We start from the raw sequence: 56775 nt of genomic DNA, 5'->3' as shown, positions 1-56775 counted from the left end.
CGGCGGGGACCCGCTGCTCCGTGACCTTCGCGGGCGCGGGCTGACGCGCCTCGGCGACGGTGGCGGTCGGCTGGGCGGCAGCCGGCGCCATCGGTACGAGCAGGGCCAGGAGGGGGACGAGGAGCAGCGGGACGGATGGGCGGTGCGGGTGCTGCATGCGGCTCCTCGACGGCGGACTCGGTGTCAGTCGAAGGCGAACCAGGTGGACTTCAGGCCCATCACCGAACGTGCCGTGCTTCCCGAGATGGTCGTCGAGCCCTTGGACCCGACGAGCTTGAGGGAGACCACCCTGCCTCCGAAGTCACCGTAACCCGTGCGCTTGGTCACCGCCAAAGAGCGGAGCGTCCCGATGCTCGGGTAGGCCTTCTCCAGCTTCGACGCCGCCACCGACACCGACCAGTTGAGGTTGGCGTTCTCGCTCTCGAGGTCGAAGGTGTCGAGCTTGTCCTTGAGGTACGGCTCGCTGCCGGCGGCGGACCGCCCGCCGGACGACGACGAGAACTGGGTCAGCGCGGGCTTGCCGTCGTAGGTGACGATCTTGCCCTTCGTCCCGGCGACGGCCGCGTTGGTCGCCGACGTCTCGTCGTCGACGCCGCCGTAGACCTGGCACGACGTGGTGTCGCAGACGTCGTAGTAGCGCGAGGCGTTGGAGGTGCGGAGTGCGTAGGTGCGGGCGGCCACGGCCTGGGCCTTGAGCGCCTCGGCGCGCCAGGACGACGGCATCTCCCGCGGCACCACGCCCCGGGCGTAGTACTCGAGCGAGACCTTGTTGATCGTGTCGCGCGTCGTAGACGTGGAGCTGGGCTTCACCGACCACATCTCGCCCCAGTACCGGGCCACCGACCCGCCGGGCAGGACGAGCTTGAGGGCGCCGGGGCGCTTGAAGTACGCCGAGCCCTTGAACGTCAGGTTCGGGTAGCGCTTCCAGGCGCCGCCCGAGTAGCGGTACTGCAGCCACGACTCCGAGGGCTTGGCGGAGCGCACGACGATCCGCCACTCCGACACGGCCGTGCCGCCGTACGTGCTGGACAGCGTGGTCGTCTTCGCGGCGGAGACGTCGCGGACCGTCATCGAGCCGGAGTCCTTGACCACGACGTCGGAGCTGGTGTCCTTGCTGATCAGGACGCGCAGGTTCGCGGTCTTCGTCGCGAGGGCGGTGCCCGGGTAGTAGTAGGCGAGGATCTTGTCGTACGTGAGCTGGCGCCAGCCGCCGGCCGCCGACTGCGCGCCGTACTGGCTCATGCCGATGCCGTGCCCGTAGCCGTGACCCTTGAGCGCGATCGAGCGGCTCGACGGCACGGTGACGCTGTCCGTCGGCGTCGACGAGGTGCCCGTGAGCTCCTGCGTGACGGTGCCCGTCGCCACGTCGAGCTGGATGAAGCCCTTGTCGAAGGTGGCCTTCAGGACACCGGGCTTCACCTCGTCGATCGAGGACCGTGGTGCCCCGAGAACACCACCGGCCTCGTCCGACGCCTTGTACTTCTCCGCGATCGGCCCCCACAGCCCGTACGCGTCGAAGCGGTCCGGGCTCTTCACCCGGTAGATCGACCCGTTCTTGAACCGCTGGACGGTCACGTTCGGGTCACTCGTCGACAGCTGGTTCGACGTGATGAAGTCCAGCTGGCCGGCGCTGGAGCCGAGCCGCAGCCACTCGGTGCGGAACGTCCCGGCGACGTAGTGGGTGCCGAAGCCCTCGGCCCACATGATGTCGACCTTCTCGTAGTTGGCGCGTCGCTCCCGGTCCGAGCCGTACTCGGCCTTCACCAGGGCGCCGGTCTTCTCCGGACCCAGCTGGGCCGCGAGCTGGGCGATCGGCGACGGCTGCGTCGTGGTGCCGCCGGCGAGGATCTTCTCGACGGAGTCACGCAGGCCACCGCTCGCGCTCAGCCAGGCGTAGACCTTGGCGCCCGGGCACTCGGTGCTCACGACGTTGCGGTGCCCGGCGATGCGGTTGAGCGTCTTGCCGCCGAGCGAGTAGGTGCCCTTCGCCGGCCGGTTGTACAGAGCGAAGCGCCAGGCGACGAGCTTGGCCACCGAGTCCTTCATGGCCGCGGTCGGCTCCGTGGAGGTGAACGTGCCCATCAGCGAGACGCCCATCGTCTCCTGGTTCACGGGGTCGTTGCCCGAGTGCGCGGCCCGGACCGGCTTGGTGATGCCGCCCTTGCGACCCTCGAAGATCTGGCCGTACTTGTCGACCAGGAAGTTGTAGCCGATGTCGCACCAGTCGCGGCTGTTGATGTGATACGCCTGCGTCGCCTTCACGATGCTCGCGGACTGCGCCTTCGTGTACGTGTTCGAGCCGGCGGTGTGGTGGATGACCGCGCCGAGCGTCGTCGCACCGTAGACCGGCGACGAGCAGGTGCCACCGGCGCTCGCGCCCCACTGGCTGCGCATGATGATCGCCGGCTGGCCGACCGTGGCGGCGACGGGACGCACGTCCGCGCCCGCACCCGGGTCGATCATCGCGACGCGGAGGCCCGACGGCTTGTGGCCCGACGTCGAGGTCACGCGGACGGCGACACCGTCCGAGGCGTCGGTCCACTGCGGCTCGGTGCCGGGGCGGCCGCCCTCGACGTCGGGGCCGAGCTCGAGGTCGAGGGGGGTCCAGGACGACCAGCGGCCGTCGTGCCGCCACCGGACCTCGACGGCCAGGTCGGCGGAGCGGGCGTCGGGGTCCCAGGTGACGCCGAGCATCGAGAAGGAGCGGACCGTCGTCTCGGGCAGCTGGGCCACCACGGCGGGTCGGGAGGTCTTCGTCTTCGCGGTCGGCTGCTTCGTCGTGGCGGCCGGAGCGCGGGGGACGTCCTGCTCGTGCACGACCGCCGGCTTCGCCGCGGCCCCGTCCTGGGCGTCGAGCGTCGCGCGGGCGTTGGTGACGAGGACCGCGCCGAGCAGCACGAGCACCATCGTGAAGGGAAGGGCTCGTCGGAGAAGGCGCCAGGAATGCATGGGGGAAGACCAATCCTGTGACTGATGTTGCGGCTGTGATTGCTGTGACTGTAGGAGAATCGGACCACACGTGGGAGGGGTTCGCCAAGCACGATGCGGTGACCTGCGGAACTACACGCGTGTCATTTGCGCAGGTCAGGCCCTATGGAGGCGTCGGGCGACCTCGGCGACCGAACCGGAGAGGCTCGGGTAGACCGTGAACGCGTCGGCCACCTGGTCGACGGTGAGCGACGCCGACACCGCGAGCGAGATGCCGTGGATCAGCTCGCTGGCGCGGGGGCTCACGACGACGCCGCCGAGGACGACCTCGCCGCCGCGACGCGCGAACAGCTTCACGAAGCCGTCGTGGACGCCCTGCATCTTGGCGCGTGCATTCGTGCTCAGCGGCAGCATCGCGACGTCCGAGTGCAGCCCGCGCTCGTCGATCTTCTGCTGCGACAGCCCGACCGTCGCGATCTCCGGCGACGTGAAGATGTTGCTGGAGACCTTCTCGAGGTCGAGCGGGTGCACGGCGTCGCCAAGGAGGTGGGACATCGCGATGCGGCCCTGCTGCGCGGCGACCGACGCCAGCATCAGGACGCCGGTGCAGTCGCCGGCGGCATAGACGCCGGGCGCCGTGGTGCGCGAGACGCGGTCGACGCGGACGAAGCCGGAGTCGTCGAGGGCGACGCCGGCGCTCTCCAGACCCAGATCGGCGGTGTTGGGGATCGAGCCGATGGCGAGCAGGCAGTGCGAGCCGGCGACGGTACGTCCGTCGGTGAGGGTCACGAGGACACCGCCGTCGGTGCGCTCGACGGACGCCATCCGGGACGTGCTCATCACGTCCATGCCGCGGCGGGTGAAGACGGTCTCGATGAGGGAGGCGGCGTCGGCGTCCTCGCCCGGGAGCACGCGCTCGCGGCTGGAGACGAGGGTGACCTGCGCGCCGAGCCCGTTGTAGGCGCTGGCGAACTCCGCGCCGGTGACGCCGGAGCCGACGACGATCATGTGCTCGGGCAGCTCGCGGAGGTTGTAGACCTGCTCCCAGGTGAGGATCCGCGCGCCGTCCGGCTGGGCGTCGGGGCTGACACGCGGGTGCGCGCCGGTGGCGAGCAGCACGGCGTCGACGTCGATGCGGCGGTCGTCGACCACGATCGTCTTGGGGCCGTCGAGCCGTGCCGATCCGGCGATCATCTCGATCCCGCTGGCCTCGAGGCGCTGCGCGATGTCGGACGACTGCGCCTTCGCGAGGGTGAGAACACGGTCGTTGACGGCGGCGAGGTCGGCCTTCGCCTCGCGCGGCACGTCGACGCCGAGCTCGGCCGACGACTCGACCTCGGTGAGCAGGTCGCTGGTGGCGATCAGGGTCTTGCTGGGGACACAGTCGGTGAGCACCGTGGAGCCGCCGAGACCGTCGCGCTCGACCACCGTGACGTCGGCTCCGAGCCGCGCGGCGACCAGTGCCGCCTCGTAGCCGCCGGGTCCGCCGCCGATGATCCCCACGTGTGTCACGCCCCGTAATGTACGGCAGGTGAGCCCGACCGACCTCGCCCGAGAAGCCGCCGCCGCGCTGGCCGAGCGCACCGCGGGCGCCACCCACGACGTCGCCCTGGTGATGGGCTCCGGCTGGCTCCCGGCCGCCGACGCGCTGGGCGAGCCGGAGCACGAGCTGCCGGCCGCCGACCTGCCCGGATTCAGCGCTCCCGCAGTCGAGGGGCACGGCGGCACGATCCGATCCGTGCCGGTCGGTGAGAAGCGCGCCCTGGTGTTCCTCGGGCGCACGCACTTCTACGAAGGGCGCGGCGTCGCGTCCGTCGTGCACGCGATGCGCACGGCCGCGGCAGCCGGCGTGAGGACGGTCGTGCTGACCAACGGCTGCGGCGGGCTCAACCCCGCATGGGAGCCGGGCACGCCGGTCCTGATCAAGGATCACATCAACCTGACGGGGACGTCGCCGATCGAGGGCGCGAACTTCGTCGACCTGACCGACCTGTACTCCTCGCGGCTGCGGAAGCTCTGCCAGGAGGTCGACCCGTCGCTCGACGAGGGCGTCTACGTCCAGTTCCCCGGCCCGCACTACGAGACGCCGGCCGAGATCGGCATGGTCAGGGCCATCGGCGGCGACCTCGTCGGCATGTCCACGGTGCTGGAGGCGATCGCCGCCCGCGAGGCCGGGCTCGAGGTGCTCGGAATCTCGCTCGTCACCAACCTCGCCGCCGGCATCACCGGCGCTCCCCTGAACCACGAAGAGGTGCTCGAGGCGGGCCGCTCGTCGGCGGCGCGGATGGGCGCCCTCCTGGCGGACGTGCTTCCCCGGATCTGACGATGGACCTGCTCGACCGCGCCCGCGACTGGATCTCCCAGGACCCCGACCCGGCAACGCGCGACGAGCTGCAGGCGCTGGTCGACGCCGGCGAGACCGAGGCCATCGAGGAGCGGTTCTCCGAGCGGCTGCAGTTCGGCACCGCCGGTCTGCGGGGTGCGCTCGGCGCCGGCCCCAACCGGATGAACCGCGTGATCGTCGCGCAGGCGGCGTGGGGGCTGGCTCAGTACCTGCTCGAGCGGGAATCGTCGCCCAGCGTCGTCGTGGGGTTCGACGCCCGGTACAACTCCGACGTCTTCGCCCGCGACACCGCCGAGATCATGACGGCGCTGGGCGTGCACGCGCACCTGCTGCCCGAGCCGCTGCCCACGCCAGTCACCGCGTTCTCCATCCGCCACCTCGGCTGCACCGCCGGCGTGATGGTCACGGCGTCGCACAACCCGCCGCAGGACAACGGCTACAAGGTGTACCTGGCCGACTCGAGCCAGATCGTGCCTCCGGCCGACTCGGACATCTCAGCGCTCATCGACGCGGCTCCACGGGTCGACGAGATGGCGCGCAGCGACGAGTACACCCGGCTCGGGCCCGAGGTGGCCGAGGCGTACGTCGACGCCGTGGTGGCGCTGCCCGGTGACGGCCCCCGCGACATCACGGCGGTCTACACGCCGCTGCACGGCGTCGGGCGCGACACCCTCGTCGAGGTGGTGCGCCGCGCCGGGTTCCCGCCGCTGCACGTCGTGCGCGACCAGGCCGAGCCCGACCCGGACTTCCCCACCGTCGCGTTCCCGAACCCCGAGGAGCCGGGAGCGATGGACCTGGCGCTCAAGCTCGCGTCAGAGGTGCAGGCCGACATCATCGTCGCCAACGACCCCGACGCCGACCGGTGCGCCGTCGGCGTCCGAGACGGTGAGGCGTACCGGATGCTCACGGGTGACCAGGTCGGGTCGCTGCTGGCGGACTTCATGCTGGGGCGGGGCGCTGCCGGGACGTACGCCGCGTCGATCGTCAGCTCTGATCTCTTGGGTCGACAGGCCGAGGCTGCCGGACGGGCCTGGGCGCAGACGCTGACGGGTTTCAAGTGGATCGGCAAGATCGACGACCTCGCCTACGGCTACGAGGAGGCGCTGGGCTACTGCGTCGCTCCCGACATCGCCCGCGACAAGGACGGCGTCTCCGCGATCCTGCTCGTGCTGGAGATGGCCGCCAAGCTGAAGGCCGAGGGCCGCAGCCTGATCAACCGCCTCGACGACCTCTACCGCGAGCACGGCCTGCACGCCACCGGCCAGCTGTCCGTCCGGGTCGAGGACCTGGCGATCATCCGCGACGCCATGTCCACCCTCCGCACCGCTCCCCCGACGTCGCTCGCCGGCATCGACGTCACCAGCGTCGACGACCTGGCTGACGGGTACCGGGGTCTGCCGCCCACCGACGGCGTGCGGCTCGGCCTCGGCGACACGGGCCGGATCATCTGCCGCCCGTCCGGCACCGAGCCCAAGCTGAAGTGCTACATCGAGGTCGTCATCCCCGTGCGCGAGTCCATGGAGGTGGCCCGCTCCGAGGCCAGCGGGACCATCGAGCGGATCAAGACCGACTTGGCCTCAGCCCTCGGCCTCTGACGCATCGCGAATACGCGCGCTCATGCCGGTGCTCTCGCAGCGAGCGCGCATAGGCGTAGGTGAAATCCGGTGCTTCCGTTGGCTCAGGTGCGCAGGGGTGCGACGGGGCGGTCGCGGTGGCGTTCGATGGTGCGGCTGGTGCGGTGGACGGCGCGCTTCTCGCGGTAGGTGGCGAGCCGTTGCCGGTAGGCGTCGCGCTCGGGGCGCGGGCTGTGGCCGGCGAAGCGTTGGGTGCCGTCGCGGGTCTGGATGATCTGCAGGTGGCCGCGGTGGAGGAGCTGGTGGCAGCGGACGCACAGGCCGATCAGGTTGTCGAGGTCGGTCGGGCCGCCGGCGCTCCAGGAGACGATGTGGTGGTACTGCAGGTGCGTGTGGGTGCAGCCGGGGGCGGCGCAGATGCCGCCTTGGCGGGCGTTCACGGCGAGTCGCTGGGCCTTGGTGGCGAGCCTCTTGGTGCGTCCGACCGCCAGGGCTTGGCCGTCGCGGACGACGATCCCGGTGGCGGTGGCGTCGCACCCGAGGAAGTCGAGCAGCTGGGGGCCGATGCGGCCGAAGCGCTCCAGGGTGGCGGTGCCGTCGGCGTCGACGAGGACGGACAGGTGGGGCCGGATGCCGCCGTCGGACGGCAGGCCGTGTTCCAGCACCTGGCTGCAGAGGTCGTCGACGGCGGTGACCCGACGCTCGGCGCCCGTTCGCTTGTCCTCGGCATCGGACGGAGCGCTCAGGGTGTCCAGAACCGTCTTGAGCTTGGCCCCGGTGGCGGTGTTCAGGAAGCCGTTCACGTGCCACCCGTCGGGCACGGCGTTGACCTGGAGGTCCTCGCGATTCATGCCCCGAGCCCATTCGTCGTCGAGCGAACCGGGGTAGACGGCCTCACGCAGCTCGCGCATGATCCGGCGCAGCGCGCTCGGCTCGCACGTGAGCGCGACGTCCAGCAGCCACGGCTGCGCCTCGCGCACGGTGCCGGCGTCGATGTGCTTGATGCCGTAGGCGAACGCGTCGACATGGTCCAGGCGGATGCGGCCCGCGTGCGCTGCCTCGCCGACGGCGTCGAGCTCACGCATCGCCGCGCCCGCGCGCAGCAGCTGGTGAGTCTGGCGGGCGTCGAGCCGCAGCTCGTTGCGGGTCCAGGTGGTGACCGTGGAGGCGCCGTCGAGCTCACGCTCATCGCCGGACCCGAGGGCCCGCGCGGCGGTGCGCAACCGCTCGATCACGGGCCCCGAATCCATGACTCGAGCCTACTAGAACAGACGTTCGTATACCAGTGGAAAACCCTGTGACTTAAGGGATTTCTGCCCTACGGCAGATCCTCGAACGGGTCCGTCAGCACCGGCGTCCCCGGCTCGCGCTCCGGCCACGCGACGACGGCCCAGTCGCGGCTCATGATCTTCTGCATGCGCTCGACGTCGTCCGGGTCGTCGGTCATGACGTGATGCTGGCTCTTGTGCTCGCGGAGGCCGGCGACGGTGCGGTGGGCGACGCTGCGGGTGTCGACGACGAGGCCGATCTGCTCGTCCGGGACGCCGCGCATGTGGAAGACCTGCGTCGGGTCCCAGGTCCACAGGCCCATGGCCGCGCGCTGCTCCTGCCACCGCTCGAACACCGACTGCGGGATGGCGCTGTGCAGCAGCCGCCGGAACGCGGTGCCGCTGCGCTGGGCGTGCCGCAGGAACGCGACGTCGGTGGCCGCGCCGACGGCGATGTGGTCCGGGTGGGCGAAGATCCCGTCCGGGCCGAACGTGCCGACGACGGTCGGCTGCTCCTCGACCAGGATCTCCTCGATCCGCCCGGCCAGCTCCTCCAGGGGCACGTCGCCGACCTCGCCGTCGGGGATGTCGAGCCACTCGTGCCGGTCGGGCTCCCGGCCGAGGGCGCGCCATGCGGCCTCGTCCTCGCCCTTGCGGATGGTGCCCAGGGTCTCTCGCGTCGCGGGAAATCCCTCGCGGATGTCGCCCGCTCCCCCGTCGGTGGCGTGGATCAGGATGAACCGGAACCCCGGGTCCTCGGCGTGCAGGGCGACCATCCCGGCCATGCCGTAGGCGTCGTCGTCCGGGTGGGCCACGACGACGGCCAGGCTGAGGGGTCCCGACATGGCCTCAGTCTGCCGTTGCGCCGTACTCTGGAGGACGCGGACGCGCCAGGCGCCCGCAGGTTGGGAGGGACACGTGGCAAGCGCGACGCAATCGCTGCGCAGGACGCTCGAAGGGCTGCCCGGCGTCGACGCCGTCGGGGTCGAGGCCCGGGCGGCCGGGCTCGGTACGCGCTCGATCAAGACGACGTCGAAGCAGTGGGCGATCGACCTCGCCATCTCGATGGTCGACCTCACGACCCTCGAGGGTGCGGACACGCCGGGCAAGGTGCGGGCCCTGTCGTCGAAGGCCCTGCGCCCCGACCCGACCGACTCCACGTGCCCGCCCGTCGCCGCCGTCTGCGTCTACCCGGACATGGTCAGCACCGTCCGCGAGGTCGTCGGCGACCGGCTGCACGTCGCGGCAGTCGCCACCGCGTTCCCGTCCGGCCGCGCCGCGCTCGACGTGAAGCTCGCCGACACCCAGGACGCCGTCGAGGCGGGGGCCGACGAGGTCGACATGGTGATCGACCGCGGCGCGTTCCTCCGCGGCGACTACACGCGCGTGCACGACGAGATCGTCGCGGTGAAGGAGGCCTGTGGGGACGCGCACCTCAAGGTCATCCTCGAGACCGGCGAGCTCCAGACGTACGACAATGTCCGTCGCGCGTCGTGGCTGGCCATGGACGCCGGCGCGGACTTCATCAAGACGAGCACCGGCAAGATCCAGCCCGCGGCCACGCTGCCTGTGACGCTGGTGATGCTCGAGGCGGTGCGCGACTACCGCATCGCCACCGGCCGGCAGGTCGGCGTGAAGCCGGCGGGCGGCATCCGCACGTCGAAGGACGCGATCAAGTACCTCGTCACCATCAACGAGACGTGCGGCGACGACTGGCTGAGCCCCGACTGGTTCCGGTTCGGCGCGTCCTCGCTGCTCAACGACCTGCTCCTGCAGCGGCAGAAGATGATCACCGGCCACTACAGCGGCCCCGACTACGTCACCTTGGACTGATCATGGCTTTCGAGTACGCACCAGCGCCCGAGTCTCGGGCGATCGTCGACCTGAAGAGCTCGTACGGGCTGTTCATCGACGGCGAGTTCGTCGACGGGACGGGCACGCCGTTCAAGTCGATCAGCCCGGCGTCGGAGGAGGTGCTGGCCGAGGTCAGCGAGGCCTCCGAGGCCGACGTCACCAAGGCCGTTCAGGCGGCGCGGCGCGCGTTCGAGAAGGTCTGGGGCCCGATGCCCGGCCGCGAGCGCGCCAAGTACCTGTACCGGATCGCGCGGATCATCGCCGAGCGCAGCCGCGAGCTCGCGGTGCTCGAGTCGCTCGACAACGGCAAGCCGATCAAGGAGTCGCGCGACGTCGACATCCCGCTCGTCTCACAGTGGTTCTTCTACTACGCCGGCTGGGCCGACAAGCTCGGCTACGCCGGCCGCGGGCCCGACCCGCAGCCGCTGGGCGTCGCCGGTCAGGTCATCCCGTGGAACTTCCCGCTGATGATGCTGGCCTGGAAGATCGCGCCGGCGCTCGCCGCGGGCAACACGGTCGTGCTGAAGCCGGCCGAGACCACGCCGCTCACCGCGCTGCTGTTCGCGGAGATCTGCCAGCAGGCCGACCTCCCGCCGGGCGTCGTGAACATCGTCACCGGTGCCGGCGCCACCGGCCAGGCGCTCGTCGAGCACCCGGACGTCGACAAAGTCGCGTTCACCGGCTCCACGGCCGTCGGCCGCCAGATCGCCCGGTCCGTCGCCGGTACCGACAAGAAGCTCACGCTCGAGCTCGGCGGCAAGGCCGCGAACATCGTGTTCGCCGACGCCCCGCTCGACCAGGCCGTCGAGGGCATCGTCGGCGGCATCTTCTTCAACCAGGGCCACGTCTGCTGCGCCGGTTCGCGCCTGCTGGTGCAGGAGAGCGTCTACGACGAGGTGCTCGAACGGTTGAAGCGCCGCATGGGCACGCTGCGCCTGGGCGACCCGCTCGACAAGAACACCGACATCGGCGCCATCAACTCCGCCGAGCAGCTCGCGCGCATCCGCGAGCTGTCCGACGTCGGCGACGCCGAGGGCGCCGAGCGCTGGTCCGCGCCGTGCGAGATCCCGGACCACGGGTTCTGGTTCGCGCCGACGATCTTCACCGGCGTCACGCAGGCCCACCGCATCGCCCGCGAGGAGATCTTCGGGCCGGTGCTCTCGGTGCTCACGTTCCGCACCCCCGCCGAGGCGGTCGAGAAGGCCAACAACACCCCGTACGGGCTGTCGGCCGGCGTCTGGACCGAGAAGGGCTCGCGGATCCTGTCGATGGCCGAGCAGCTGCGCGCCGGCGTCGTCTGGGCCAACACGTTCAACAAGTTCGACCCCACCAGCCCGTTCGGCGGCTACAAGGAGTCCGGCTACGGCCGCGAGGGCGGCCGGCACGGCCTCGCCTCGTACCTGAAGGAGCACGCATGAGTCGGGTCGAGGTGCGCAAGACGCACAAGCTCTACATCGGCGGCGCGTTCCCCCGCTCGGAGTCCGGCCGCACGTACGAGGCCGTCGACGCCAAGGGGCGGTTCCTCGCGAACATGGCCAAGGCGTCGCGCAAGGACGGCCGCGACGCGGTGCTCGCCGCGCGCAAGGCGTTCGGCGGCTGGTCCACGCGCACGCCGTACAACCGCGGCCAGATCCTGTACCGGATCGCCGAAGTGATGGAGGGGCGTCGCGACCAGCTCACGACGCAGCTGCGCGAGGCCGAGGGGCTGAGCCCGAAGAGGACCGAAGCCGTCGTCGACGCCGCCGTCGACCGCGTCGTCTGGTACGCGGGCTGGGCCGACAAGTACGCCCAGGTGCTCGGCAACGCCAACCCGGTCTCGGGTCCGTTCTTCAACCTGTCGTCGCCGGAGCCCACCGGTGTCGTGGCGATCGTGGCGCCGCAAGGCGGGGGTGCCGGGCCGCGGGCGGCTGATGGGCAGGGACCCTTGCTCGGACTCGTCAGCACCGTGCTGCCCGCCATCACCACGGGCAACACCGTCGTCGTCGTCGCGAGCGAGGCGCACCCGATCCCGGCCGTCACGCTGGCCGAGATCATGGCGACGTCCGACCTCCCCAGCGGCGTGGTCAACCTGCTCACCGGCAGCTCGGCCGAGATCGCCCCGTGGCTGGCCACGCACAGCGACGTCAACGGCCTCGACCTGACCGGCGTCGACGACCCGGAGCTCGCCCGCACGCTGGAGTCCGACGGCGCGGAGAACCTCAAGCGCGTCCGCCGCCCGTCCGACGAGGACTGGCTGCGGGAGCCGACCCTCTCGCGCCTCGAGCAGTGGGTCGAGACCAAGACGGTCTGGCACCCGATCGGCGTCTGATCGGCGGTTCGCCCACCACTCGGGTGAAAGTTGTTGCATGCTGAGCCGACCGCTCCGAAAGGGACCCTGCATGCGCAAGCTCGCCGTCATCGCCGTCGCCGTCATCTCGACCCTCGGACTGCTCAGCAGCTCCGCGCAGGCCGCCCGACCGGACACCCCTCCGCCGGGCGCCGCCAAGGCGATGGGCTGGTACGTCGCCCTCGGCGACTCGCTGGCCGCGGGCTACCAGCCGGGCGCCGGTGACGACAAGGACGGCGGGTACGTCGGCAAGGTCCTCACCGCCGAGCAGGCCATCGCCCCCAAGACCAAGCTGGTGAACCTCGCCTGCTCCGGCGAGACCAGCTCGACGCTCGTGAACGGCGGCCGCTGCGAGTACGAGCTGGGCAGCCAGCTCGCCGAGGCCGTCGACTTCCTGTCGGCGCACAAGTTCACGACGCGCCTGGTCACCGTGACCATCGGCGCCAACGACGTCACCCCGTGCCTGAGCGCGCCCGACCGCAACGCCTGCGTCGCGCAGCGGCTCCAGGCCCTCGCCGGCAACCTCCAGCAGACGCTGGCGAAGGTCCACGCCGCGGCGCCCGACGCGAAGATCGTCGTGACGAACTACTACAACCCGTACCTGGCGCTGTGGTTCTCCGACCCGACGCTCGCCGCGATCACGACGCAGCTGCAGGTCGCGCTGAACAACACGATCGCGGCCGTCACGGCGCCCTACGGCACCACGGCCGACGTCGCGACGGCGTTCCAGTCGTTCACCACCACGCCCGTCAACGGCGTGCCGACCAACGTCGGCGTGATCTGCTCGCTGACCTGGATGTGCGCACGCAGTGACATCCACGCCAACGACGCCGGCTACGCCCTGATCGGGCAGACCGTCGCCGGCGTCCTGGACTGAGGACCCTCGACGCGAACTTTCTTCTCCGGCAGTGTCGTATCGGGGGACTCCGGTTCGTGGACAGGGTGAGAGGCACCCACCCGGGCGCCACCTAGCAGGAGGAACGACATGACGCAGTACCTGATCTCCGTGAGCCACGACACCGCCGAGGCGCCCACGATGGAGACCATGGACCCGGCCGAGCTCCAGCCGATCTTCGAGGCCGTCGATGCCTTCAACCAGAAGCTGAGGGACGCGGGCGCGTGGGTGTTCGCCGGCGGGCTGCAGCCGATCCAGACCGCTGTCGGAGTCGACAACACCGGTGACTCGCCGGTGGTGACCGACGGACCGTTCGTCGAGTCCAAGGAGTACCTGGGCGGATTCTGGGTCATCGAGGCCGCCGACGACGCCGAGGCGCTGCAGTGGGCCAAGGAGGGCTCCAAGGCGTGCGCCGGCCGGGTCGAGGTCCGGGCCTTCCAGGAGGAGCCCGCCTAGAGGGCGGCGTACCGCGGCTTGATCACGTCGTTGATCAGGGTGAGCCGCTCGTCGAACGGGAGGAACGCGCTCTTCATCGCGTTGACGGTGAACCAGCGCAGGTCGTCCAGGCCGTAGCCGAACGCGTCGACGAGCAGGCTCATCTCCCGGCTCATGGACGTGTTGCTCATCAGCCGGTTGTCGCAGTTCACCGTGACGCGGAAGCCGAGCTCCTTGAGCCGGCCGATCGGGTGGTCGGCGATCGACTGCATGCCCGGCACCGCGTTGGTCTGCAGGTTCGACGACGGGCACATCTCCAGCGGGATGCGCCGGTCGCGGATGTAGGCCGCGAGCCGCCCGAGCCGCGGGTTGTCCAGGTCGGACAGGTCGATGTCGTCGACGATGCGCACGCCGTGGCCGAGCCGGTCCGCGCCGCAGCGCTGGATGGCCTGCCAGATGGACGGCAGGCCGAACGCCTCGCCGGCGTGGATCGTGAAGTGGGCGTTCTCGCGGCGCAGGTACTCGAACGCCTCGAGGTGCAGGATCGGCGGGTAGCCGTCCTCGGCGCCGGCGATGTCGAAGCCGAACACGCCGCGGTCGCGGTACTCGACGACGAGCTCGGCGATCTCCAGGCCGCGCTTGGCGTGCCGCATGGCGGTGAGGAGCTGGCCGACGACGATCGGGTTCCCGTCGTCCTCCGCGCGCCGGCGGCCCTCGTCGATGCCGGACTGCACGGCCTCGATCGCGTCGCGCAGCGAGAGCCCCGCGGACAGGTGCTGCTCCGGTGCCCAGCGCAGCTCGGCGTAGACGACGCCGTCCGCGGCGAGGTCGAGGACCGACTCGCGCGCCACCCGGGCGAGGTCCTCGGGCCGCTGCATCACGGCCACGGTGTGGATGAACGTCTCGAGGTACCGCTCGAGCGAGCCGGAGCTGGAGGCCTCCTCGAACCACGCCCCCAGTGACGCGGCGTCGGTGGGGAGGTCGTGACCGATCTCCTCGGCGATCTCCGCGACCGTGCTCGCCCGCACTCCCCCGTCCAGGTGCTCGTGCAGCGCGACCTTCGGCGCCGCGGCGATCTGCTGGGGACTGGCGGTCACGACGCGTCCATCAGCAGGGTGACGGTCTCGGCGACGCAGGCGGGCTTCTCGACGCCCTTGATCTCGATCGTGTGACGCAGGGTGACCTGCTGGCCCTTCTCGATGTCGTGGACCTCGAGCATCTCGACGCGGTTGCGCACCTTGGAGTCGACCACGACGGGCGAGACGAACCGCACCTTGTTCAGGCCGTAGTTCACCCGCGCGACGTCGCCGGCGAAGGCGTACACCTGGGCGCTGAGCAGCGGCAGGAGCGAGAGCGTGAGGTAGCCGTGGGCAATGGTGGCGCCGAACGGGCCGTCGGCCGCGCGCTCGGCGTCGATGTGGATCCACTGGCGGTCGCCGGTGGCGTCGGCGAAGGAGTCGATGCGCTCTTGGGAGATCTGCACCCACTCGCTGACCCCGAGCTCGCTTCCGGCTGCCTTCTCGATCTCTTTCCGGCTGTTGAAGACGCGCATGACCTCCAACCTAGCCAATCCGCCCGAGGACGACGCCGGGTGCCTCCGGCGCCGCGTCGCCGATGTCGAAGGCGCCGTCGAGAGCTTCCAGGGCGCGCGGGAAGCGGTCCGGGGTGTCGGTGTGCAGCGCCATCAGCGGTGCGCCGGCGGCCACCGTGTCGCCCGGCTTGGCGTGCAGGACGACGCCCGCGCCGGCCTGCACGTCCTCGCCGGGCCGCGACCGTCCGGCGCCCAGGCGCCAGGCCGCGACGCCGACGCCGAAGGCGTCCAGATGCGTGAGGACGCCGTCGGCGGGAGCGGTGACGACCTCGGTCTCCCGGGCCTGCGGCAGCGGGGCGTCCGGGTCGCCGCCTTGGGCCGCGATCATGCGGCGCCAGACGTCCATGGCCGCGCCGGAGGCGAGGGCCTCGGCCGGATCGACGTCGGTCTTGCCGGCCGCCGTGAGCATCTCGCGGGCGAGGGCGAGGGTCAGCTCGACGACGTCGGCCGGTCCTCCACCGGCCAGCACCTCGACCGACTCCGCGACCTCGACGGCATTGCCGGCCGTCAGGCCGAGCGGGGTGGACATGTCGGTGAGCAGCGCGACGGTGGTGACGCCCGCGTCGGTGCCGAGCGCCACCATGGTCTCGGCCAGCTCCCGGGCGTTCGCCTCGTCCTTCATGAAGGCGCCGGAGCCGACCTTGACGTCGAGGACGAGCGACCCGGTGCCCTCGGCGATCTTCTTGCTCATGATCGAGCTCGCGATGAGCGGGATGGCCTCCACCGTGCCGGTGACGTCGCGCAGCGCGTAGAGCTTCTTGTCAGCCGGCGCGAGTCCCGCGCCGGCAGCGCAGATGACCGCCCCGACGTCCTCGAGCTGCGCCATCATCTCCTCGTTGCTGAGCGAGGCGCGCCAACCGGGGATGGACTCCAGCTTGTCGAGCGTGCCGCCGGTGTGGCCGAGGCCGCGGCCGGACAGCTGCGGCACCGCCACGCCGCAGGCCGCGACGAGCGGAGCCAGCGGCAGGGTGATCTTGTCGCCCACGCCGCCCGTGGAGTGCTTGTCGGCCGTGGGCCACGAGAGCGACGAGAAGTCCATCCGCTCGCCGCTGTCGATCATCGCCTGGGTCCAGCGAGCGATCTCCTCGCGGTCCATGCCGTTGAGCAGGATCGCCATGGCCAGCGCGGACATCTGCTCGGGCGCGACGACGCCACGCGTATAGGCGTCCACCACCCAGTCGATCTGCTCGCCGGTGAGCTTGGTGCGGTCGCGCTTGGCCGCGATGACCGCCGGCGCGTCGAACGGTTCGCGCATGCCCGGCAGGGGTGCCGGGCCCTGGGCGGCAAGATCAGACACAGTCCACCTCGATGCTCTCGAAGCCGCGCAGCACCCAGGTGGGGCGGCGCGGCGGGTCACCGGCGAGCTCGAGGCGCGGGAAGCGCTCGAGCAGCCGGCGGAACGTGATCTCCAGCTCCAGACGCGCCAGCGGCGCGCCCAGGCAGAAGTGCAGGCCCATGCCGAAGCCGACGTGCGGGTTCGGGTCACGGCCGACGTCGAGCCGGTCGGCCTGCTCGAACACCGCGTCGTCACGGTTGGCCGATCCCATCAGGCAGGCCACCTTCTGTCCGGCGCGGACCTCGACGCCGCCGACCTCGACGTCCTCGGTGGCAGTGCGCTCGAACAGCTGCAGCGGTGCATCGAAGCGGATCAGCTCCTCCAGCGCGGTGGCCATCGGCACCTCACCGGAGGTGATGCGTTCGCGCTGGTCAGGATGGGTGAGCAGCGCGTTCAACCCGTTGCCGAACACGTTCACCGACGCCTCGTGTCCCGCGTTCAGCAGGAGCACCACGGACGCGACGAGCTCGTCGTCGGTCAGGTCCGTCTCCACGAGGTGGCTGACCAGGTCGTCGCCGGGGTGGGCGCGTCGCTCGGTGACGACGCCGCGCACGTAGGCGGCGAACGCCTCGCTCGCGGCGACGGCCTCCTTCTTGGTGGTCTCGTCGACGCCGTGCTCGTACATGTGCACGATGGCCTGCGACCAGGCGCGGAGGCTCTCGTGGTCGTCGCGCGGGACGCCCAGCAGGTCGGCGATCACGAACACGGGCAGCGGCTCGGCGTAGTCGGCGAGCACGTCGACGGTGCCGTCGAGCCGGTCCAGCAGCTCCCCCACGAGCTGGTCGATCCGCGGCGCGAGGCGCTCGACGTGGCCCCGGGCGAAGGCGCCCGCCACGGCACGCCGCAGCCGGGTGTGCTCGGGCGGCTCGTTCTCCATCATCTGGTTCTTGTGCAGCGCGTTGAACGGCTCCATCTCCTCGACCGGCTCCCAGTCCGACCAGATCCGGCCCAGCCGACGGTCGCGCAGGGTCGACGAGACCGCGGCGTGCGTGGTGGCGAGCCAGCGGTCGCTGGGCTCGTGCCAGATCATCGGCGCCTCGGCGCGCAGGGCGGCGAGCGTCGGGTACGGGTCGGCGACGAAGGTGGGATCGGTGAGGTCGACCGTCACCGGTCGAGATCCTCCGCGTCGAACGCGTCGGGCAGGATGTCGGTCATCGTCTTCACGCCGGATGACGTGTTCAGCTGCATCTCCGGCCCGCCGTTCTCCCAGAGCAGCTGCCGGCAGCGGCCGCACGGCATCAGCGGGTTGCCCTCGGCGTCCACGACGGCGACGGCGACCAGCCGGCCGCCCCCGGTGCCGTGCAAGGCCGACACCAGCCCGCACTCGGCGCACAGCCCGAGGCCGTATGAGGCGTTCTCGACGTTGCAGCCCAGCACCACGCGGCCGTCGTCGACCAGGCCGGCCGCACCGACCTTGAACTTCGAGTACGGCGCGTAGGCCCGCTCCATCACCTGCGTGGCGTAGCGCATGAGGTCGTCCCAGTTGACGACCGGGTCGACCGGTCCACTCATCCCGCTGATCCCTTCTGGTACGGACGTCCGTCAGCCGCGGGCATGCGGAGCCGTTGTGTGCCCAGGGCGAGCACGAACAGCGTCGTGACGTACGGCGTCATCGAGGTGAAGTCGCGCGGCACGCTGTCGGTGCTGACGTACCAGACCAGCAGGGCCGCGCCGACGGCCGTGACACCGACGGCTGCCCGGCGCTGGCCGCGCACGACCTGGTAGACCGCGTACGCGATCAGGCCCACCGCCAGCAGCAGGAGCAGCGCGTGGACGGCCTCGGCGTTGCGCAGGCGCAGCGAGTCCGTGTAGCCGAACGTCAGCGCGCCCATCAGCAGGCCGCCCGGGCGCCAGTTGCCGAAGATCATCGCGGCGAGGCCGATGTACCCGCGGCCACCGGTCTGCCCGGTGTTGAAGCCGCTCGACGAGACCAGCGCCAGGAAGCCGCCGCCGATGCCGGCGAGGGCGCCGGAGATGATCACGGCGATGTACTTGTACAGGTAGACGTTGACGCCGAGCGTCTCCGCGGCCTGCGGGTTCTCGCCACAGGACCGCAGCCGCAGGCCGAACGACGTCCGCCACAGCACGTACGCCGACACCAGGACCAGGGCGAACACGACGATGCTGAGCGTCGAGACGCGTGTGGTGAGCGCTCCGACGAACGCCGCGACGTCGGACACGAAGAACCAGTGCTTGCCGGCGAGGTCGAGCGCCGCGTCCGAGATGCCGGGAATGGTCACCTGGGTGGGCGTCTCCAGGCCGATCAGCTGGCGCGGACCGCCGCCCTCGAGGTCGGGGAAGACCGCCTCCGCGAGGAACGTGGCCGCACCGGCGCCGATCAGGTTGATCGCGACACCGGAGACGATGTGGTCGACGCCGAACGTCACCGTGGCGATCGCGTGCAGCAGGCCGCCGATGATGCCGAACAGCGCCGCGCCGATCACGCCGACCCACGGGCCGTAGTGGTACGTGAAGAACGCGGCGCCCCACGTGCCGAGGATCATCTGGCCCTCGAGGCCGATGTTCACGACGCCGGCACGCTCGGCCCACAGACCACCCAGGGCGGCCATCAGGATCGGGCAGGTGGCGATGATCGCGGCCCGGATCGTGCCGGCCGACGTGATGTCGTCGGTGTCGGACACGATGCGCACCAGCGAGACGGCGGCGATGCCGCCGAGCACGTACACGTACCAGTGGTTGAGGTAGCGGCTCATGCGGTCGCTCCTGCCGTGCCCGGGCCGACCGGGGCGAGCTCCTTGGCGACGTCACGCTGCTCGAGCCTCGAGCGCCACCGCCGGACGATCTCGTAGGCGACCACGACCGCGAGCACCGCGATGCCCTGGGTGATCTGCACGATGCTCGGCGAGATGTCGGTGCTGAACGTCAGCGTGTTGGACTGCGCCGTGAGGAAGGCGAAGAGCACGGCGCCGAACGCCATGCCGATCGGCCGGTTCCGCCCGAGCAGGGCCACGGCGAGGCCAGTGAAGCCGAGGCCGGCCTGGAACGACGTGCCGTAGGAGCTGGCGGCCCCGAACAGCGCCGGCATCCAGATCAGGCCCGCGACGCCACCGGACAGCAGCATCGCGGTGACCACCATCCGCTTCGGGTTGACGCCGCTGGCCAGCGCCGCGGTCTCGGACTGCCCGCTGGCCCGCAGGTCGAAGCCGAACCGGGTCTTGGAGAGCAGGACCCAGAAGCCGACGCCCACCAGCACCGCGAGCAGGCACAGGGCCCAGATCTGGCCGTCGCGCGCCTCGTACGGCGTGAAGCCGGTGAGCTTGCTGCTCTTCTCGAGGTTCGTGGTGTGGACCGTGTTGCCCTCGTGCACGCCGTAGCGGTTGAGCAGGTAGCCCACGAGCGTGATGGCGATGGAGTTCAGCATGATCGTGGAGATGACCTCGCTGACCCCTCGTGTGGTCTTGAGGATGCCGGCGATGCCGGACCAGGCCGCGCCCACCAGCGCCGCGATGAGGATCGCGACCGCGACGTTGAGGAAGCCGCTCAGGTAGGCCGCGCCGGCGAACGAGGCCGCTGCGAACGACGCGATCGTGTACTGGCCCTCGAGCCCGATGTTGAACAGGTTCATCCGGAACGCGATGGCCGCGGCGACCGCGGAGATGTAGATGATCGCCGCCTGGTTGACGATGTTGACCCGGATGCGCGGCAGCGGGTTGCTGAACATGGCGTCCCAGAAGTCGCCCGGCGAGCTGCCGGCCGCCGCGATGACGGCCGTGGTGACGAGGACGCTGACCACGACGGCGATCAGCGGAGCGAGGAGCGCCAGGCCCACGGCGCGCAGGCGCGTCATGCTGCCTCGCCGCCGGTCATCGCGGCGCCCAGGTCCTGCGGCGTGACGTCGCCCGGGTCGAACGTGCCGACCATCCGGCCGCGCAGGATGACCTGGATGGTGTCGGACAGGCCGATCAGCTCGTCGAGGTCGGCGGAGATCAGCAGCACGGCGAGGCCGGCGCGGCGGGCCCGCTTGATGTGCTCCCAGATGGCCGCCTGCGCGCCGACGTCGACGCCGCGGGTGGGGTGCGAGGCGACCAGGAGCACGGGGCTGCCGCTCATCTCGCGGCCCACGATGAGCTTCTGCTGGTTGCCGCCGGACAGGGCGCGGGCGGCGGTGTCGATGCTGGGTGTGCGGACGTCGTACTCCTCGACGATGCGCTCGGTGTCCTTGCGCGCGCCGGCCCGGTTGATCCACGGGCCCTTCACGTTCGGCGGCCGGGTCTGGTGACCGAGGATGCGGTTCTCCCACAGCGGGCTGTCGAGCAGCAGGCCGTGGCGGTGCCGGTCCTCGGGGATGTAGCCGATGCCGGCCTCGCGCAGCTGGCGCGTGTGCCAGTGGGTGACGTCGCGGTCGCCGAGCTTGATCCGGCCGGCCGACGGGATCCGCAGGCCCATGATCGCCTCGACGAGCTCGGTCTGGCCGTTGCCCTCGACGCCGGCGATGCCCAGCACCTCGCCCTGGCGGATGGACAGCGAGACGTCGCGCAACAGGTCGCGGCCGAACTCGTCGGTGACGGTGACGCCCTCGAGGCTCAGCTGGACCGTGTCGGTGACCGTGGACTCCTCGGTCTCCGGCGACGGCAGCTCGGCGCCGACCATCATCTCGGCGAGCTGGCGCTTGGTGGCCGTGGCGGGGTCGGCGGTGCCGACGGTGGTGCCGCGACGCATGACGGTGATGTCGTCGGCGATGGCGAGCACCTCGTCGAGCTTGTGGCTGATGAACAGGACGGAGTTGCCGGCCTGCTTGAGCTCACGCAGGTTGTCGAACAGGGCGTCGACCTCCTGCGGGACGAGCACGGCCGTGGGCTCGTCGAGGATGATGATCTTGGCGCCGCGGTACAGGACCTTGGCGATCTCGAGCCGCTGCCGGGCCGCGACGCCCAGCCGCTCGACGAGCACGTCGGGCTCGAGCGAGAACCCGAACCGCTCGGAGATGCGCGCCAGCTCGGCGCGCGCGGCGTCGCCGATGCCGTGCAGCTTCTCGGCGCCGAGGACGAGGTTCTCCAGCACGGTGAGGTTGTCGGCCAGCATGAAGTGCTGGAAGACCATGCCGATGCCGTGCTCGATGGCGTCGGTCGGCGACTTGAACGCGACCTCCTCGCCGTCGATGCGGATGATGCCGTCGTCCGGCCTCTGCACGCCGTAGAGGATCTTCATCAGCGTCGACTTGCCGGCGCCGTTCTCGCCCACCAGCGCGTGCACCGTGCCGGGGCGGATCGTGACGTCGACGTCGTGGTTCGCGACCACGCCGGGGAAGCGCTTGCCAATCCCCACCAGCTCGACGCTCATCCTGCTCCCTTCCCTCACGATGACGGGCCCCGCGCTGACGCTACCGCGCCAGCCCGAGGCCCGTCCCGTTCTGATCGTTACGGCTTGGTCGGAACCTTGATCTCGCCGCTGATGATCTTCTCCTTGAACCCGTCGATGTCCGACGCGATGTCGTCGACGAACCCACCGGACTTCGAGTAGCCCACGCCGTCGGCCTTCAGGTCGTAGACCTGGTAGCTCGTCAGCGCCTTGCCGTCGTCGACCGACTTGATGAAGTCGTACGTCGCGGTGTCGACGCGCTTGAGCATCGACGTCAGGATGTGCGGCTTCTGCTCCGCCGTGGCGGTCAGGTACTGGTCGGAGTCGACACCGATGGCCAGCTTGTCGGCCTCGACGGCGGCGTCGAAGACACCGGCACCGGAGCCACCGGCGGCGTGGTAGACCACGTCGGCGCCCTTGTCGTACTGACCTGCGGCGGCAGCCTTTCCACCGGCCGGGTCACCGAAGCCCTTGAGGTCGGACTCCTGGATGTAGTTGACCAGGACCTTGACGTCCGGCTTGGCGGCCTTGGCGCCCGCCGTGTAGCCGGCCTCGAACTTCTTGATGAGGTCGTTGTGAACGCCACCGACGAAGCCGATCGTGCCGGACTTGCTCTTCTCGGCGGCGGCGACGCCGACGAGGAAGGAGCCCTGCTCCTCGGCGAAGCCGAGGTAGGCGACGTTCTTGTTCGCCTCGGTGTCCGGGTCGAAGCCGTCGACCACGCCGAAGTTCACGTCCGGGTAGTCCGGGGCGACCTTGTTGATGGCGTCGCTGTACGCGAAGCCGACACCGATGACAGCAGTGGCGCCGCCGTCGGCCATCTGGCGCAGGCGGTCCTCGCGGGCTGACTCGGCCTCGCCGTCGGTGGCCTCACCCTCGACGCAGCTGGCGTCGAACTCCTTGACGGCCTTCTCGAGACCGGCGTACGCCGAGTCGTTGAACGACTGGTCGCCGCGGCCACCCACGTCGTAGGCGAGACCGATCTTCGGGCCGTCGCCCTTGGCGGTCTTGCAGATGTCCTTGCTGGCGCTGTCCTTGCTGCCGTTGCCGCCACCGTCGGAGTCGCTGCCACAACCCGTGAGGGCAAGTGCGGCGACACAGACGACGGCGGAAAGCTGGGTCAATCGACGCAAAATTCCTCCTCGGTACGTGGCCGGGGCTCCCGGCACGTTGGCACCCTAGTCCGCGGCAGGGGCGGGCGGCAGGTCACTGAGGACACGGAGTGCCTCCGTAACCGATTTGTCACCTAGCGACGACGACTCAGCCGAGCGCGGCGTGGGCCAACACCGAGGCGCCGATGGCGATCGCGCGCTCGTCGACCCGCAGGTTGCCCTGGTGCAGGTCGTACGTGGGGCCGTCCGGCGTGCGGGTGCCGAGACGGCCCATGGCGCCCGGCACGGACTCGACGTACCAGGCGAAGTCCTCGCCGCCGAGACTCTGCGTGGTGCCGGCGACGCCGTTCACGCCGACGGCCGCGGACACGGCGCGCCGGAGCACCTCGGTGGCGCCGAAGTCGTTGACGACGGGCGGGACGCCGCGCACGTACGTGACGTCGCCGGTGACGCCGAACGGCTCGAGGATGTCGGCGATCAGGCCGCGCACGAGGTGCTCGGCGGAGTGCCAGGCGCTCGCGTCGAGCATGCGCAGCGTGCCGCTGAGCTCGCCCGACGCCGGGATGACGTTGGCGGCGTTGCCGGCGCGGACGTGGCCCCAGACCATGCTCACGCCGGCGCGGGGGTCGAAGCGCCGCGACAGGACGGCGGGGAGCTGGGTGACGAGGCTGGCCAGCGCGTACGTCAGGTCCTCGGTGAGGTGCGGGCGGGACGTGTGGCCGCCGCGGCCACCGAGCGCGACGTGCACGTGGTCGGACGCACCGGTGATGGGGCCCTCGCGCAGGCCGACCTGGCCGACGTCGAGCGTCGGGTCGCAGTGCAGCGCGAAGATCCGCGAGACGCCCTTGAGCGCACCGGCGGCGAGCAGGCGCAGCGCTCCGCCCGGCATGACCTCCTCGGCCGGCTGGAACACCAGCCGCACGTGCGTGGGGAGGTCGCCGCTCTCGTGCAGGCGCTGCAGGGCGACGGCAGCGCCCACCAGGCCGGCGACGTGGACGTCGTGGCCGCAGGCGTGGGCGACGCCGGGCACGGTGGAACGCCAGGGGTCGGACGTGGTGTCCTGCACGGGCAGCGCGTCGAGGTCGGCGCGCAGCGCGACGATCGGGCCCTCCTGCGGACCGATCTCGGCGATCAGGCCGGTGCCGTCGAGGCGCTCGAAGCTGATGGACTCCTTGTCCATCCACGACGCGACGACGTCGGTGGTGCGCTCCTCGTGCCAGGAGAGCTCCGGGCTGGCGTGCAGGTCGCGCCGCAGCTCGATGAGGTCGGGCGTGATGACCTCGATCGTGCGGGCGATCTGCTCGTGCGCGGACATTGGATCAGGGTATCGCGGTGCGCTGGCGCAGCCGCAGGTCGAGCGCGGTCCGCCGCCAGTGCTCGCGCGACTGGTCCTGGTGCCGCAGGTAGTACGCCGCGGCCGCCGCGATGCCGAGGATCGAGGCGATGCCGCCGCCGATGAGCGTCCACCGGGCGCCGAACGCCTCGCCGATCCAGCCGATGATCGGGGCGCCGGCGGGCGTGCCGCCCATGAAGATCATCAGGTAGAGCGCCGAGACGCGGCCGCGCATCACCGGGCTGGTGGTCAGCTGGATCATCGCGTTGGCCGACGTGACCATCGTGAGCGACGCGAGGCCGACGAGCGGGAGCACGGCGGCGAAGGACACGTAGGTGGGCATCAGGCCGGACACGATCTCCAGCACCCCGAAGACCGAGCCCGCCACGACCACGAGCAGCGCCCGGGGCCGGGCCCGTCGGGCGGCGAGCAGGGCGCCGGTGAGCGAGCCGATGGCCATGAAGGTGCCGAGGGCGCCGTACTGCCCGGCCCCGACGTGATAGACCTCCGTGGCCATCAGGGCGCTCGTCATCTGGAAGTTCATGCCGAACGTCCCGACGAAGAACACGCAGGTCAGGACGAGGACGAGATCAGGCCGCGAGCGCACGTACGCCACGCCCTCGCGGACCGCGCCCCGACCGCGGGGACGGACCGGGGACGGCTGCAGCTTCGACCCGTCGAGCAGCGTCAGCGAGCTGAACACCGCGAGGTAGCTGAGCGCGTTCAGCCCGATGACCCAGCCGGTGGCCTCGACGCCGGAACCGAACGCGGCGATCAGGAAGCCGGCGACGGCGGGGCCGATGATGCGGGCGGAGTTGAACGACGCCGAGTTGAGGCCGACGGCGTTCGCGAGGTCGTCCTGGCCGACCATCTCGACGACGAAGGACTGCCGGGCCGGAGCGTCGAAGGCGGTGCCGATGCCGAACACGAACGCCAGGACGTAGACGTGCCACACCTGGGCGACCCCCGTGACCGCGAGGACCGCGAGCACGGCCGACGAGGCTGCCATGAACAGCTGCGTGCACCGCAGGACGGTGCGCTTGGGGAAGCGGTCGGCGACGACGCCGGCGATCGGGGAGAACAGGAGGGCAGGCAGGAACTGCAGACCCGTGGTGATGCCGAGCGCGGTGCCGTTGTGGGTGAGCTGGAGGACGAGCCAGTCCTGCGCGACACGCTGCATCCAGGTGCCGACGTTGGAGACCAGGGCCCCGGCGGCGTAGATGCGGTAGTTGCGGATGGACAGGGCGTGGAACGTGGGACTCATTCGGTGGTGGCGAGCTTCTCGAGGAGGGTGGCGGCCTCTCGAAGCGTGGCGCGCTCGTCGACCGTGAGCGCGGCGAGGCGGGCGTCGAGCCACGCGTCGCGGCGGTTGCGCTGCTCGGCGAGCATGTCCTCGCCCTTGTCGGACAGCTGCACCAGGACCTGGCGCTTGTCGTCGGGATGCGGTTCACGGACGACGTAGCCGTCGTCGGTGAGGCAGTTGAGCACGCGGGTGATCGACGGCGGCCGCACCCCCTCCCGGGCGGCGATCGCGCTCGGCGTGGCCGGGCCGATGAGGCTCACGGTGCCGAGCACCGACAGCTGGGTCGGCGTCAGCTCGCTGTGGCGCTCCTGGCGCAGGCGGCGGTTGAGGCGCGCGACCGACCGCGAGAGGCGTTGGGAGTCGGTCGGCATATAGTTAGCATAGGTCATTACCTACGCTAATTCAAAGGCACGCTGCCCCGGACCGTCGTGCCGACCCCGACCGTCGAGTCGATCTGCAGCTCGCCGCCGAGCGCACCGATCCGGTCGGCCATGTTCTGCAGGCCGACGCTCGCCCCGACGGCTTCCACGTCGTAGCCGCGCCCGTCGTCCTGGACCTCGAACTGCAGGTGCCCGTCCTCCCGGTTGAGCCGCACCCAGGCCTTCGCCCCGTCGCCGGCGTGCTTCGCGGCGTTCTGCAGGGCCTCGAGGCAGCAGAAGTAGACCGCGGCCTCCAGCTCCCGGTCGTGCCGGTTGATCCTCTCGGCGGTCACCGACACCGGCAGGGACGACCGCTGCACCGCCTCGCGCAGGGCGGCGGGCAGGCCGTCGCTCTCGAGCACCGCCGGGTAGATGCCGTGGGCGAGGTCCCGCAGCTCGGCCAGCGCGCGTCGCAGGTCCTCGCGGATCTCGGCCACCGACGCGGCCGCAGCGGCGTCGCCCGCCACCACCTTCGTCAGCAGGCCCAGCTTCAGCTCAAGCAGCACCAGGTACTGCTGCGCGCCGTCGTGCAGGTCGCGCTCGACCCGTCGGCGTGACTCCACGCCTGCCGCGACGATCCTGGCTCGCGACGCCCGCAGCTCCGCGTCGTGCGCGGCCAGCCGCTCGGCCATCTCGTTGAACCCCTGCGCCACGTCGTCGAGCTCGTCGCCGTAGGCCGGGATCAGGCGCCGGTCGTAGTCACCCTTGGCGACCCGCCGCAGCGCGAAGCGCAGGGTCTGGAGCCGGTCGAGCAGCGAGCGGCGGAACAGGCTCGCCGTACCGACTGCCAGCGTCGCGCTGACCAGGAAGCTCACCGCGACGGTGACCGCCAGCCGCTGGTCGACGTCCAAGGAGTTGATGTTGAGCGAGGCCATGGTCAGGCCGGCGTAGAGGATGATCAGCGGCACCAGGACCATGACCTTGAACCGGAGCGTCACACCGCGGACACCCTGCTTCATCAGGCCCGGGTGCTCGGCGACGAGCTCGTTGATCGCCGGCTTCATCATCTGCTCGACGAAGAAGAACGCGATGATGCCGCCACCGACGGCGAACACTGCGCAGATCACCAGGTACGCGCTGAGGCCGAGGAACGACAGTCCGACGTCCCGTCCGATGTAGATCGTCGACGGCACGGAGACGGCGAGCAGGCAGGTGGCCATCACGGTGGTCATCCGCGGCGGACCGGCGATGACCCACCGGGCCGCGGCCCGGAGCACTTTGGGGTCGTCGTCCCCGCGGAGCCACGACCGGAAGTCTCGGGACATCCCCCGGACGATCAGCAGGACGACCGGGATCGCCAGGGCCATCCCGATCTCGTGGAACCTGACGATCCGCATCAGCAGCTCCCACCGCGCGTCCAGCATCGGGATCGTGGTGAGGCTGAACAGCGGGATGACCGCCAGGACGGAGACCATCAGGACGAGCACGATGGCCTCGATGAAGTAGGAGCGCGTGGTCGCGTAGAACCACTCGATCGTCCGGTCGAACGTGGACCGGCGGGCATGCCCCCCGGTGACCACGCTGGACATACGGAACCACCTCTTGGTCCCTCATGATGGCCCGGCGATCCGCCGACGTCACGGGTGGAAGCCCCGTGATCTCGGACACGCACGTCTCGGTGCCTGCACTGATGGCCGTGACCTCCGCGCCCGGCACACTGGACGGCGATGGCTATGAGCGTGCTCATCGTGGACGACCACACCCCGTTCCGGACCTTCGCCCACTCCTTGCTGGAGGCGGAGGGAATCGAGGTTGCCGGTGAGGCGGCCGACGGAGAGGCGGCGCTCGAGGCCGCGGACACGTTGCACCCCGACGTCGTCCTGCTCGACATCAACCTGCCGACGGTCGACGGGTTCGAGGTCGCGCGGCGGCTCGCCGGCTCCGGCGGGCCGAAGGTCGTCCTCACGTCCAGCCGTCCGGCCTCGGACTACGGCGCCATGCTCGACGAGGCGCCGGTGGTCGGGTTCCTGCCGAAGCAGGAGCTCTCCGGTCCCGCGTTGCTCCGACTGGTGTCCTGAAGAACCCGGCTAGAGTCGCATCGATGCGCGTCTTCGTCGCCGACGACTCGTTCCTGTTTCGCGAAGGACTGGTCCGGCTCCTCGGCGAGGCGGGCTTCGACGTCGTCGGCCAGAGCGACGGTTCCGACGGGCTCGTCGGCGAGATCGTCGACGCGCAGCCGGACGTCGCGATCGTCGACATCCGCATGCCACCCACCCACACCACTGAAGGGCTCGAGGCGGCGCAGCAGATCGGCGAGGGCCATCCCGAGATCGGCGTCCTCGTCCTCTCGCAGTACATCGAGTCCGGCTACGCCCAGCGGCTCTTCGAGGAGGGCAGCGCCGGCCGCGGCTACCTCCTCAAGGAGAGCGTGGGCGACCTCGACGTGTTCGCCACCGCCGTCCGCCAGGTCGGCGAGGGCGGCTCGGTCGTCGACCCCGCGGTCGTCGCGTCCCTGGTCGGCAAGCCCCAGCCCGCGTCGAACCTCGACACCCTGACCGACCGCGAGCGGGAGATCCTCGCGCTCATGGCCGAGGGCGCGTCGAACGCGTCCATCGGCGAGCGGTTCTTCCTCAGCCAGCGCACCGTGGAGAGCCACGTGCGCGCGATCTTCCACAAGCTCGAGCTCGCCCCCACCGACGAGGGTCACCGTCGCGTCCTGGCCGTGCTGGCCTATCTCCGCTCGTGAATCACTGGAGACGGGCGACGATCTCCGGAGCGATCACCGAGCCGCCGCTGGCCACCGTGCGCACGGCCGACACCAGCTCGGCGACCTCGCCCACGCTGTCCTTCAGCAGGTAGCCCACGCCGCCGGGCGCGGCGGCGAGCAGCCGCCGGGCGGCCTCCTCCTGCAGCGTCGCCGACAGGACGAGCACGCCGACCTGCGGGTAGTCCGCCTTGATCCGCTCGGCGGCGTCCAGGCCCTCGGTGGTGTGCGTGGGCGGCATGCGGACGTCGACGACGACGGCGTGCGGGCGCGCGCCGGCGAGACCGGCGAGCAGCTCCTCCGCGTCGGAGGCCTGGAAGACGACGTCGATGCCCTCCTGGGCGAGGGCCCGGGCGATGCCCTCCCGCAGCAGCGCGGAGTCGTCGGCGAGCGCGACCCGCAGGGCGGAGTCCTCGTCGGGCTCCCACCCGACCTCCCACGCCATCGTCGGCGCGGGCAGTCCCTTCAGGGTGAGCTCGCCGACCGGCTCCAGCCGGTGCACGTCGCGCGTGGCGACGACGGCGCGGACCAGGTCCGCCACCAGGATCTGGCCGTCGTCGGCGGCCGCGCACAGACGGCTGGCCTCGACCACGGGGATCCCGAAGTAGTCGCTGTTCTCGACCGTGGCCTCGCCGACGCTCAACCCGATCCGGATGTTCTGCTGCGACGCCTGCTGCATCGTCACGGCGCACGCCAGGGCGTCGGTGACGCTCTCGAAGACGGCCATCATGCCGTCGCCGAGCGTCTTGACCTCGGTGCCGTGGTGTACGGCGAGCGCACTGCGCATCTCCGCGAAGTGCCGGTCGCGCAGCTCGTCGGCCGCCGACGCTCCCAGCTCGCTGAGCAGCGTCGTCGACCCGACCATGTCGGTGAAGAGGACCGCCACCATCCGCGTTCTCAGCACGCTTCGATCATGGCGCGGGTGAACGCGACTTAACTACCGTGCGCGCACCGAACCGTCTCAGGGACGGCACCGAGACGAGCGCTCAGCCCTCCTCGCTGACCTGCTCCTTCTCCTTGCTCTTCCGCTTGCGGCGGCGGATGAACATCGGGTCGAACTTGAGGTCGACCACGCGCTCCTTGAGCGGGATCAGGGCGTTGTCCGTGATCTTGATGTGCTCCGGGCACACCTCGGTGCAGCACTTGGTGATGTTGCAGTAGCCGAGTCCGTGCTCGTCCTGCGCGGCGGCCTTGCGGTTCAGGCCCTCCTGGTCCTCGGCGGCGTCGAGCGGGTGCATGTCGAGCTCGGCGACGCGCATCAGGAAGCGCGGACCGGAGAACGCGAGCTTGTTCTCCTCGTGGTCACGGACGACGTGGCAGGTGTTCTGGCACAGGAAGCACTCGATGCACTTGCGGAACTCCTGCGAGCGCTCGACGTCGACCTGCTGCATCCGGTACTCGCCGGGGGCGAGGTCGGCCGGCGGGACGAACGCGCGCACCTCGCGCGCCTTCTCGTAGTTGAACGAGACGTCGGTGACGAGGTCGCGGATCACCGGGAACGTGCGCATCGGCGTGATGCTGACGGTGGTGTCCTGCGGCAGCGTCGACATGCGCGTCATGCACATGAGCCGCGGCCGACCGTTGATCTCGGCGCTGCACGACCCGCACTTGCCGGCCTTGCAGTTCCAGCGCACCGCGAGGTCGGGCGCCTCGGTGGCCTGGAGGCGGTGGACGACGTCGAGCACGACCTCGCCCTCGTTGACCTCGACGTCGTACTCGACGAAGTCACCTCCGTCGCTGTCGCCGCGCCAGACACTGAACTTCTGCTGGTAGCTCATGCGGTTGCCCCTCCCGGAAGCTCTGCGTCGGTGAAGTACTTCTTGAGCTCGTCGAGCTCGAACAGCTCCATGAGGTCGGACCGCATCGGGATCTGCTCCTGCTCGACGATCTGCACGCCGTCGTCGCCGTCAGCGGTGCAGACGAGCAGCTTGTGCCGCCACTCGGCGTCCATCGTCGTGTAGTCGTCGCGGGTGTGACCGCCGCGGCTCTCCTGGCGGAGGACGGCGGCGTTGGCGACGCACTCGCTGACCAGCAGCATGTTGCGCAGGTCGAGCGCGAGGTGCCAGCCCGGGTTGAACTGCCGGTGCCCCTCGACGACGAGGTTCTTGGCGCGCTCCTTCAGCTCACCGAGCTTGGTGATCGCCTGCCGGACCTCCTCCTCCTTGCGGATGATGCCGACGAGGTCGTTCATCGTCTGCTGGAGCTCCTGGTGCAGCGTGTACGGGTTCTCGGCACCGTCCTGCGAGCCGTCACCGAACGGGGCCACCGAGCGCTCCTGCGCCCGCTTGACCTCGACCTCGTCGAGGACCGGGCGCGCACTCAGGCTGTCGACGTACGCGGCGGCGCCGTCGCCGGCGCGCTTGCCGAAGACCAGCAGGTCGGACAACGAGTTGCCGCCGAGGCGGTTCGAGCCGTGCATGCCGCCGGAGCACTCGCCCGCGGCGAACAGGCCCGGCACGGACGCCTGGCCGGTGTCCGGGTCGACCTCGATGCCGCCCATGACGTAGTGGCACGTGGGGCCGACCTCCATCGGCTCCTTCGTGATGTCGACGTCGGCCAGCTCCTTGAACTGGTGGTGCATCGACGGGAGGCGCTTGATGATCGTCTCGGCCGGCATGCGGCTGGACACGTCGAGGAAGACGCCACCGTGCGGTGACCCGCGACCGGCCTGCACCTCGGAGTTGATGGCGCGGGCGACCTCGTCACGCGGCAGCAGCTCCGGCGGACGCTTGTTGTTGTCCGCGTCGGTGTACCAGCGGTCCGCCTCCTCCTCGGTGGTGGCGTACTGGTCCTTGAACACGTCCGGGATGTAGTCGAACATGAACCGCTTGCCCTCGGAGTTCGTGAGGACGCCGCCGTCGCCGCGCACCGACTCGGTGACGAGGATGCCCTTCACCGACGGGGGCCAGACCATGCCCGTGGGGTGGAACTGCAGGAACTCCATGTTGATCAGCGACGCCCCGGCCCGCAGCGCGAGCGCGTGGCCGTCGCCGGTGTACTCCCAGGAGTTGCTCGTGACCTTGTAGGACTTGCCGACGCCGCCGGTGGCCATGACGATCGCGGGCGCCTCGAGCAGCAGGTGCCGGCCGGACTCGCGCCAGTAGGCCAGCGCACCGGCGATGCGCTCGCCGTCCTTGATCAGGTCGGTGACGGTGCACTCGGCGTAGACCTTGATGTTGGCCTCGTAGTCGCCGGTGCGGGCGAAGTCGTCCTGCTGCAGCGAGACGATCTTCTGCTGCAGCGTGCGGATCATCTCCAGGCCCGTGCGGTCGCCGACGTGCGCGAGGCGCGGGTAGGTGTGGCCGCCGAAGTTGCGCTGGCTGATCTTGCCCTCGGGCGTGCGGTCGAACAGCGCGCCGTAGGTCTCGAGCTCCCAGACGCGGTCGGGCGCCTCCTTGGCGTGCAGCTCCGCCATCCGCCAGTTGTTGAGGAACTTGCCGCCGCGCATGGTGTCGCGGAAGTGGACCATCCAGTTGTCGTTGGGGTTCACGTTGCCCATGGCGGCCGCGCAGCCGCCCTCGGCCATCACCGTGTGCGCCTTGCCGAACAGCGACTTGCTGATGATCGCCGTCTTCTTGCCGGCCTCGCGGGCCGCAATGGCCGCCCGCAGTCCGGAGCCTCCGGCGCCGATGACGATGACGTCGTAGGAGTGCGTCTCGATCTCGCTCACGAAGTGAGTCCTCTCAGTTCACGAATCGGAGATCGTCGAACCAGTCGGCCGACAAGCCCCAGATGTAGAAGTCGGTGATCGCGAGCGTGCCGAGCGTGACCCACGCCAGCAGCATGTGCCGCCCGTTGAGCTTGGAGATGCCCAGCCAGAGCCGGTAGCGCACCGGGTGCTTGGAGAAGTGGTTCAGCTTGCCGCCCATGATGCTGCGGCAGGAGTGGCAGCTGACCGTGTACGTCCAGAGCAGCAGCACGTTGATCACGAGGATCACGTTGCCGAGACCGAAGCCGAACTCACCGTCCGCGGTGGTGAACGCGTGGATCGCGTCCCAGGTGTTGATCACCGAGATGATCACCGCGGCGTAGAAGAAGTAGCGGTGCGCGTTCTGGCCGATCAGCGGGAAGCGGGTCTCGCCGCTGTACGAGGAGTGCGGCTCGGCGACGGCGCAGGCCGGCGGCGACATCCAGAACGCCCGGTAGTACGCCTTGCGGTAGTAGTAGCAGGTCAGGCGGAAGAGCAGCAGGAACGGCAGGGTCATCGCCGCGTACGGCAGGATCGGCCAGTCCGGCAGGAACCGCCCGAACTCCGCCGCCTCCGGCGTGCACCCGTTCGAGACGCACGGCGAGTAGAACGGCGTCAGGTAGTGGTACTGGTCGATCCAGTAGTGGTCCTGCATGAACGCCCGGAACGTCGCGTAGGCGACCCAGAGCGTCAGCCCCGCGGCCTGGATCGCCGGCGGGAACCACCAGCGGTCGGTACGGAGGGTCCTGGCCGCGATCGCGGCCCTCCCTGCGCCTTGGCGCGGCGCCGCGTCGGGGGCAGTTGTCGTCATGCCTGGTCCGTTCTCGTCGGTGGCCCGAAGTCCCGCGTGACAATACGCGGCCACCGTAGACCCGTCTCGGCGGGAGGGGCAAAGTCATTGTGAGGCTCCCTTTCATAGCCTCCGTCTATCGACGCGTAGGATGCCGTTTCGTGCAGGTCCAACAGCTCGCCTACTTCGCCGCCGTCGCCCGGACGCGCCACTTCACCCAGGCCGCCGAGCTCGTCGGCGTCGCCCAGCCCACGCTCTCCAAGCAGATCCGCGTGCTGGAGAACTCGCTCGGCACCGCGCTGTTCGTGCGCAACCGCGGGGCCATCGAGCTGACCAGTGCCGGTGAGGCCCTGCTCCCCCACGCCGAGCGCATCCTGATCGACGTCGAGAGTGCCGAGCGCTCCGTGCAGGAGGTCACCGGGCTGCGTCGCGGCCGGGTCCGGCTCGGCGCCACCCCGTCGCTGTGCGACGGACTGCTGCCGGACATCCTGACCAGGTTCCACGCGACGCACCCGGACATCGACCTCGAGATCCAGGAGGCCGGGTCGCGCGTCCTCACCCGCGAGCTGCTGCAGGGCGAGCTCGACCTGGCGCTGCTGATCGTCCCGCCGCGCGGGTCGGACCAGATGGCCGGGCTGGAGACCACGCCACTGCTCCGGGAGAGCCTCGTGCTCGCCAGCCCCGGCGACGCCGAGCTGCCCGACGCGCTCGAGGTGTCGGACCTGCGCGACCTGCCGCTGGTGATGTTCCGCGAGGGCTACGACCTGCGCGAGGTGACCCTGCGGGCCTGCGCGTCGGCCGGCTTCACCCCGCGGCTGGCCGTCGAGGGCGGAGAGATGAGTGCCGTGCTGCGGTTCGTCGAGGCCGGTCTCGGGCACGCCGTCGTGCCGGAGATGGTCATGGGCCGGCGCCCCGGCCTGCGCGCCACCGCACTGACCAAGCCGTCGCTGCGGCGCGAGATCGCGCTCGCGAACCGGCCGGCGGCGCTCCAGCTCGCCGCCCTGGCCTTCCGGGACGAGCTGCTCGCGTCCTTCTAGTGGCCGCCGAGAGCGAACCGGTGCTGCGGGACCCAGCCGGCCTCGTCCTCGTGCAGGTAGAGCGCGAACTCGGTGACGTCGAACGCGCAGGCGTAGTCGCGCAGGGAGTCGTCGGCCCGGTCGAGTGCGGCGTCGTCCAGGTGGTGGGCCACCGTGACGTGCGGGTGGAACGGGAACTCCGGGTCCGGACCGCCGAGGGTGCTGCGGACGTGCGAGGCCAGGATCTCGGTCTCGGAGATGCCCTGGCTGACCGCCACGAACACCACCGGCGACACGGGCCGGAACGAGCCCGTGCCGCGCAGCTCCATCCGGAACGGCGAGACGAGGGCTGCGGCGCCGTGCAGGCGGTCGCGGACGTCGTCGAGCGCCGCCTCGTCGACGTCGTGCGGCGGCATGAGGGTCACGTGACTGGGGACGCTCTCCGCGAGCGGGTCGCCGAAGCCGGCGCGGGCCTCCTGGAGCTGAGTGCCGTAGGGATCCGGGACCGCGATCGCGACACCCATTCGGACCAGCCGCCCACGGCCCGGCACCCCCGCCGACTCGCTCATTTCGCCGGCAGGAATCCCGAGCGGTCGTACACGGTGGCGAGCGTCGTGGCGGCGACCTCGCGGGCCTGCGCCGCACCGTGCGCCAGGATGCGGTCGAGCTCGGCCCGGTCGCCCAGCAGCTCGCGGGTGCGCTCCCCGAACGTGCCGACGAAGTCGGCCACCAGGTCGCCGAGCGCCACCTTGAAGTGGCCGTACTGCTGGCCGTCGAACTCCGCGACGATGTCGTCGATCGACCGGTCGGTGAGCGCCGAGAAGATCAGGAGCAGGTTCGAGATGCCGGGCTTCTCCACCGGGTCGAACCGGATCTCCGAGCCGGAGTCCGTGACGGCCGAGCGGATCTTCTTCGCCGCCTTCTTCGGGTCGTCGAGCAGGTCGACGACGCCGTTGGGCGACGACTGCGACTTGCTCATCTTGGCGCCGGGCTCCTGCAGGTCGTAGATCTTGGCGGTCGCCTTCAGGACGTACGGCTCGGGCACGGTGAACGTCTCGCCGAAGCGGTGGTTGAAGCGCTGCGCGAGGTTGCGGGTGAGCTCGACGTGCTGCCGCTGGTCCTCGCCCACCGGGACCTTGTCGGCCTGGTACAGGAGGATGTCCGCCGCCATGAGGATCGGGTAGGTGAACAGCCCGACGCTCGCGGACTCCGAGCCGCCCTTGGTGGTCTTGTCCTTGAACTGCGTCATGCGGCTGGCCTCGCCGAAGCCGGTGATGCCGCCGAGCACCCACGCGAGCTGGGCGTGCTCGGGCACCTGGCTCTGGACGAACACGGCGCTGCGCTCGGGGTCGACCCCCGCAGCGAGCAGCTGCGCCGCGGCGACGTACGTGCGCTCTCGAAGGGCCGCCGGGTCGTACTCGATGGTGATCGCGTGGAGGTCCGGGATGAAGTAGAACGCCTCGAAGTCGTCCTGGAGCGCCACCCACTGCTTGAACGCCCCGAAGTAGTTGCCGAGGTGGTACGAGTCGGCGGTCGGCTGGGCGCCGGAGAGCACCCGTGGCCTCGAGGGGGCATCAGGCATGCTGTGCATTCTGCCAGGCCAGTCCAGGTCTTCCGCCCGTAGGCTCACGCCATGGCTGACGTGCGCACATGGCGGATCCCGGGGCGGGTCAACCTCATCGGGGAGCACCTCGACTACTCCGGCGGACCGGCCCTCCCGTTCGCCATCGACCGCGGTCTGACGCTCAAGGCGCGGGCTCGCGACGACGACACGGTGAACGTGTGGAGTGATGGGCGCAAGGCGTCGTTCACCGTCGGGGAGTCGACCGATGACTGGGCGGCTCTGGTCGCCGGGGTGGTGCGGGCGGTGCCGGGTGCCCGCGGCGCCGACCTGGTGGTGGAGTCCGACCTGCCGGTCGGCGCGGGGCTGTCGTCGTCGGCAGCGCTCACGTGCGGCGTGGCGAGCGCGCTCGACGAGCTCGGGTCGCTCGGGCTGAGCCGGATGGACGTGGCGAAGGCGTCGCAGCAGGCCGAGCACGAGACGTCGGGGGCACCGACCGGGCTGATGGACCAGCTCGCCGTGCTGCACGGTCGCGCCGGGCACGCGGTGCTCGTCGACTGCGCCACCGACCCGCCGTCCGTGCGCGAGGTGCCGATCGACGTCGAGGCCGACGGCCTGGCCCTCGTCGTGATCGTCACCGGGGCGTCGCACGAGCACGGCACCAGCGGCTACGCCGACCGTCGGCGTGAGTGCGAGGAGGCCGCGGCCCTGCTGGGGCTCGACCACCTGGCTGAGGCGGGGCCGGACGCGATCCTGCGGATCGAGGACGAGACCCTCAAGGCCCGCACGCGGCACGTCATCACCGAGACCGCGCGAGTCCGCGGGGCGCTGCGGGCGGTCGAGTCCGGTGCGTGGACCCAGCTCGGCACGATGCTCACCGCGTCGCACGCGTCGCTCCGCGACGACTTCCAGGTCAGCTGCGCCGAGCTGGACGTCGCCGTCGACGCCGCGCTCGAGGCCGGCGCGCTCGGCGCCCGCATGACCGGCGGCGGCTTCGGCGGCAGCGCCGTGGCGCTCGTGCCGCAGGACCGGGTCCGGCCCGTGCGCGAACTGGTGGAGCAGCGCTACGACTCCGTCGGCTGGCCGGCGCCGGACATCTTCGTCGTCCACCCGTCCGACGGTGCGAGACTAGAGGCGTGACCGCACGACGCATCGCGTACCAGGGCGAGCCCGGCGCCAACTCCCACATCGTGTGCAAGCAGCACTACCCCGAGTGGGAGGCCGTGGCCTGCGCGTCGTTCGAGGACGTCTTCGCCGCCGTCGAGAACGGTGACGCCGAGCTCGCGCTGATCCCGATCGACAACTCGATCGCCGGCCGCGTCGCCGACATCCACCACTTCCTGCCGACGTCCGGGCTGCACATCATCGCCGAGCACTTCCTGCGCATCCAGTTCAACCTCATGGCGGTGCCGGGCTCGAGCCTCGAGACCATCAAGACGGTGCACAGCCACGTGCACGCGCTCGGACAGTGCCGTCGCGTCATCCGCGAGCACGGCCTGACACCGATCATCTCCGGCGACACCGCCGGCGCCGCGCGCGAGATCGCCGACGCGCAGGACGTCACGCAGGCCGCCATCGCGCCGCCGCTCGCCGCCGAGATCTACGGCCTCGAGATCCTCGCCGAGGACGTCGAGGACGAGGACCACAACACCACCCGGTTCGTCGTGCTGTCGCCGGAGATGGTGGAGGCGCCCCGCGGCCAGGGTCCCGTCGTCACGAGCTTCATCTTCAACGTGCGCAACCTGCCGGCGTCGCTCTACAAGGCGCTCGGCGGCTTCGCCACCAACGGCGTCAACATGACCAAGCTGGAGAGCTACATGGTCGGCGGCGAGTTCACCGCCACCCAGTTCCTCGCCGAGGTCGACGGCCACCCCGAGGACATCGGGGTCAAGCGGGCGCTCGAGGAGCTGACCTTCTTCACGACCGAGGTCAAGATCCTCGGCGTCTACCCGGCCGACCCGTTCCGCGCCGAGGGATGACCCTTGCTTGGCCTCTGAGCGTCCCGGTCCTGACCGACGGGGTCGTCACGCTCCGCGCGCACGTCCGCGCCGACGTCGACGCGATGCTCGAGATGGCCCAGGACCCCGAGATGGTGCGCTGGACGTCCGTCCCGGAGGAACAGACGCGCGCGGGTACCGAGGAGTTCGCGTTCGCCGTCATCCCGAAGGGCTGGGACCAGGGCACGAACCGGTGCTGGGCCATCGAGGCCGACGGCGGGTACGTCGGCAACGTCGACGTCCGCGGGATGCCGATCGCCGACATCGGCTTCGCCCTCCACCCCTCGGCTCGCGGACGTGGCCTGATGGTGCGGGCCGTCCGGCTCGCCACCGACTGGGCCTTCACCCACGGCGGCGTCGAGATCGTCCACTGGCGGGCGCACGTCGGGAACGTCGCGTCGCTGCGCGTGGCGCACCGGACCGGCTTCACCTTGCACGGCATCACGCCGGGGATCCTGCACGAGCGCGGTCAGGTGATCGACGCGTGGACGGCGTCGCGGCGGTTCGGCGACGCCCCACTGCCCGACGTGCCGTGGGCCGAGGCGACAGCCCTGGAGACCGAACGGCTCCGGCTGCGACCGCTCCGCGACGACGACACCCCGCGGATCGTCGAGGCCTGCTCCGATCCTGCGTCGCGGCAGTGGCTGCGGAACCTGCCGCACCCGTACACGACGGAGTCCGCACGGGAGTTCCTGCACGACGTCAGCTGGCGCGAGGCGCGCGGCACCAAGATCACCTGGGCGGTCGCGGACCGGGCCGACGACCAGCTGCTGGGCACCGTCGCCCTCATGAAGCTGCACAGCCCCACGGACGCGGAGGTCGGCTACTGGATGCACCCGGACGCCCGCGGGCGCGGGATCATGACCGAGGCCGTCCGCGCCGTCGTCCAGCACGCGTTCGACCCGGCCGGGCTCGATCGGCACCGGGTGTCCCTCCACGCCGCTGCCACCAACGCGGCGAGCAACGGGGTCGCGGTCGCGGCCGGCTTCCGCCTCGTCGGCACCGAGACCGCGGCCGAGCAGCTCGGCGACGGGACCTTCGACGACCTCAACACCTACGAGGTTCTGCGGCCCTGAGCAGCGATGTGTTGGCGGACAGGAGCAGAATCGCTTCCCATGACCGTCCGCGAACCTGACGCCACCACCGACCAGCCCGCCGGGGTGAACCCCTGGCCCGCCCTCTGGGCGATGGTCATCGGCTTCTTCATGATCCTCGTCGACAACACCATCGTGTCCGTCGCGACGCCCGCCATCCTCGACGACCTGAAGACCGACGTCGGCAGCGTCATCTGGGTCACCAGCGCCTACCTGCTCGCGTACGCCGTGCCGCTGCTCGTCACCGGCCGGCTCGGCGACCGGTACGGCCCCAAGAACGTCTACCTGATCGGGCTCACGATCTTCACCCTGTCGTCGCTGTGGTGCGGGCTCACCGGTTCGATCGAGATGCTGATCACCGCCCGCGTCGTGCAGGGCCTGGGCGCGTCGATGATGACCCCGCAGACCATGGCCGTCATCACCCGCACGTTCCCGGCCGCCAATCGCGGCAGCGCCATGGCGCTCTGGGGCGCCACGGCCGGCATGGCCACCCTGGTCGGCCCGATCCTCGGCGGCGTGCTCGTCGACGGCGCCGGCTGGGAGTGGATCTTCTTCATCAACGTCCCGGTCGGGATCGTCGGTTTCGTCATGGCCTGGCGTCTGGTGCCGTCGCTGGAGACGCACTCGCACACGTTCGACTGGGTGGGCGTCGGCCTCAGCGCCGTCGGCATGTTCTGCCTGGTGTTCGGGATCCAGGAGGGCGAGAAGTACGACTGGGGCACGATGACCGGCATCATCTCGGTGCCGCTGCTCATCGCGCTCGGGCTCCTCATCCTCGCCGCGTTCCTGTGGTGGCAGAGCCGGATCCAGCGCGAGCCGCTCGTGCCGCTCGGCCTGTTCCGCGACCGCAACTTCTCCCTGGCCAACGCCGGCATCTCGCTCGTCTCGTTCGCCATCACGTCCATGGCGCTGCCGTTCATGTTCTACGCGCAGGCGGTGCGCGGTCTGAGCCCCACCAAGTCGGCGCTGCTGCTGGTGCCGATGGCCCTGGTCACCGGCATCCTGGCGCCGTTCGTCGGCCGACTCACCGACCGGCTGCACCCGCGCTACCTGGTCGGCACCGGATTCGCCGCGTCGTCGGTGGCACTGTTCTGGCTGATCCAGGTCACCACCGTCGGCAGCGCCGTCTGGGAGATCCTCGTGCCGATGGCCCTGTTCGGCGTCGGCAACGCGTTCCTCTGGGCGCCACTGTCCGCCACCGCCACCCGCAACCTGCCGATGGCGTCGGCCGGGGCGGGAGCGGGCGTCTACAACACGACGCGCCAGGTGGGTGCGGTGCTCGGCAGCGCGGCCATCGCGGCGCTCATGGAGGCCCGTCTGTCCGCCAACCTGCCGAGCTTCTCCGGCTCCATGGAGGGCGCCCAGACGGCCGGGCAGAAGCTCCCGGCAGAGGTCGCCGGGCCGTTCGCCGACGCCATGGCGCAGTCGGTGGTCCTGCCGGCCGTCGCGCTGGCTCTCGGGCTGATCGTCGCCGCGATGTTCGCCCGGCCGGCCCACGCGACCCGGCCGGCGGCACCGGCTCCCGCCGCGGAGGCCTAGCGTGCCGCCCACCTTCGTCCTCACGCTCTCGTGCCCGGACCGGCCCGGACTGGTCTACGCGGTCACGCGGTGGATCGCCGAAGGTGGCGGCAACATCCTCGACAGCCAGCAGTTCACCGACACCAGCGACGGTGAGTTCTTCCTGCGGGTCCACTTCGAGACCGGTCAGGACCTCGAGGCCCTGCGCACCGGGATGCAGCCGGTGGCGCAGGAGCACTCGATGGACGTCACGATCGTCGAGGCCGAGCGGCCGCTGCGCACCCTGGTCATGGCGTCGAAGGACGGGCACTGCCTCAACGACCTGCTGTTCCGGCAGTCCACCGGCGGACTGAACATCGTCGTGCCGGCCGTGGTCTCGAACCACGCCGACCTCGAGCGCCTCGTGGCTCGCTTCGATGTTCCGTTCCACCACGTGCCGGTCACGCCGGAGTCCAAGCCGGCGGCCGAGGCCCGCCTGCTCGAGCTCGTCGACGAGCTGGACGTCGACCTCGTCGTCCTGGCTCGCTACATGCAGGTGCTCTCCGACGCCACGTGCACCGCGCTCGCCGGCCGCGCCATCAACATCCACCACAGCTTCCTGCCGAGCTTCAAGGGCGCACGCCCGTACCACCAGGCGCACGACCGCGGCGTGAAGCTCATCGGCGCCACCGCCCACTACGTCACCAACGACCTCGACGAGGGCCCGATCATCGACCAGGGCGTCCTGCGGGTGGACCACCGCATGACCCCCGCCGACCTCGCCCGCGCCGGCCGCGACGTCGAGTCGCAGACCCTCTCCCGGGCGGTCCAGCTGCACGCCGAGTCCCGCGTCCTCCTCAACGGCCCCCGGACCGTCGTGTTCGCCTAGTCCCGCTCGGCGATGTGCACCACGGCGTCGCCGCTGTTGACCAGGGGCGCCTCGGTGCGGCCGACGACGATGCCGGTGCGGTCGGCGTGGACGAGGCGGACGCGGCGGCCGAACGAGTCGGACAGGCCGCCGAGACGCTGGCCCTGCTCGACCTCCTGGCCGAGGTGCACGTCGAGGTGCAGGATTCCCGAGCCGCGGGCGCGGACCCAGCCGCTGCGGTCGCACGCGACGCTCGGGGGTGGATCCTCCCCGGGTTCGGCGTCGATCATGTCGAGGCGCGCGAGCACCCGGCGGACGCCGTCCACCCCGGCGTCGACGGCCCAGTCGTCGAAGCGGCGGGCCTCGCCGGCCTCGTAGAGCAGCACCGTCGCGCCGTGCTCGCGGGCGGCGTGCCGCAGCGAGCCGTCGCGCAGCCGGGCGTTCAGCATGACCGGGGCGGCGAACGCCTCGGCGAGGTCACGGGTGCGCGGGTCGTCGAGGTCGGCGCGGATCTGCGGGAGGTTGGAGCGCTGGTCGGAGCCGGTGTGCAGGTCGATGCCGACCTCACACTTGGCCACCACCTCGGTCATCATCAGGTGCGCGATGCGGGCGGCGAGCGAGCCGCGGGGGGAGCCGGGGAACGAGCGGTTGAGGTCGCGGCGGTCGGGCAGGTAGCGCGAGCCGATCATGAAGCCGTGCACGTTGACGATCGGCACCGCGATGAGGGTCCCGCGCAGCGTCTTCGCCGACAGGCCGGCGAGCACCTGCCGGATGACCTCGACGCCGACCACCTCGTCGCCGTGGATGGCCGCGTTCACCCAGACCGTCGGTCCGTCCTCGCGGCCGTGCAGCACCCGGACGGGCAGGTCGACGTCGGCACCGGTGACGAGGCGGGTGATGGGCAGGGCGAGGTCGCGCGCCGCACCGGCCCGGACGCGCACCGACCCGATGGCGAAGGACTCACGCACCATCAGCGGCCCCGGTTCTTGCGACGCTCGCGCTTCTTCGGGCGGCCGCCGAGGTACGACCGGCCGGGGTCGACGACGTAGGCGCCGCGCAGCGCCTCGCGGCCGATCAGCATGCGGAACCCCATCTCGTCGCGCCGGCTCAGGGTGACTTCGGCGGTGACCGCGCGGCCCACCAGCTCGACGTCCATCAGCACCACGACCCGCTCCTCGATGTGTCCGGACGAGCTGCGCACGCGACGCCGGTCGTGCACCGGCAGCTCGGCCTCGACGGCGTCGTCGGACGACCGCTGCCACGGCTGTACCCGGAATCGCACGCAGTCCTCGCCGTCGCGCACGACCTCCTCGATGTCGAAGGCGTGCAGGGCCGACGAGCGGGCCCCGGTGTCGAGCTTCGCCTTCATCCACGGGACGCCGAGGTCCGGGAGGCTCACCCACTCGCGCCATCCGGCAACGATGTTTGAATGAGGTGGTGACACAGGCCCATCCTCGCAGGCACACCGCATGAAGCTCGCCATCCTCTCCCGGTCGCCCCGCGCGTACAGCACCCAGCGACTCCGAGCGGCGGCCCTGGACCGGGGCCACGAGGTGAAGGTCCTCAACACGCTGCGCTTCGCGATCGACCTGTCCGACGACGAGCCCGACCTGCAGTACCGGGGCAAGCAGCTGTCGCACTACGACGCCGTCCTGCCGCGCATCGGAAGCTCCATCACGTACTTCGGCACCGCGGTGGTGCGGCAGTTCGAGCAGATGGACGTGTACACGCCGAACACGTCGTACGGCATCGCGAACTCCCGCGACAAGCTGCGGGCCACGCAGATCCTGTCGCGGCACAACATCGAGATGCCGGCCACCACGTTCGTCCGCGACCGCAAGGACGTGATCGCGGCGATCGAGCGGGTCGGCGGCGCCCCCGTGGTCATCAAGCTGCTCGAGGGCACCCAGGGCATCGGCGTCATTCTCGCCCCGACCATCAAGGTGGCCGAGGCGATCATCGAGACGCTGCAGAGCACCCGCCAGAACGTCCTGATCCAGCGCTTCGTGAAGGAGAGCAAGGGTCGCGACATCCGCGCCCTCGTCGTCGGCGACCGCGTCGTGGCGGCGATGCGACGGACCGCCCAGGGCGACGAGTTCCGCTCGAACGTCCACCGCGGCGGCACCGTGGAGCGGGTGGAGCTCGACGAGGCGTACGAGGAGGCCGCCGTCCGCTCGGCGCAGATCATGGGACTGCGCGTCGCCGGCGTCGACATGCTCGAGGGCCGGCGCGGACCGCTCGTCATGGAGGTCAACTCCTCCCCCGGACTGCAGGGCATCGAGGAGGCCACGAAGCTCGACGTCGCGGGAGCGATCATCGACTACGTCGACAACCAGGTCGCGTTCCCCGAGATCGACGTGCGGCAGCGGCTGACGGTCTCCACCGGCTACGGCGTGGCCGAGATCGTCGTCCAGGCGGCGTCCGACCTCGTCGGCACGACCCTCGACGACTCCGGCCTGCGCGAGCGCGACATCACGACCCTGACCGTCCACCGCGGCACCCGGGTCATCCCGAACCCGCGCGGCTCGCTGGAGCTGGAGGCCGGCGACCGGCTGCTGTGCTTCGGCAAGCTCGAGGAGATGCGGTCCATGATCCCGACCCGCCGGCAGCGCCGGACCCGGGTCAAGCGGCTCACGAACAAGGCGATCCAGGAGGCCGCGGGCGACGACTCGCCGCGTCCTCCCAGCCGCACCGAGCCGGACGGCCCGTCGTCCTGATCCCGACACCTCAGCATCTCCACAGGTGACGCCCAGCGTCGTCACAGGGTTCGGAGTCACCGTTCGAAGGGACACCCCCTGAAGAACGGAACCATCATGGACAGATCGACAGCAGTACGGATCGGCATCGCCGGCATCGTGGCGAGCCTCGGGCTCGCGGTCGGCGGCGTGGCCCTGGCCTCGGCCGACAGCGACGGCCCGGACCTGGGCGTCCACCCCGGCGCACCTCACCGTGCCGAGCGCGGGGACCTGGCGAAGTCGCTGGCGAAGGAGCTCGGGGTCTCCGAGAGCAAGGTCAAGGACGCGCTCGACGCCGTGCGCGACCAGCACCGCCCCGGCCGCGTCGACCGCGACGAGGTGCGCAAGGAGGTCCGAGCCGACCTGGTGAAGCCCCTCGACAAGGCCGTCGAGGACGGGACCCTGACGAAGGCCGACAAGGCGTCGGTGCTGAAGGCGTTCAACGCCAAGATCCTCGGCGGCGGCTTCGGGAGGCCGGGCCCACGCTGAGGGCGCCCGGCAGCGGTGTCGGCGGCTACTGTGACGGCATGGAGCAACCCGTCAGCGCAGCCGTCGGCGCCGTGGCCGGCGTCGGGACCGACGTCCTCGTCGAGAAGCTGGCGCCGAGGCACCGCACGCTCGCACTGGCCGCCGGGCTCGTCACCGCCGCCGCGATCTACCCGATCGCGCGGCGCAGGCGGTCGTTCGGCGGACCGCTGCTGCGCGAGGTCGCGGGGCTCGTCGCCGCAGGCGCCGTCGCGTCGATGGCGGCGCAGGAGCGGTCCACGCGCACCCGTAACCTCGTCGCCGCCGGCTGGGCCGCGCACGCGGCGTTCGACATGCTGCACGACCCGGGACGCGACTCCGCCATCCCGAGCTGGTACCCGGCGATGTGCGCCGGCTACGACCTCGCGGTGGCCGGGCGGCTCGTCACGGCCTGAGTCCGGAGGCCGGCCGCGAAGATCAGCAGGCCGAGCACGGCGAGACCGGCACCCACGACGCTCGGCGCCCGGTAGCCCCACCCGGCGTCGATGACGACCGCGCCGACCCACGCCCCGAGGCCGTTGGCCACGTTGAGCGCGGAGTGGTTGAGCGCGGCGCCGAGCATCTGCGCGTCGCCCGCCGCGTGCATAAGGCGCATCTGCAGCGTGATGGCGAGCACCGACCCCAGCACGCCGATGACGAAGACCAGGGCGGCGGCGCTCGCCGGGGTGCCGGCCGTCATGGACAGCACGACGAGGGTGGCGGCCAGCGCGACGAACCCGGCCAGCACCGACCGCTCGACGTCCCAGTCGGCCAGGACCCCGGCCAGCCACGAGCCGAGCACCGACCCGACGCCGAAGAAGAACAGGAACCACGGGATCGCCGACCGCGAGAGCTCGGTGACGTCGGTGACGATGGGCCCGACGTAGCTGTACATCGCGAAGACGCCGCCGAAGCCGATCATGCCGGCGGAGACGGCGAAGAGGACCTGCGAGCACTTCAGCGCCTGGAGCTCACCCCGGACGGACGCGCCAGGGTTGCCGGGCGCGTGCGGCACGAACGCCAGCACGAGCGCGCCGGCCACGACGGTGATGCCGAGGACGAGCCAGTAGGCGCTGCGCCAGCCCAGGTTCTGCCCGAGCCACGTGCTGGCGGGCACGCCCACGACGGTGGCGACCGAGAGGCCGAGCATCACCCGGCTCACCGCACGCCCCCGACGCTCCGGCGTCACCAGCGACGCGGCGAGCAGTGACGCGACGCCGAAGTAGGCGCCGTGCGGCAGGCCCGCGATGAACCGAGCGCCCATGACCTGCCAGTACCCGTGGGCGAGGGCGGTCAGCGCGTTGCCGACGCCGAGCGCCAGGACGAGCCCGACGGCCAGCTCGCGCCGCGGCAGGCGGGCGGCGAGCGACACGATGACCGGGGCGCCGACCACGACGCCGAACGCGTACGCGGTGATGATGTGGCCGGTGCGCGGGATCGACTCGTCGATGCCCTCGGAGATGTCCTGCAGCAGGCCCATCGTGACGAACTCCGTGGTGCCGATGGCGAACCCGCCAAGAGCCAGCGCGAGGATCGCGAGGCCGGCGTGGGAGGCGCGGATGCGTCGCACGGTCTCGAGAGTCGTCACGTGGTGGTCAAGACCACTGGTCGGCGCACTATTCCGTCGGCGGGCAGTGACAGGCTGGGCCCGTGCGCCACATCACGCCCGACGAGCGCCGAGCGCGACTCGGTGTCCGTCATGCTCTCGCCGCGCCCGCCCCCGATGTCGTCGAGGCCGCTCGCGCGGTGGTGGCGCTGCACGGCACGGATCCCGCCACCACGGTCCTGTCGGCGCTCGCCCGGACGGACGGTGCCTCCCCCGCCGACATGGAGCGGACGCTCTACGACGACAAGGCGCTCGTCCGCGTGCTCGCCATGCGCCGCACGGTGTTCGCCGTGCCGCGCGAGAACGCCACCGTGGTGCTGGCCGGCGCCGGCGACGTCGTCGCGAGACAGCAACGGACACTGCTGGCCAAGATGCTCGTGGAGTCGGGCGTCACCGCCGACCCGGAGCCGTGGATCGAGAAGGCCGAGGCGGCCGCCCTGGCCGTCATCGCCGAGGCCGGCGAGGTCACCGGCCCCGAGCTCGCCGCCGCCGACCCCATGCTGGGCTCGCGGGTGAAGGCCGGGTCGGGCAAGTGGTCGGCCGAGGTGAGCGTCGCCAGCCGGCTGCTGACGCTGATGTCGGCCGACGGCTCGGTGATGCGCGCCCGGCCGCGCGGCGGCTGGACGTCCACCCAGTTCCGGTGGTCCACCGCCGAGGCCTGGCTGGGCCCCGTCGAGCGACCCGACACCGCGGATGCGGCGGCGCAGCTGGCCCGGTGGTGGATGGAGCGGTACGGGCCGGCCACCCCGGACGACCTGCAGTGGTGGACCGGCTGGACCAAGTCGCGCACGAAGGCGGCGCTCGAGACGCTCGACCTGGTCGAGGTCGAGCTCGACCAGGGCCCCGGCGTGGTGCTCGCGGACGACGTCGAGCCGGTGGAGGCTCCCGCCTGGGTCGCCCTGCTGCCCGCGCTCGACCCGTCCTCGATGGGCTGGAAGCACCGCGACTGGCTGCTGGGCGAGCACCGCGAGCAGGTCTACGACGCCAACGGCAACGCCGGACCCACCGTGTGGGTCGACGGCCGGATCGTCGGCGGCTGGGCCCAGCGCGACGACGGCGAGGTCGTCACCCGCGTGCTGGCCGATGTCGGGCAGGAGGCCACGCACGCCATCGCCGCTCGGGCGGCCGACCTCACCGAGATGCTCGGCGAGGTTCGGCTCAAGGCCCGCGCCCGCGGCTGGACCGAGGTGGAGAAGGCGCTGCGCGGCTAGGGAACGGCCGGTCCGGCCGGCCGGTCGTTGAGGATCCGCTGGAACAGCACCTGGTCCTGCCACTCCCCCGCGATGTAGAGCATCTGCGGCGCGCGGCCGAACTCGACGAATTCGTGACGGCGCAGCACGGCCTGCGACGCGGCGTTCTCCGGCAACGTCGCGGCCTCGAGCCGATGCAGCCCGAGGTCGTCGGCCCGGTCGATCGCGTGCTGCACCATCGCACCGGCAATCCCGCGGCCGACGTGGGTGGCGGCGACCCAGTAGCCCAGGCTCGCCGACAGGAGGACGCCGCGGATGATGTTGTTGACGTTCAGCCGGGCGACCACGCGGTCGCCCTCGAGCACGACCCATGCCTCGACGAGGCCGTTCTCGACCGCCATCAGCTGACGGGTGATCTCGATGCGCTGACCCGCGTCGGTGAAGAAGTCGGGCGAGCGCCGCGGCTCCCACGGAGCGAGGTGCTCCGCGTTCACCCGGTACGCCTCGGCGAGCGCCGAGGCGTCCTCGAGCCGTACCCGCCGCAGCTCGAGGCCGTCCAGCGCGTCAGGCAAGGGTCGCGAGGATCCCGTTGAAGGTCTCCGACGGGCGCATCACGGCGCTCGCCTTGGCGTCGTCGGGCCGGTAGTAGCCGCCGATGTCGGCGGGCGAGCCCTGCACGGCGAGCAGCTCCTCGGCGATCGCCGACTCGTTCGCGGCGAGGTCCTCGGCCACCTTCGCGAAGGCCGCGGCGAGGTCGGCGTCCTCCTGTTGCGACGCAAGCTCCTGCGCCCAGTAGAGCGCCAGGTAGAAGTGGCTGCCGCGGTTGTCGATCTCGCCGGCCTTGCGGCTCGGCGACTTGTTCTCCTCCAGGAACGTGCCGGTGGCGCGGTCCAGGGTGTCGGCGAGGATCTGCGCGCGGGCGTTGCCCGTGGTGGTCGCGAGGTGCTCGAAGCTCGACGCGAGGGCGAGGAACTCGCCGAGGCTGTCCCAGCGCAGGTGGTTCTCCTTGACGAGCTGCTGCACGTGCTTGGGAGCCGACCCGCCGGCGCCGGTCTCGAACAGGCCGCCGCCGTTGATCAGCGGCACGATCGACAGCATCTTCGCGCTGGTGCCGAGCTCGAGGATCGGGAACAGGTCGGTGTTGTAGTCGCGCAGCACGTTGCCGGTGACGCTGATGGTGTCCTCGCCCTTGCGGATGCGCTCGAGCGAGAACGCGCACGCCTCGGCCGGGGGCATGATCTCGATCTGCAGGCCGTCCGTGTCGTGCTCAGGAAGGTATTGCTTCACCTTCTCGATCAGGTTCGCGTCGTGGGCGCGGGTCGGGTCCAGCCAGAAGACGGCCGGGGTGTCGGACGCGCGGGCGCGAGTGACGGCGAGCTCGACCCAGTTGCGGATCGGCACGTCCTTGGTCTGGCAGGCGCGCCAGATGTCACCGGCCTGCACGTCGTGCTCGACCAGGACGTCGCCGGCCGTGTTCACGACCTGCACGACGCCCTCGCCGCCGATCTCGAACGTCTTGTCGTGGCTGCCGTACTCCTCGGCGGCCTGCGCCATCAGGCCGACGTTGGGCACCGAGCCCATCGTGGTGGGGTCCAGGGCGCCGTTCGCGCGGCAGTCGTCGATCACGGCCTGGTACACGCCGGCGTAGCTGCTGTCGGGGATGACGGCGAGCGTGTCGGCCTCCTCGCCGTCCGGGCCCCACATGTGGCCGGACGTGCGGATCATCGCGGGCATCGACGCGTCGACGATGACGTCGCTCGGCACGTGCAGGTTGGTGATGCCGCGGTCCGAGTCGACCATCGCGAGCGCGGGTCCGTCGGACAGCCCCTGTTCGATGGCGGCCTTGATCTCGGCACCGTTCTGGACCTTCTCGAGGCCGGTCAGGATCGAGCCGAGGCCGTCGCTCGGGCTGAGGCCCGCGGCCGCGAGCTCGTCGCCGTACTGGTCGAAGACGGCCGGCAGGAACGCCTTCACGACGTGGCCGAAGATGATCGGGTCCGAGACCTTCATCATCGTGGCCTTCAGGTGGACCGAGAAGAGCACGCCCTCGTCCTTGGCCCGCTGCACCTGCTCCGTCAGGAAGGCGTCGAGGGCGGCGGCCCGCATGACCGTGCCGTCGACGACCTCGCCCGCGAGCACCGGGACCGACTCCTTGAGCACGGTGACCGTGCCGTCGGGCGCGACGTGCTGGATGGTCAGGGTGTCGTCGGACTCGAGGACGACGGACTTCTCGTTGGAGCGGAAGTCGTCGGCACCCATCGTGGCCACGTTGGTCTTCGAGTCCGGGCTCCAGGCGCCCATCGAGTGCGGGTGCGAGCGCGCGTAGTTCTTGACCGACGCCGGGGCGCGGCGGTCGGAGTTGCCCTCGCGGAGCACCGGGTTGACCGCGCTGCCCTTCACCGCGTCGTAGCGGGCGCGGACGTCGCGGTCCTCGTCGGTGGCGGGGCTGTCCGGGTAGTCGGGCAGCGCGTAGCCCTGGTCCTGCAGCTCCTTGATGGCCGCCTTGAGCTGCGGGATGGAGGCGCTGATGTTGGGCAGCTTGATGATGTTGGCCTCGGGCGTCTTGGCCAGCGCCCCGAGCTCGGCCAGCGCGTCGTCGATGCGCTGGTCCTCGGGCAGACGGTCGGCGAACTGGGCGATGATGCGGCCGGAGAGCGAGATGTCGCGCGTCTCGACGGCGACCCCGGCGGTGGAGGCGTACGCCTCGATGACCGGGAGGAACGAGTACGTCGCCAGCAGCGGCGCCTCGTCGGTGTGCGTGTAGATGATCGTGGCCATGACGTGAACTTATCCGACCGGCGCGGAGGGCCCGGAGGGGCTGCGCTAGTTTCGGATGGTCCCCAGATGCTAGGAGCGTTTACGTGAGCACCACCCCCGTCAAGGTCGCCGTCACCGGCGCGGCAGGCCAGATCGGCTACAGCCTTCTCTTCCGCATCGCGAGCGGAGCCCTCTTCGGCCCCGACACCCCGGTGCAGCTGCGTCTGCTGGAGATCACGCCGGCGCTCAAGGCGCTCGAGGGCGTCGTGATGGAGCTCGACGACTGCGCGTTCACCACCCTCGACTCCGTCGAGATCGGCGACGACGCCAACACCATCTTCGACGGCGCCAACCTGGCGCTCCTCGTCGGCGCCCGCCCGCGCACCAAGGGCATGGAGCGCGGCGACCTGCTCGAGGCCAACGGCGCGATCTTCACCGCGCAGGGCAAGGCCCTCAACGAGGTGGCCGCCGACGACATCCGCATCGGCGTCACCGGCAACCCGGCCAACACCAACGCGCTCATCGCCATGTCGAACGCCCCGGACATCCCGAAGGAGCGGTTCAGCGCCCTCACGCGCCTCGACCACAACCGCGCCCTCTCGCAGCTGGCCGCGAAGACCGGCTCCAAGGTCGCCGACATCACCAAGATGACGATCTGGGGCAACCACTCGGCCACCCAGTACCCGGACGTGTTCCACGCCGAGATCGGCGGCCGCAACGCCGCCGAGGTCGTCGACGACCGCGACTGGATCGAGAACGACTTCATCCCCACCGTCGCCAAGCGCGGCGCCGCCATCATCGAGGCGCGCGGTGCGTCCTCGGCCGCGTCCGCCGCGTCGGCCACCATCGACGCCGCCCGCGACTGGCTGCACGGCACGCCGGAGGGTGACTGGGCCTCCATGGCCGTCGTGTCCGACGGCTCCTACGGCGTCCCCGAGGGCCTCATCTACTCGTACCCGGTCACCACGTCGAACGGCGACTGGGAGATCGTCCAGGGCCTCGAGATCGACGAGTTCAGCCGCGGCAAGATGGACGCCACCGCCGCCGAGCTCGTCGAGGAGCGCGACGCGGTCAAGGAGCTCGGGCTGATTTGAGACGCACCGAGCGCGCCCAGCGCGCGAGCGTGCGGCCAGGTCGAGTGCGTCACGCCGAAGGCGTCCGTCGTATCGAGACCCGGTGAGGGTTCAGGCTCGCTGCTGACGTGGTCTCGATACACCTGCTCGCGCTGGCGCTCGCAGGCACTCGACCACCGGTGGTCCGCTCATCCCGCTGGCCCCGGCGGCACGACGACCGCCAGGAGCACCAGGCTGACGCCGAGGGTGCCGGTCCAGAAGATGTCGAAGGCCTTGCTGCGCACGCGCAGCATGCCGACGTGGTTGGCCGGCACCACCAGGCGGGCGATCGCGCCCACCACGAACGTGCTGCCGACGGTCAGCAGGCCGGCGCGCCACGGGCCGGCGATCACGAGCACCAGGCCGACGAAGACCCCGACGAGCAGCAGCAGGTAGATCTGCGACCCACGGCTGCGCGGGAGTCTCACAGCCTGGCCTCGGCCTCGTCGACGACGTTGCTGAGCAGCATCGCCCGGGTCATCGGGCCGACGCCGCCGGGGTTCGGCGCGACCCAGCCGGCCACGTCGTGCACCGACGGGTGCAGGTCGCCGACGATCTTGCCGTCCTCGTCGCGGCTCACGCCGACGTCGAGCAGCGCGGCGCCGGGCTTGACCATGTCCGCGGTGATGATGCCGGGCACGCCGGCGGCGGCGATGACGATGTCCGCGCGGCGGGTCTCCGCGGCGAGGTCCTTCGTGCCGGTGTGGCAGAGGGTGACCGTGGCGTTCTCGGAGCGACGCGTCAGCAACAGGCCCATGGGCCGGCCGACGGTGATGCCGCGGCCGACGACCACGACGTTGGCCCCGGCGATCTCGACGTCGTGGCGGCGCAGCAGCTCGACGATGCCGCGCGGCGTGCACGGCAGGGGCGCGGGCTTGCCCAGCACCAGCCAGCCGAGGTTGGTCGGGTGCAGGCCGTCCGCGTCCTTGGTGGGGTCGATGCGGCCGATGATCGCGTTCTCGTCGATCCCCTTCGGCAGGGGCAGCTGGACGATGTAGAGCGTGCACGCCGGGTCGGCGTTCAGCCGGTCGACGGCGTCCTCGACCTCGGCCTGCGTCGCGGTGGCGGGCAGCTCGACGCGGATGGACTCCAGCCCGACCTCGGCGCAGTCCTTGTGCTTGGCGTTGACGTACCACCGGCTGCCCGGGTCGTCGCCGACGAGGATCGTGCCCAGCCCGGGCACCACGCCGCGCTCGCGAAGAGCGGCGACCCGCGTGGTGAGCTCGGTCTTGATGGCGGCTGCGACCGCCTTGCCGTCGAGGATCTGCGCCGTCCTGTGCTGCATCTCGTGCTCCGCCACGGGTCGAGTCTGTCACGATGCTTGTCAGCACCATCACGTGAGGGAGAACCATGGCCAGCCGAGCCCAGCTCGCCCAAGGACGCAGCCGCCAGCGCCGCGAGGAGCTGCTCGCGGCCGCCATCGAGCTGTTCGCCGAGGGCGGCACGCGTGCCGTCACCCACCGGGCCGTCGCACGCCGCGCCGGGCTGCCCCCGGCCACCACCACGTACTACTTCGCGTCCATCGAGGACCTGCTGCGCGAGGCGTTGGCCGCGCACATCGAGCAGTGGTCGGAGACCATGCAGGCGATCACCGCCGTCGAGCGCGAGATGGCGGCCAGCGCCGCCGACGTCACCGAGCTCGTGCGCCACGCGTTCACCGTCCGGACCCCGGAGGTGGCGGCCCGCGAGCTGTCGATCTTCCTCGCGGCCTGCAAGGACCCGATGCTCCGCGCCAGCGCGGCCGAGGCGCTCACCGCCTTCGAGGCGTTCGCCGCACGACTCCTCGCCCGCTTCGGCGCCGAGGACCCCCAGGGCGTGGCGGCGTCCGTCATCGCCCTCATCGCCGGTGGCGCCGTGCGGCGCCAGTCCGGTCAGTACTCCGACGCCGAGGAGGCGCGCCTGCTGGTCCAGGCGATCGGGCGCCTCACCGGCGTCACGCTGCCCTGACGCGTCAGTGGAAGAAGTGCCGCGTGCCGGTGACGTACATCGTGATGCCGGCCGCCTGAGCAGCCTCGATCACGGCGTCGTCGCGGATGGAGCCGCCCGGCTGGACGATCGCCCGCACGCCCGCGTCGAGCAGGATCTGCGGACCGTCGGGGAACGGGAAGAACGCGTCGGACGCGGCGACGGACCCTGAGGCCCGCTCCTCCCCCGCACGCTCGACCGCGAGGCGGCACGAGTCGACGCGGTTGACCTGCCCCATGCCCACACCCACCGAGGCGCGGTCCTTGGCCAGCAGGATCGCGTTCGACTTCACCGAGCGGACGGCGGTCCAGGCGAACGCGAGGTCGGCCAGCGTGGCCTCGTCGGCCGGGTCGCCGGCCACCAGCGTCCACGTCGACGGGTCGTCGCCCTCGGCCTGCATGCGGTCGACCTGCTGCACGAGCACGCCGCCGCTGATGCCGCGGAACTCGATCGGGTCGGGGTGGGCGTCCGCGGGGACGCGCAGGATGCGCAGGTTCTTCTTGCCCTGCAGCACCTCGAGAGCGCCGTCCTCGTAGTCGGGAGCCACGATCACCTCGGTGAACACCTCGGCGACCTGCTCGGCCATCGCGACGGACACCGGACGGTTGGCCGCGATGACGCCGCCATAGGCGGACACCGGGTCGCAGGCGTGCGCCTTCGCGTGGGCGGAGCCGACGTCGTCACCGACGGCGATGCCGCACGGGTTGGCGTGCTTGATGATCGCCACGGCCGGCTCGTCGAAGTCGTAGGCGGCCCGGCGCGCGGCGTCGGTGTCGACGTAGTTGTTGTACGACATCTCCTTGCCGTGCAGCTGCTCGGCAGCCGCCAAGCCTCCACGCCAGTGGCGGTACATCGCGGCCGGCTGGTGCGGGTTCTCGCCGTACCGCAGCACCGCGCCCTTCTCCCACGTGGCGCCGGTGAAGTCGGGGAAGAACGACCCGTCCTCGGGCTGCGTGTAGGCCGAGGCGAACCACGACGCCACGGCGACGTCGTACGACGCGGTGTGCGCGAACGCCTGCGCGGCGAGCCGCTTGCGCTGCTCGAGGGTGAAGCCGCCGTCGGCGAGGGCCTTGCGGACGTCGTCGTAGGCCGACGGGGACACGACGACCGCCACGCTCGGGTGGTTCTTGGCGGCCGCTCGCACCATCGACGGACCGCCGATGTCGATCTGCTCGACGCACTCGTCCGGCGTCGCGCCGGACATCACGGTGTCGCGGAACGGGTACAGGTTGACGACCACCAGGTCGAACGGCTCGACGCCGAGGTCGGCCAGCTGGCTGACGTGGGACTCGAGCCGCAGGTCCGCCAGGATGCCCGCGTGCACCTTCGGGTGCAGCGTCTTGACGCGCCCGTCGAGGCACTCGGGGAACCCGGTGAGCTCCTCGACCGGCGTCACCGGGACTCCGGCGCTCTCGATGGTCTTGGCGGTGGAACCCGTGGACACGATCGAGACGCCGGCGGCGTGCAGGTCGCGGGCGAGGTCCTCGAGGCCGGTCTTGTCGTAGACCGAGACGAGGGCTCGCTTGACGGGGCGGATGGTGTCGCTCACGGGGTCTCTCCTGTGCTGGCTTCCCGCACGAGCCGGCCGATCCAGTCGACCAGCATCGTGCGCTCACTGACCTTGATGCGTTCGTGCAGGGACTCGACGTCGTCGTCGTCGAGGACCGGCACCGCCACCTGGGCGATGATCGGTCCGGTGTCCACGCCGGCATCGACGACGAACAGCGTCGCGCCGGTGACCTTCACCCCGAACTCGAGGGCGTCCTTCGGGGCCTGCATGCCCGGGAACGACGGGAGCAGGGACGGGTGCGTGTTGACCGTGCGGCCGCCGAACAGCGCGAGGAACGCCGGCCCGACGAGCTTCATGAACCCGGCGAGCACCACGAGGTCGGGCTGGTGGTCCTCGACGGCCTCGGCGAGGGCGACGTCCCAGGCCGCGCGGTCGGGATGGTCGGCGGTGCGCACGACAAACGTGCGGATGCCCGCCCGCTCGGCGCGCGCCAGACCCTCGATGCCCTCGCGGTCGGCGCCGACGGCGACGATCTCAGCCCCGTAGTCAGCCGACGTCGTCGCGTCGATCAGCGCTTGGAGGTTGGTGCCGCCACCGGAGACGAGGACGACGAGGCGAGCCGAGGGCACGGCCGCCACGATAGTGCGCCAGCACGGCGCCCAGAGCACCGCCCACGGCGAGCACGGGGACCGCCACCAGGAGGGGCGTGAACGCGGGTGGCCCGGCGTCCGCCATGCGTCCCGGCCCGATGCCGCCGGACGACAGCAGCACGGCCAGCCCGACCAGGAACCCGGCCACCGCGCCGGCCGCAGCACCGAGCCCGAGGCGACGAAGGAGCGCCTGGTCGTCGGTCGACTCGTACGGGGTGCGGAATCCCGCCGCGATCCCGGCGGCCAGCGGGACGAGCCCGAGGACGAAGACCCAGCCGGCGAACTCCCCCGGCGCGGGCAGCGCCGCGAGGAGTGGGAAGCCCGGCACCTGGCCGAGCTGGGCACCGGTCAGGTCGACGGAGGTGTCGGTGCCGAGCGCGAAGCCGGGACCGAGGAGGACCGAGACGGTCCACAGGACTCCCGTGGGCACGGCGAGCAGCGTCACGACGGCCAGGGAGACCCCACCCCAGAACCCGGGGTTCAGCATCGCCCAGAGGTCACCGGCACGATCGAGGTGGACGACGAGGAGCGCGGTCAGCAGCACCGCCGACGAGCCGACAAGCGTCACGACGCCCCAGCCCGCCCCGCGGACCACCGCACGCACGTCGGAGCGGTCGGTGAACCACAGCGCGTCGGTGCGGCCGTGCCGCAGGCTCGCGCCCAGCGCGGCACCGACGCCGCCGACGGCGAACGCCCCGAAGGCCGCCCGCACCACGGACGTCCGCACCTCCGAGGTCTCGGTGACGGCGGACAGGATGGCCGCGGCGACGCCGTGGGCCCCCGCGACGGTGGCCGCGAACGGTCCGAGCTCGTCGACCGGGTCGGCGCAGATCCACGCCGCCGACTGCGCGACGAGCGCGGCGACGAGCACCGACGCGCCGAGCGGGACGAGCGAGATCGACGTGCCCTGCACCTCGATGCCCGACCCCTGCGCCACCAGCCAGCCGCGGACCGCGGTGCGGGCCAGACCGGCCGCGGAACCGTCGATGCCGGCCCGCCCGAGGACGCTGATCAGGGCACTGACCGCCAGCCCGAGGACCACCGCCACCCCCGCCGTGAGGAACGCCGCCCTCAGGTAAGGGGTCTCCGGAGCCTCAGGCACCCGTCCATGGTCCCTGTAAAGTCGGGCTGTTGCGTTCAGGCACGCCGACCGACCGGAGGAGGGCAGCACGATGACTCGCGTCGACGAGTTCACGAGCTTCTACACCTCCACCTCCGCCTCCACCCTCCGGGCGACGTACGCCCTGTGCGGCGACCGCCAGGTGGCCTTCGAGGCCACCGTCGACGCCTACCGCCGCGCCTGGCGCGACTGGACGAAGATCCGCGACCACCGCCCCCTCGCCTGGGTGCGCAACGAGGCCTGGCGGCTCACGGCGCTCAGCCGCGGCACGCACCCGCTGCGCCGCAAGCACGAGGAGGACGCCGACGTCGAGCTCCTTGAGGCGCTCGGCGACATGCCGATCGACGACCGCCGGCTCATCGTCCTGCTCACGC

56 protein-coding genes (2 of these 56 only partly in view) are annotated in these 56775 nt (G+C 71.1%); 22 read left to right on the top strand and 34 right to left on the bottom strand.

Going from position 1 to position 56775, the window contains the following annotated elements:
• From FHP06_RS14865 to FHP06_RS14855, 3 genes are all read right to left on the bottom strand, one after another.
• Positions 1–157, bottom strand: partial view of an N-acetylmuramoyl-L-alanine amidase gene (locus FHP06_RS14865; RefSeq protein WP_147687582.1) — the beginning only. 1427 nt of this gene lie to the left of the window's left edge; the window shows 157 of its 1584 coding nt (coding positions 1–157); its start codon is at positions 155–157; its stop codon lies off the left edge, out of view.
• A 26-nt stretch (positions 158–183) separates the two neighbouring features.
• Entirely contained in the window at positions 184–2949 is a 2766-nt protein-coding gene (locus FHP06_RS14860) for a SpoIID/LytB domain-containing protein (RefSeq protein ID WP_147687581.1), read from the bottom strand.
• 135 nt (positions 2950–3084) lie between these two features.
• A complete protein-coding gene (locus FHP06_RS14855) occupies positions 3085–4440 on the bottom strand; it encodes an NAD(P)H-quinone dehydrogenase (protein WP_147687580.1) in 1356 nt (451 codons plus the stop codon).
• A gap of 19 nt (positions 4441–4459) precedes the next feature.
• Here FHP06_RS14855 and FHP06_RS14850 point away from each other — a divergent pair, with 19 nt between their 5' ends.
• Positions 4460–5251 carry a purine-nucleoside phosphorylase gene (locus tag FHP06_RS14850; RefSeq protein ID WP_269140145.1) on the top strand — a complete coding sequence of 264 codons (792 nt, stop codon included), beginning with the start codon at positions 4460–4462 and terminating at the stop codon, positions 5249–5251.
• Between the two features lie 2 nt (positions 5252–5253).
• Entirely contained in the window at positions 5254–6867 is a 1614-nt protein-coding gene (locus FHP06_RS14845) for a phospho-sugar mutase (RefSeq protein WP_222706501.1), read from the top strand.
• 83 nt (positions 6868–6950) lie between these two features.
• On the opposite strand, the gene FHP06_RS14840 is transcribed toward FHP06_RS14845, so the two are convergent.
• Both FHP06_RS14840 and FHP06_RS14835 read right to left on the bottom strand, forming a co-directional pair.
• Positions 6951–8096, bottom strand: coding sequence for an HNH endonuclease (locus FHP06_RS14840; protein WP_147687578.1), 1146 nt, complete (start codon positions 8094–8096; stop codon positions 6951–6953).
• Between the two features lie 68 nt (positions 8097–8164).
• Positions 8165–8959: a PIG-L deacetylase family protein gene (locus tag FHP06_RS14835; RefSeq protein WP_147687577.1), complete on the bottom strand. Its 795-nt coding sequence runs from the start codon at positions 8957–8959 to the stop codon at positions 8165–8167.
• A 73-nt stretch (positions 8960–9032) separates the two neighbouring features.
• On the opposite strand from FHP06_RS14835, the gene deoC reads away from it, so the two are divergent.
• The 5 genes from deoC (at position 9033) to FHP06_RS14810 (ending at position 13645) form a co-directional block, all read left to right on the top strand.
• Positions 9033–9947 carry a deoxyribose-phosphate aldolase gene (gene deoC, locus FHP06_RS14830; protein ID WP_230973537.1) on the top strand — a complete coding sequence of 305 codons (915 nt, stop codon included), beginning with the start codon at positions 9033–9035 and terminating at the stop codon, positions 9945–9947.
• A 2-nt stretch (positions 9948–9949) separates the two neighbouring features.
• Positions 9950–11386 carry an aldehyde dehydrogenase family protein gene (locus tag FHP06_RS14825; RefSeq protein ID WP_147687575.1) on the top strand — a complete coding sequence of 479 codons (1437 nt, stop codon included), beginning with the start codon at positions 9950–9952 and terminating at the stop codon, positions 11384–11386.
• Positions 11383–12276 (top strand): aldehyde dehydrogenase family protein, encoded by an 894-nt coding sequence (locus FHP06_RS14820; protein WP_147687574.1) that lies wholly within the window; start codon positions 11383–11385, stop codon positions 12274–12276. Before FHP06_RS14825 ends, FHP06_RS14820 begins: the two co-directional genes overlap by 4 nt.
• Positions 12277–12346: 70 nt before the next feature.
• Complete coding sequence (locus FHP06_RS14815) at positions 12347–13171, top strand: SGNH/GDSL hydrolase family protein (RefSeq protein ID WP_187271960.1); 825 nt, start codon at positions 12347–12349, stop codon at positions 13169–13171.
• Positions 13172–13279: 108 nt separating this feature from the next.
• A complete protein-coding gene (locus tag FHP06_RS14810; protein WP_147687572.1) occupies positions 13280–13645 on the top strand; it encodes a YciI family protein in 366 nt (121 codons plus the stop codon).
• Here FHP06_RS14810 and FHP06_RS14805 read toward each other — a convergent pair.
• From FHP06_RS14805 to FHP06_RS14745, 13 genes are all read right to left on the bottom strand, one after another.
• The gene (locus tag FHP06_RS14805) at positions 13642–14721 is read right to left on the bottom strand and encodes an adenosine deaminase (RefSeq protein ID WP_147687571.1); all 1080 of its coding nucleotides are present in this window, start codon (positions 14719–14721) and stop codon (positions 13642–13644) included. The two genes, FHP06_RS14810 and FHP06_RS14805, sit on opposite strands and share 4 nt — an antisense overlap.
• Positions 14718–15176, bottom strand: a complete 459-nt coding sequence (locus FHP06_RS14800) for a MaoC family dehydratase (RefSeq protein WP_147687570.1) — start codon at positions 15174–15176, stop codon at positions 14718–14720. Before FHP06_RS14800 ends, FHP06_RS14805 begins: the two co-directional genes overlap by 4 nt.
• 10 nt (positions 15177–15186) lie before the next feature.
• Positions 15187–16470, bottom strand: a complete 1284-nt coding sequence (locus FHP06_RS14795) for a thymidine phosphorylase (protein ID WP_147687646.1) — start codon at positions 16468–16470, stop codon at positions 15187–15189.
• 34 nt (positions 16471–16504) lie between these two features.
• Positions 16505–17659 (bottom strand): cytochrome P450, encoded by a 1155-nt coding sequence (locus FHP06_RS14790; RefSeq protein ID WP_230973536.1) that lies wholly within the window; start codon positions 17657–17659, stop codon positions 16505–16507.
• Positions 17656–18063: a cytidine deaminase gene (locus FHP06_RS14785; RefSeq protein ID WP_147687569.1), complete on the bottom strand. Its 408-nt coding sequence runs from the start codon at positions 18061–18063 to the stop codon at positions 17656–17658. Before FHP06_RS14785 ends, FHP06_RS14790 begins: the two co-directional genes overlap by 4 nt.
• The gene (locus FHP06_RS14780; RefSeq protein ID WP_147687568.1) at positions 18060–19265 is read right to left on the bottom strand and encodes an ABC transporter permease; all 1206 of its coding nucleotides are present in this window, start codon (positions 19263–19265) and stop codon (positions 18060–18062) included. The genes FHP06_RS14785 and FHP06_RS14780 overlap by 4 nt, the downstream gene beginning before the upstream one ends.
• A complete protein-coding gene (locus FHP06_RS14775; protein WP_147687567.1) occupies positions 19262–20359 on the bottom strand; it encodes an ABC transporter permease in 1098 nt (365 codons plus the stop codon). Before FHP06_RS14775 ends, FHP06_RS14780 begins: the two co-directional genes overlap by 4 nt.
• Complete coding sequence (locus FHP06_RS14770; protein WP_147687566.1) at positions 20356–21852, bottom strand: ABC transporter ATP-binding protein; 1497 nt, start codon at positions 21850–21852, stop codon at positions 20356–20358. The genes FHP06_RS14775 and FHP06_RS14770 overlap by 4 nt, the downstream gene beginning before the upstream one ends.
• A 77-nt stretch (positions 21853–21929) precedes the next feature.
• Positions 21930–22994 (bottom strand): BMP family lipoprotein, encoded by a 1065-nt coding sequence (locus tag FHP06_RS14765; RefSeq protein ID WP_230973535.1) that lies wholly within the window; start codon positions 22992–22994, stop codon positions 21930–21932.
• Between the two features lie 136 nt (positions 22995–23130).
• Complete coding sequence (locus FHP06_RS14760; RefSeq protein WP_147687565.1) at positions 23131–24297, bottom strand: amidohydrolase; 1167 nt, start codon at positions 24295–24297, stop codon at positions 23131–23133.
• Between the two features lie 4 nt (positions 24298–24301).
• Positions 24302–25579: an MFS transporter gene (locus FHP06_RS14755; RefSeq protein WP_147687564.1), complete on the bottom strand. Its 1278-nt coding sequence runs from the start codon at positions 25577–25579 to the stop codon at positions 24302–24304.
• Positions 25576–25989: a MarR family winged helix-turn-helix transcriptional regulator gene (locus tag FHP06_RS14750; RefSeq protein WP_230973534.1), complete on the bottom strand. Its 414-nt coding sequence runs from the start codon at positions 25987–25989 to the stop codon at positions 25576–25578. The genes FHP06_RS14755 and FHP06_RS14750 overlap by 4 nt, the downstream gene beginning before the upstream one ends.
• Positions 25990–26015: 26 nt before the next feature.
• A complete protein-coding gene (locus FHP06_RS14745) occupies positions 26016–27566 on the bottom strand; it encodes a sensor histidine kinase (protein WP_147687562.1) in 1551 nt (516 codons plus the stop codon).
• Positions 27567–27710: 144 nt separating this feature from the next.
• On the opposite strand from FHP06_RS14745, the gene FHP06_RS14740 reads away from it, so the two are divergent.
• A complete protein-coding gene (locus tag FHP06_RS14740; protein ID WP_230973533.1) occupies positions 27711–28055 on the top strand; it encodes a response regulator transcription factor in 345 nt (114 codons plus the stop codon).
• Positions 28056–28078: 23 nt separating this feature from the next.
• A complete protein-coding gene (locus FHP06_RS14735) occupies positions 28079–28723 on the top strand; it encodes a response regulator transcription factor (RefSeq protein ID WP_147687560.1) in 645 nt (214 codons plus the stop codon).
• A 1-nt stretch (position 28724) separates the two neighbouring features.
• Here FHP06_RS14735 and FHP06_RS14730 read toward each other — a convergent pair whose 3' ends face one another.
• The 4 genes from FHP06_RS14730 to FHP06_RS14715 form a co-directional block, all read right to left on the bottom strand.
• Positions 28725–29645 carry a response regulator gene (locus FHP06_RS14730; protein WP_147687559.1) on the bottom strand — a complete coding sequence of 307 codons (921 nt, stop codon included), beginning with the start codon at positions 29643–29645 and terminating at the stop codon, positions 28725–28727.
• Positions 29646–29727: 82 nt separating this feature from the next.
• Positions 29728–30519: a succinate dehydrogenase/fumarate reductase iron-sulfur subunit gene (locus tag FHP06_RS14725; RefSeq protein ID WP_147687558.1), complete on the bottom strand. Its 792-nt coding sequence runs from the start codon at positions 30517–30519 to the stop codon at positions 29728–29730.
• The gene (locus FHP06_RS14720; protein WP_147687557.1) at positions 30516–32411 is read right to left on the bottom strand and encodes a fumarate reductase/succinate dehydrogenase flavoprotein subunit; all 1896 of its coding nucleotides are present in this window, start codon (positions 32409–32411) and stop codon (positions 30516–30518) included. Before FHP06_RS14720 ends, FHP06_RS14725 begins: the two co-directional genes overlap by 4 nt.
• Positions 32412–32424: 13 nt before the next feature.
• The gene (locus FHP06_RS14715) at positions 32425–33240 is read right to left on the bottom strand and encodes a hypothetical protein (protein ID WP_147687556.1); all 816 of its coding nucleotides are present in this window, start codon (positions 33238–33240) and stop codon (positions 32425–32427) included.
• Between the two features lie 140 nt (positions 33241–33380).
• Between FHP06_RS14715 and FHP06_RS14710 the strand changes: the two genes are divergently transcribed.
• Positions 33381–34256, top strand: a complete 876-nt coding sequence (locus FHP06_RS14710; protein ID WP_147687555.1) for a LysR family transcriptional regulator — start codon at positions 33381–33383, stop codon at positions 34254–34256.
• Here the strand turns inward: FHP06_RS14710 and FHP06_RS14705 are convergent.
• Together FHP06_RS14705 and trpS are read right to left on the bottom strand one after the other, a co-directional pair.
• Complete coding sequence (locus FHP06_RS14705) at positions 34253–34759, bottom strand: 2'-5' RNA ligase family protein (protein ID WP_230973532.1); 507 nt, start codon at positions 34757–34759, stop codon at positions 34253–34255. The two genes, FHP06_RS14710 and FHP06_RS14705, sit on opposite strands and share 4 nt — an antisense overlap.
• A gap of 41 nt (positions 34760–34800) precedes the next feature.
• Positions 34801–35826 carry a tryptophan--tRNA ligase gene (gene trpS, locus FHP06_RS14700; protein ID WP_147687554.1) on the bottom strand — a complete coding sequence of 342 codons (1026 nt, stop codon included), beginning with the start codon at positions 35824–35826 and terminating at the stop codon, positions 34801–34803.
• Positions 35827–35868: 42 nt separating this feature from the next.
• On the opposite strand from trpS, the gene galK reads away from it, so the two are divergent.
• From galK to purU, 5 genes are read left to right on the top strand one after another with little or no spacing between them, the layout of a single operon-like run.
• Positions 35869–36936 carry a galactokinase gene (galK, locus tag FHP06_RS14695; RefSeq protein WP_147687553.1) on the top strand — a complete coding sequence of 356 codons (1068 nt, stop codon included), beginning with the start codon at positions 35869–35871 and terminating at the stop codon, positions 36934–36936.
• Positions 36933–37775, top strand: a complete 843-nt coding sequence (locus tag FHP06_RS14690; protein ID WP_147687552.1) for a prephenate dehydratase — start codon at positions 36933–36935, stop codon at positions 37773–37775. Before galK ends, FHP06_RS14690 begins: the two co-directional genes overlap by 4 nt.
• Positions 37772–38869: a GNAT family N-acetyltransferase gene (locus FHP06_RS14685; RefSeq protein WP_147687551.1), complete on the top strand. Its 1098-nt coding sequence runs from the start codon at positions 37772–37774 to the stop codon at positions 38867–38869. The genes FHP06_RS14690 and FHP06_RS14685 overlap by 4 nt, the downstream gene beginning before the upstream one ends.
• A 39-nt stretch (positions 38870–38908) precedes the next feature.
• Complete coding sequence (locus tag FHP06_RS14680) at positions 38909–40426, top strand: MFS transporter (protein WP_147687550.1); 1518 nt, start codon at positions 38909–38911, stop codon at positions 40424–40426.
• Between the two features lies 1 nt (position 40427).
• The gene (purU, locus tag FHP06_RS14675) at positions 40428–41273 is read left to right on the top strand and encodes a formyltetrahydrofolate deformylase (RefSeq protein ID WP_147687549.1); all 846 of its coding nucleotides are present in this window, start codon (positions 40428–40430) and stop codon (positions 41271–41273) included.
• Here the strand turns inward: purU and FHP06_RS14670 are convergent.
• Positions 41270–42223 carry a succinylglutamate desuccinylase/aspartoacylase family protein gene (locus FHP06_RS14670; RefSeq protein ID WP_147687548.1) on the bottom strand — a complete coding sequence of 318 codons (954 nt, stop codon included), beginning with the start codon at positions 42221–42223 and terminating at the stop codon, positions 41270–41272. The two genes, purU and FHP06_RS14670, sit on opposite strands and share 4 nt — an antisense overlap.
• Positions 42223–42723, bottom strand: coding sequence for an ATP-dependent zinc protease family protein (locus tag FHP06_RS14665; RefSeq protein WP_147687642.1), 501 nt, complete (start codon positions 42721–42723; stop codon positions 42223–42225). Before FHP06_RS14665 ends, FHP06_RS14670 begins: the two co-directional genes overlap by 1 nt.
• Here FHP06_RS14665 and rimK point away from each other — a divergent pair.
• The 3 genes from rimK to FHP06_RS14650 all read left to right on the top strand — a co-directional run bounded on the left by rimK (position 42722) and on the right by FHP06_RS14650 (position 44907).
• Positions 42722–43969, top strand: a complete 1248-nt coding sequence (rimK, locus tag FHP06_RS14660) for a 30S ribosomal protein S6--L-glutamate ligase (RefSeq protein ID WP_147687547.1) — start codon at positions 42722–42724, stop codon at positions 43967–43969. The two genes, FHP06_RS14665 and rimK, sit on opposite strands and share 2 nt — an antisense overlap.
• 96 nt (positions 43970–44065) lie before the next feature.
• On the top strand, positions 44066–44476 hold the full coding sequence (locus FHP06_RS14655; RefSeq protein WP_147687546.1) for a hypothetical protein: 411 nt from the start codon (positions 44066–44068) through the stop codon (positions 44474–44476).
• A 38-nt stretch (positions 44477–44514) separates the two neighbouring features.
• Positions 44515–44907 (top strand): hypothetical protein, encoded by a 393-nt coding sequence (locus FHP06_RS14650; protein WP_147687545.1) that lies wholly within the window; start codon positions 44515–44517, stop codon positions 44905–44907.
• On the opposite strand, the gene FHP06_RS14645 is transcribed toward FHP06_RS14650, so the two are convergent.
• Entirely contained in the window at positions 44868–46061 is a 1194-nt protein-coding gene (locus FHP06_RS14645) for an MFS transporter (protein WP_230973530.1), read from the bottom strand. The two genes, FHP06_RS14650 and FHP06_RS14645, sit on opposite strands and share 40 nt — an antisense overlap.
• A gap of 80 nt (positions 46062–46141) precedes the next feature.
• Here FHP06_RS14645 and FHP06_RS14640 point away from each other — a divergent pair, with 80 nt between their 5' ends.
• A complete protein-coding gene (locus FHP06_RS14640; RefSeq protein ID WP_222706500.1) occupies positions 46142–47308 on the top strand; it encodes a winged helix DNA-binding domain-containing protein in 1167 nt (388 codons plus the stop codon).
• On the opposite strand, the gene FHP06_RS14635 is transcribed toward FHP06_RS14640, so the two are convergent.
• Positions 47305–47859, bottom strand: coding sequence for a GNAT family N-acetyltransferase (locus FHP06_RS14635; RefSeq protein ID WP_147687544.1), 555 nt, complete (start codon positions 47857–47859; stop codon positions 47305–47307). The genes FHP06_RS14640 and FHP06_RS14635 overlap by 4 nt on opposite strands.
• Positions 47852–50065 carry an NADP-dependent isocitrate dehydrogenase gene (locus tag FHP06_RS14630; protein ID WP_147687543.1) on the bottom strand — a complete coding sequence of 738 codons (2214 nt, stop codon included), beginning with the start codon at positions 50063–50065 and terminating at the stop codon, positions 47852–47854. The genes FHP06_RS14635 and FHP06_RS14630 overlap by 8 nt, the downstream gene beginning before the upstream one ends.
• Before the next feature lie 83 nt (positions 50066–50148).
• Here FHP06_RS14630 and FHP06_RS14625 point away from each other — a divergent pair, with 83 nt between their 5' ends.
• Positions 50149–51138, top strand: coding sequence for a malate dehydrogenase (locus FHP06_RS14625; protein WP_147687542.1), 990 nt, complete (start codon positions 50149–50151; stop codon positions 51136–51138).
• A gap of 167 nt (positions 51139–51305) precedes the next feature.
• Here the strand turns inward: FHP06_RS14625 and FHP06_RS14620 are convergent, their stop codons facing one another.
• A complete protein-coding gene (locus tag FHP06_RS14620; RefSeq protein WP_187271959.1) occupies positions 51306–51584 on the bottom strand; it encodes a DUF3017 domain-containing protein in 279 nt (92 codons plus the stop codon).
• Complete coding sequence (locus FHP06_RS14615; RefSeq protein WP_147687638.1) at positions 51581–52441, bottom strand: bifunctional methylenetetrahydrofolate dehydrogenase/methenyltetrahydrofolate cyclohydrolase; 861 nt, start codon at positions 52439–52441, stop codon at positions 51581–51583. The genes FHP06_RS14620 and FHP06_RS14615 overlap by 4 nt, the downstream gene beginning before the upstream one ends.
• Before the next feature lie 65 nt (positions 52442–52506).
• Between FHP06_RS14615 and FHP06_RS14610 the strand changes: the two genes are divergently transcribed.
• Positions 52507–53103: a TetR/AcrR family transcriptional regulator gene (locus FHP06_RS14610; protein ID WP_147687541.1), complete on the top strand. Its 597-nt coding sequence runs from the start codon at positions 52507–52509 to the stop codon at positions 53101–53103.
• Between the two features lie 4 nt (positions 53104–53107).
• Here FHP06_RS14610 and purH read toward each other — a convergent pair whose 3' ends face one another.
• The 3 genes from purH to FHP06_RS14595 are packed head-to-tail and all read right to left on the bottom strand — an operon-like array spanning position 53108 to position 56383.
• Positions 53108–54670, bottom strand: a complete 1563-nt coding sequence (purH, locus tag FHP06_RS14605) for a bifunctional phosphoribosylaminoimidazolecarboxamide formyltransferase/IMP cyclohydrolase (RefSeq protein WP_147687540.1) — start codon at positions 54668–54670, stop codon at positions 53108–53110.
• Complete coding sequence (gene purN / locus FHP06_RS14600) at positions 54667–55269, bottom strand: phosphoribosylglycinamide formyltransferase (RefSeq protein WP_147687539.1); 603 nt, start codon at positions 55267–55269, stop codon at positions 54667–54669. Before purN ends, purH begins: the two co-directional genes overlap by 4 nt.
• The gene (locus FHP06_RS14595; RefSeq protein ID WP_147687538.1) at positions 55178–56383 is read right to left on the bottom strand and encodes a cell division protein PerM; all 1206 of its coding nucleotides are present in this window, start codon (positions 56381–56383) and stop codon (positions 55178–55180) included. Before FHP06_RS14595 ends, purN begins: the two co-directional genes overlap by 92 nt.
• Before the next feature lie 70 nt (positions 56384–56453).
• Between FHP06_RS14595 and FHP06_RS14590 the strand changes: the two genes are divergently transcribed.
• Positions 56454–56775: the 5' portion of a SigE family RNA polymerase sigma factor gene (locus tag FHP06_RS14590; RefSeq protein ID WP_147687537.1), read on the top strand. 1493 nt of this gene lie beyond the right edge of the window; the window shows 322 of its 1815 coding nt (coding positions 1–322); its start codon is at positions 56454–56456; its stop codon lies off the right edge, out of view.

It is taken from the genome of Aeromicrobium terrae (assembly GCF_008039565.1).
Lineage (GTDB): Bacteria > Actinomycetota > Actinomycetes > Propionibacteriales > Nocardioidaceae > Aeromicrobium > Aeromicrobium terrae.
Note: the sequence above shows the minus strand (reverse complement) of the source record. Positions and strands in the feature narration are given on the sequence as shown.

Bases quoted from the DNA above. Each gene is read 5' to 3' on its own strand.
- FHP06_RS14630 (WP_147687543.1), bottom strand. From the start codon at position 50,065: ATGGCCACGATCATCTACACGCACACCGACGAGGCGCCGCTGCTGGCG.
- FHP06_RS14820 (WP_147687574.1), top strand. From the start codon at position 11,383: ATGAGTCGGGTCGAGGTGCGCAAGACGCACAAGCTCTACATCGGCGGC.
- FHP06_RS14770 (WP_147687566.1), bottom strand. From the start codon at position 21,852: ATGAGCGTCGAGCTGGTGGGGATTGGCAAGCGCTTCCCCGGCGTGGTC.
- FHP06_RS14670 (WP_147687548.1), bottom strand. From the start codon at position 42,223: ATGGTGCGTGAGTCCTTCGCCATCGGGTCGGTGCGCGTCCGGGCCGGT.
- FHP06_RS14825 (WP_147687575.1), top strand. From the start codon at position 9,950: ATGGCTTTCGAGTACGCACCAGCGCCCGAGTCTCGGGCGATCGTCGAC.
- FHP06_RS14755 (WP_147687564.1), bottom strand. From the start codon at position 25,579: ATGAGTCCCACGTTCCACGCCCTGTCCATCCGCAACTACCGCATCTAC.
- trpS (WP_147687554.1), bottom strand. From the start codon at position 35,826: ATGCACAGCATGCCTGATGCCCCCTCGAGGCCACGGGTGCTCTCCGGC.
- FHP06_RS14650 (WP_147687545.1), top strand. From the start codon at position 44,515: ATGGAGCAACCCGTCAGCGCAGCCGTCGGCGCCGTGGCCGGCGTCGGG.
- FHP06_RS14815 (WP_187271960.1), top strand. From the start codon at position 12,347: ATGCGCAAGCTCGCCGTCATCGCCGTCGCCGTCATCTCGACCCTCGGA.
- FHP06_RS14840 (WP_147687578.1), bottom strand. From the start codon at position 8,096: ATGGATTCGGGGCCCGTGATCGAGCGGTTGCGCACCGCCGCGCGGGCC.
- FHP06_RS14740 (WP_230973533.1), top strand. From the start codon at position 27,711: ATGAGCGTGCTCATCGTGGACGACCACACCCCGTTCCGGACCTTCGCC.
- FHP06_RS14705 (WP_230973532.1), bottom strand. From the start codon at position 34,759: ATGGGTGTCGCGATCGCGGTCCCGGATCCCTACGGCACTCAGCTCCAG.
- FHP06_RS14785 (WP_147687569.1), bottom strand. From the start codon at position 18,063: ATGAGTGGACCGGTCGACCCGGTCGTCAACTGGGACGACCTCATGCGC.
- FHP06_RS14780 (WP_147687568.1), bottom strand. From the start codon at position 19,265: ATGAGCCGCTACCTCAACCACTGGTACGTGTACGTGCTCGGCGGCATC.
- galK (WP_147687553.1), top strand. From the start codon at position 35,869: ATGGCTGACGTGCGCACATGGCGGATCCCGGGGCGGGTCAACCTCATC.
- FHP06_RS14735 (WP_147687560.1), top strand. From the start codon at position 28,079: ATGCGCGTCTTCGTCGCCGACGACTCGTTCCTGTTTCGCGAAGGACTG.
- FHP06_RS14745 (WP_147687562.1), bottom strand. From the start codon at position 27,566: ATGTCCAGCGTGGTCACCGGGGGGCATGCCCGCCGGTCCACGTTCGAC.
- FHP06_RS14760 (WP_147687565.1), bottom strand. From the start codon at position 24,297: ATGTCCGCGCACGAGCAGATCGCCCGCACGATCGAGGTCATCACGCCC.
- FHP06_RS14845 (WP_222706501.1), top strand. From the start codon at position 5,254: ATGGACCTGCTCGACCGCGCCCGCGACTGGATCTCCCAGGACCCCGAC.
- FHP06_RS14795 (WP_147687646.1), bottom strand. From the start codon at position 16,470: ATGCGCGAACCGTTCGACGCGCCGGCGGTCATCGCGGCCAAGCGCGAC.
- FHP06_RS14775 (WP_147687567.1), bottom strand. From the start codon at position 20,359: ATGACGCGCCTGCGCGCCGTGGGCCTGGCGCTCCTCGCTCCGCTGATC.
- FHP06_RS14655 (WP_147687546.1), top strand. From the start codon at position 44,066: ATGGACAGATCGACAGCAGTACGGATCGGCATCGCCGGCATCGTGGCG.
- FHP06_RS14610 (WP_147687541.1), top strand. From the start codon at position 52,507: ATGGCCAGCCGAGCCCAGCTCGCCCAAGGACGCAGCCGCCAGCGCCGC.
- FHP06_RS14685 (WP_147687551.1), top strand. From the start codon at position 37,772: ATGACCCTTGCTTGGCCTCTGAGCGTCCCGGTCCTGACCGACGGGGTC.
- FHP06_RS14750 (WP_230973534.1), bottom strand. From the start codon at position 25,989: ATGCCGACCGACTCCCAACGCCTCTCGCGGTCGGTCGCGCGCCTCAAC.
- FHP06_RS14615 (WP_147687638.1), bottom strand. From the start codon at position 52,441: ATGCAGCACAGGACGGCGCAGATCCTCGACGGCAAGGCGGTCGCAGCC.
- FHP06_RS14835 (WP_147687577.1), bottom strand. From the start codon at position 8,959: ATGTCGGGACCCCTCAGCCTGGCCGTCGTCGTGGCCCACCCGGACGAC.
- rimK (WP_147687547.1), top strand. From the start codon at position 42,722: ATGAAGCTCGCCATCCTCTCCCGGTCGCCCCGCGCGTACAGCACCCAG.
- FHP06_RS14680 (WP_147687550.1), top strand. From the start codon at position 38,909: ATGACCGTCCGCGAACCTGACGCCACCACCGACCAGCCCGCCGGGGTG.
- FHP06_RS14810 (WP_147687572.1), top strand. From the start codon at position 13,280: ATGACGCAGTACCTGATCTCCGTGAGCCACGACACCGCCGAGGCGCCC.
- FHP06_RS14715 (WP_147687556.1), bottom strand. From the start codon at position 33,240: ATGACGACAACTGCCCCCGACGCGGCGCCGCGCCAAGGCGCAGGGAGG.
- FHP06_RS14725 (WP_147687558.1), bottom strand. From the start codon at position 30,519: ATGAGCTACCAGCAGAAGTTCAGTGTCTGGCGCGGCGACAGCGACGGA.
- FHP06_RS14665 (WP_147687642.1), bottom strand. From the start codon at position 42,723: ATGCGGTGTGCCTGCGAGGATGGGCCTGTGTCACCACCTCATTCAAAC.
- FHP06_RS14800 (WP_147687570.1), bottom strand. From the start codon at position 15,176: ATGCGCGTCTTCAACAGCCGGAAAGAGATCGAGAAGGCAGCCGGAAGC.
- FHP06_RS14860 (WP_147687581.1), bottom strand. From the start codon at position 2,949: ATGCATTCCTGGCGCCTTCTCCGACGAGCCCTTCCCTTCACGATGGTG.